The sequence below is a fragment of the Acinetobacter bouvetii genome (genome assembly GCF_902753875.1).
Lineage (GTDB): Bacteria > Pseudomonadota > Gammaproteobacteria > Pseudomonadales > Moraxellaceae > Acinetobacter > Acinetobacter bouvetii_A.
In genome coordinates this window covers 115,344-167,904 of record NZ_CADDTS010000007.1, presented here as the reverse complement: position 1 = coordinate 167,904, position 52,561 = coordinate 115,344, and the positions used below count along the sequence as shown (strand labels likewise).

At 42.2% G+C, this 52,561-nt stretch carries 48 protein-coding genes and 2 pseudogenes; 23 read left to right on the top strand and 27 right to left on the bottom strand.

The features are described 5' to 3' along the window. The first annotated feature begins 623 nt into the window (after window positions 1-623). Window positions 624-2,150 (top strand): fumarate hydratase, encoded by a 1,527-nt coding sequence (locus FB6_RS02630; protein ID WP_174558509.1) that lies wholly within the window; start codon window positions 624-626, stop codon window positions 2,148-2,150. A gap of 66 nt (window positions 2,151-2,216) precedes the next feature. Here FB6_RS02630 and FB6_RS02625 read toward each other — a convergent pair whose 3' ends face one another. From FB6_RS02625 to tig, 4 genes are all read right to left on the bottom strand, one after another. Further along, the gene (locus FB6_RS02625) at window positions 2,217-2,930 is read right to left on the bottom strand and encodes a DUF2846 domain-containing protein (protein WP_174558508.1); all 714 of its coding nucleotides are present in this window, start codon (window positions 2,928-2,930) and stop codon (window positions 2,217-2,219) included. A 217-nt stretch (window positions 2,931-3,147) separates the two neighbouring features. Next, entirely contained in the window at window positions 3,148-4,458 is a 1,311-nt protein-coding gene (gene clpX / locus FB6_RS02620) for an ATP-dependent protease ATP-binding subunit ClpX (RefSeq protein ID WP_174558507.1), read from the bottom strand. A 27-nt stretch (window positions 4,459-4,485) separates the two neighbouring features. Then, on the bottom strand, window positions 4,486-5,091 hold the full coding sequence (clpP, locus tag FB6_RS02615; protein ID WP_086198326.1) for an ATP-dependent Clp endopeptidase proteolytic subunit ClpP: 606 nt from the start codon (window positions 5,089-5,091) through the stop codon (window positions 4,486-4,488). A 192-nt stretch (window positions 5,092-5,283) separates the two neighbouring features. Continuing rightward, window positions 5,284-6,615: a trigger factor gene (gene tig / locus FB6_RS02610; RefSeq protein ID WP_174558506.1), complete on the bottom strand. Its 1,332-nt coding sequence runs from the start codon at window positions 6,613-6,615 to the stop codon at window positions 5,284-5,286. A 668-nt stretch (window positions 6,616-7,283) separates the two neighbouring features. Here tig and FB6_RS02605 point away from each other — a divergent pair. The 10 genes and pseudogenes from FB6_RS02605 to rdgB all read left to right on the top strand — a co-directional run bounded on the left by FB6_RS02605 (window position 7,284) and on the right by rdgB (window position 20,046). Continuing rightward, window positions 7,284-9,629, top strand: a complete 2,346-nt coding sequence (locus FB6_RS02605; protein WP_174558505.1) for a TonB-dependent receptor — start codon at window positions 7,284-7,286, stop codon at window positions 9,627-9,629. A 109-nt stretch (window positions 9,630-9,738) separates the two neighbouring features. Beyond that, entirely contained in the window at window positions 9,739-10,422 is a 684-nt protein-coding gene (locus tag FB6_RS02600) for a Fe2+-dependent dioxygenase (protein WP_174558504.1), read from the top strand. Between the two features lie 377 nt (window positions 10,423-10,799). Continuing rightward, window positions 10,800-13,028 (top strand): annotated as a pseudogene (locus tag FB6_RS02595) (catecholate siderophore receptor Fiu). A gap of 107 nt (window positions 13,029-13,135) precedes the next feature. After that, window positions 13,136-13,819, top strand: coding sequence for a Fe2+-dependent dioxygenase (locus tag FB6_RS02590; protein WP_174558503.1), 684 nt, complete (start codon window positions 13,136-13,138; stop codon window positions 13,817-13,819). Then, window positions 13,816-14,919 carry an alpha-hydroxy acid oxidase gene (locus tag FB6_RS02585; RefSeq protein WP_174558502.1) on the top strand — a complete coding sequence of 368 codons (1,104 nt, stop codon included), beginning with the start codon at window positions 13,816-13,818 and terminating at the stop codon, window positions 14,917-14,919. Before FB6_RS02590 ends, FB6_RS02585 begins: the two co-directional genes overlap by 4 nt. Before the next feature lie 269 nt (window positions 14,920-15,188). Then, window positions 15,189-16,886, top strand: a complete 1,698-nt coding sequence (gene leuA, locus FB6_RS02580) for a 2-isopropylmalate synthase (RefSeq protein ID WP_174558501.1) — start codon at window positions 15,189-15,191, stop codon at window positions 16,884-16,886. A gap of 88 nt (window positions 16,887-16,974) precedes the next feature. After that, a complete protein-coding gene (gene metX, locus FB6_RS02575; RefSeq protein WP_174558500.1) occupies window positions 16,975-18,135 on the top strand; it encodes a homoserine O-succinyltransferase MetX in 1,161 nt (386 codons plus the stop codon). Next, complete coding sequence (gene metW / locus FB6_RS02570; protein WP_174558499.1) at window positions 18,135-18,728, top strand: methionine biosynthesis protein MetW; 594 nt, start codon at window positions 18,135-18,137, stop codon at window positions 18,726-18,728. Before metX ends, metW begins: the two co-directional genes overlap by 1 nt. Continuing rightward, entirely contained in the window at window positions 18,725-19,312 is a 588-nt protein-coding gene (locus tag FB6_RS02565) for a tetratricopeptide repeat protein (protein ID WP_217427319.1), read from the top strand. The genes metW and FB6_RS02565 overlap by 4 nt, the downstream gene beginning before the upstream one ends. A 107-nt stretch (window positions 19,313-19,419) precedes the next feature. After that, window positions 19,420-20,046, top strand: coding sequence for an RdgB/HAM1 family non-canonical purine NTP pyrophosphatase (gene rdgB, locus FB6_RS02560; protein ID WP_174558498.1), 627 nt, complete (start codon window positions 19,420-19,422; stop codon window positions 20,044-20,046). A 195-nt stretch (window positions 20,047-20,241) separates the two neighbouring features. Here the strand turns inward: rdgB and FB6_RS02555 are convergent, their stop codons facing one another. Beyond that, window positions 20,242-21,123, bottom strand: coding sequence for a permease (locus tag FB6_RS02555; protein ID WP_174558497.1), 882 nt, complete (start codon window positions 21,121-21,123; stop codon window positions 20,242-20,244). A 191-nt stretch (window positions 21,124-21,314) separates the two neighbouring features. On the opposite strand from FB6_RS02555, the gene tatA reads away from it, so the two are divergent. From tatA to FB6_RS02535, 4 genes are all read left to right on the top strand, one after another. After that, complete coding sequence (gene tatA, locus FB6_RS02550) at window positions 21,315-21,533, top strand: Sec-independent protein translocase subunit TatA (protein WP_174558496.1); 219 nt, start codon at window positions 21,315-21,317, stop codon at window positions 21,531-21,533. A 12-nt stretch (window positions 21,534-21,545) separates the two neighbouring features. Further along, the gene (tatB, locus tag FB6_RS02545; RefSeq protein WP_174558495.1) at window positions 21,546-21,968 is read left to right on the top strand and encodes a Sec-independent protein translocase protein TatB; all 423 of its coding nucleotides are present in this window, start codon (window positions 21,546-21,548) and stop codon (window positions 21,966-21,968) included. Then, entirely contained in the window at window positions 21,965-22,741 is a 777-nt protein-coding gene (tatC, locus tag FB6_RS02540) for a twin-arginine translocase subunit TatC (protein WP_174558494.1), read from the top strand. Before tatB ends, tatC begins: the two co-directional genes overlap by 4 nt. Window positions 22,742-22,948: 207 nt before the next feature. Next, window positions 22,949-24,973: a PhoX family protein gene (locus FB6_RS02535; RefSeq protein ID WP_174558493.1), complete on the top strand. Its 2,025-nt coding sequence runs from the start codon at window positions 22,949-22,951 to the stop codon at window positions 24,971-24,973. A 40-nt stretch (window positions 24,974-25,013) separates the two neighbouring features. Here the strand turns inward: FB6_RS02535 and FB6_RS02530 are convergent, their stop codons facing one another. After that, window positions 25,014-25,796: an NRDE family protein gene (locus FB6_RS02530; protein ID WP_174558492.1), complete on the bottom strand. Its 783-nt coding sequence runs from the start codon at window positions 25,794-25,796 to the stop codon at window positions 25,014-25,016. Window positions 25,797-25,889: 93 nt separating this feature from the next. On the opposite strand from FB6_RS02530, the gene lgt reads away from it, so the two are divergent. The 3 genes from lgt (at window position 25,890) to FB6_RS02515 (ending at window position 27,536) form a co-directional block, all read left to right on the top strand. Continuing rightward, entirely contained in the window at window positions 25,890-26,702 is an 813-nt protein-coding gene (gene lgt, locus FB6_RS02525; RefSeq protein ID WP_174558491.1) for a prolipoprotein diacylglyceryl transferase, read from the top strand. Between the two features lie 82 nt (window positions 26,703-26,784). Beyond that, a complete protein-coding gene (locus FB6_RS02520; RefSeq protein WP_174558490.1) occupies window positions 26,785-27,171 on the top strand; it encodes a hypothetical protein in 387 nt (128 codons plus the stop codon). Further along, window positions 27,171-27,536: a hypothetical protein gene (locus FB6_RS02515; RefSeq protein WP_174558489.1), complete on the top strand. Its 366-nt coding sequence runs from the start codon at window positions 27,171-27,173 to the stop codon at window positions 27,534-27,536. The genes FB6_RS02520 and FB6_RS02515 overlap by 1 nt, the downstream gene beginning before the upstream one ends. Before the next feature lie 89 nt (window positions 27,537-27,625). On the opposite strand, the gene rplT is transcribed toward FB6_RS02515, so the two are convergent. Next, complete coding sequence (gene rplT / locus FB6_RS02510; protein ID WP_004647525.1) at window positions 27,626-27,985, bottom strand: 50S ribosomal protein L20; 360 nt, start codon at window positions 27,983-27,985, stop codon at window positions 27,626-27,628. An 11-nt stretch (window positions 27,986-27,996) separates the two neighbouring features. After that, window positions 27,997-28,191 carry a 50S ribosomal protein L35 gene (gene rpmI / locus FB6_RS02505; protein ID WP_002054552.1) on the bottom strand — a complete coding sequence of 65 codons (195 nt, stop codon included), beginning with the start codon at window positions 28,189-28,191 and terminating at the stop codon, window positions 27,997-27,999. Between the two features lie 237 nt (window positions 28,192-28,428). On the opposite strand from rpmI, the gene FB6_RS02500 reads away from it, so the two are divergent. Then, window positions 28,429-29,688, top strand: a complete 1,260-nt coding sequence (locus tag FB6_RS02500) for an MFS transporter (protein ID WP_174558488.1) — start codon at window positions 28,429-28,431, stop codon at window positions 29,686-29,688. Window positions 29,689-29,790: 102 nt separating this feature from the next. Beyond that, window positions 29,791-30,534: a TonB family protein gene (locus FB6_RS02495; protein ID WP_174558487.1), complete on the top strand. Its 744-nt coding sequence runs from the start codon at window positions 29,791-29,793 to the stop codon at window positions 30,532-30,534. 381 nt (window positions 30,535-30,915) lie between these two features. Here FB6_RS02495 and FB6_RS02490 read toward each other — a convergent pair whose 3' ends face one another. The 3 genes from FB6_RS02490 to FB6_RS02480 all read right to left on the bottom strand — a co-directional run bounded on the left by FB6_RS02490 (window position 30,916) and on the right by FB6_RS02480 (window position 32,358). Next, window positions 30,916-31,341 (bottom strand): YqaA family protein, encoded by a 426-nt coding sequence (locus FB6_RS02490; RefSeq protein ID WP_174558516.1) that lies wholly within the window; start codon window positions 31,339-31,341, stop codon window positions 30,916-30,918. Between the two features lie 27 nt (window positions 31,342-31,368). After that, window positions 31,369-31,653 (bottom strand): hypothetical protein, encoded by a 285-nt coding sequence (locus FB6_RS02485; RefSeq protein ID WP_174558486.1) that lies wholly within the window; start codon window positions 31,651-31,653, stop codon window positions 31,369-31,371. Window positions 31,654-31,740: 87 nt separating this feature from the next. After that, on the bottom strand, window positions 31,741-32,358 hold the full coding sequence (locus tag FB6_RS02480; protein ID WP_174558485.1) for a glutathione S-transferase N-terminal domain-containing protein: 618 nt from the start codon (window positions 32,356-32,358) through the stop codon (window positions 31,741-31,743). A gap of 327 nt (window positions 32,359-32,685) precedes the next feature. On the opposite strand from FB6_RS02480, the gene FB6_RS02475 reads away from it, so the two are divergent. Further along, window positions 32,686-33,159: an Hsp20 family protein gene (locus tag FB6_RS02475; protein ID WP_174558484.1), complete on the top strand. Its 474-nt coding sequence runs from the start codon at window positions 32,686-32,688 to the stop codon at window positions 33,157-33,159. A 129-nt stretch (window positions 33,160-33,288) separates the two neighbouring features. Here the strand turns inward: FB6_RS02475 and infC are convergent, their stop codons facing one another. The 4 genes and pseudogenes from infC to FB6_RS02455 form a co-directional block, all read right to left on the bottom strand. After that, window positions 33,289-33,837 (bottom strand): translation initiation factor IF-3, encoded by a 549-nt coding sequence (gene infC / locus FB6_RS02470; RefSeq protein ID WP_174558515.1) that lies wholly within the window; start codon window positions 33,835-33,837, stop codon window positions 33,289-33,291. Between the two features lie 5 nt (window positions 33,838-33,842). Further along, window positions 33,843-35,765, bottom strand: a complete 1,923-nt coding sequence (gene thrS, locus FB6_RS02465; RefSeq protein WP_174558483.1) for a threonine--tRNA ligase — start codon at window positions 35,763-35,765, stop codon at window positions 33,843-33,845. A gap of 237 nt (window positions 35,766-36,002) precedes the next feature. Next, window positions 36,003-37,167 (bottom strand): annotated as a pseudogene (locus FB6_RS02460) (alanine racemase). A gap of 10 nt (window positions 37,168-37,177) precedes the next feature. Next, window positions 37,178-38,464, bottom strand: a complete 1,287-nt coding sequence (locus FB6_RS02455; protein WP_174558482.1) for a D-arabinono-1,4-lactone oxidase — start codon at window positions 38,462-38,464, stop codon at window positions 37,178-37,180. 233 nt (window positions 38,465-38,697) lie between these two features. Between FB6_RS02455 and FB6_RS02450 the strand changes: the two genes are divergently transcribed. Beyond that, on the top strand, window positions 38,698-40,338 hold the full coding sequence (locus tag FB6_RS02450; protein ID WP_174558481.1) for an acyl-CoA synthetase: 1,641 nt from the start codon (window positions 38,698-38,700) through the stop codon (window positions 40,336-40,338). A gap of 150 nt (window positions 40,339-40,488) precedes the next feature. Here the strand turns inward: FB6_RS02450 and yjgA are convergent, their stop codons facing one another. The 9 genes from yjgA to mazG form a co-directional block, all read right to left on the bottom strand. After that, window positions 40,489-41,025, bottom strand: coding sequence for a ribosome biogenesis factor YjgA (yjgA, locus tag FB6_RS02445; protein ID WP_174558480.1), 537 nt, complete (start codon window positions 41,023-41,025; stop codon window positions 40,489-40,491). A gap of 2 nt (window positions 41,026-41,027) precedes the next feature. Continuing rightward, a complete protein-coding gene (locus FB6_RS02440) occupies window positions 41,028-41,297 on the bottom strand; it encodes an HPr family phosphocarrier protein (RefSeq protein ID WP_174558479.1) in 270 nt (89 codons plus the stop codon). Continuing rightward, window positions 41,294-42,145 carry an RNase adapter RapZ gene (rapZ, locus tag FB6_RS02435; protein WP_174558478.1) on the bottom strand — a complete coding sequence of 284 codons (852 nt, stop codon included), beginning with the start codon at window positions 42,143-42,145 and terminating at the stop codon, window positions 41,294-41,296. The genes FB6_RS02440 and rapZ overlap by 4 nt, the downstream gene beginning before the upstream one ends. A gap of 26 nt (window positions 42,146-42,171) precedes the next feature. Next, a complete protein-coding gene (panC, locus tag FB6_RS02430; protein ID WP_174558477.1) occupies window positions 42,172-43,017 on the bottom strand; it encodes a pantoate--beta-alanine ligase in 846 nt (281 codons plus the stop codon). 2 nt (window positions 43,018-43,019) lie between these two features. Further along, window positions 43,020-43,829, bottom strand: coding sequence for a 3-methyl-2-oxobutanoate hydroxymethyltransferase (panB, locus tag FB6_RS02425; protein ID WP_174558476.1), 810 nt, complete (start codon window positions 43,827-43,829; stop codon window positions 43,020-43,022). A gap of 39 nt (window positions 43,830-43,868) precedes the next feature. After that, window positions 43,869-44,357, bottom strand: coding sequence for a 2-amino-4-hydroxy-6-hydroxymethyldihydropteridine diphosphokinase (folK, locus tag FB6_RS02420; RefSeq protein WP_174558475.1), 489 nt, complete (start codon window positions 44,355-44,357; stop codon window positions 43,869-43,871). Then, window positions 44,354-45,817, bottom strand: coding sequence for a polynucleotide adenylyltransferase PcnB (gene pcnB / locus FB6_RS02415; protein WP_174558474.1), 1,464 nt, complete (start codon window positions 45,815-45,817; stop codon window positions 44,354-44,356). Before pcnB ends, folK begins: the two co-directional genes overlap by 4 nt. Window positions 45,818-45,952: 135 nt before the next feature. Then, complete coding sequence (locus FB6_RS02410) at window positions 45,953-46,357, bottom strand: ComEA family DNA-binding protein (RefSeq protein WP_174558473.1); 405 nt, start codon at window positions 46,355-46,357, stop codon at window positions 45,953-45,955. A gap of 11 nt (window positions 46,358-46,368) precedes the next feature. After that, window positions 46,369-47,130: a nucleoside triphosphate pyrophosphohydrolase gene (mazG, locus tag FB6_RS02405; protein ID WP_174558472.1), complete on the bottom strand. Its 762-nt coding sequence runs from the start codon at window positions 47,128-47,130 to the stop codon at window positions 46,369-46,371. A 112-nt stretch (window positions 47,131-47,242) separates the two neighbouring features. Here mazG and FB6_RS02400 point away from each other — a divergent pair, with 112 nt between their 5' ends. Continuing rightward, window positions 47,243-48,019 carry an SDR family oxidoreductase gene (locus tag FB6_RS02400; RefSeq protein ID WP_174558471.1) on the top strand — a complete coding sequence of 259 codons (777 nt, stop codon included), beginning with the start codon at window positions 47,243-47,245 and terminating at the stop codon, window positions 48,017-48,019. A 111-nt stretch (window positions 48,020-48,130) separates the two neighbouring features. On the opposite strand, the gene FB6_RS02395 is transcribed toward FB6_RS02400, so the two are convergent. Genes FB6_RS02395 through FB6_RS02385 form a run of 3 tightly spaced genes read right to left on the bottom strand, consistent with a single transcriptional unit; the run spans window position 48,131 to window position 52,392 of the window. Then, window positions 48,131-48,823 (bottom strand): hypothetical protein, encoded by a 693-nt coding sequence (locus tag FB6_RS02395; RefSeq protein WP_174558470.1) that lies wholly within the window; start codon window positions 48,821-48,823, stop codon window positions 48,131-48,133. Window positions 48,824-48,835: 12 nt separating this feature from the next. Then, window positions 48,836-50,896, bottom strand: a complete 2,061-nt coding sequence (locus tag FB6_RS02390; protein ID WP_254592183.1) for a hypothetical protein — start codon at window positions 50,894-50,896, stop codon at window positions 48,836-48,838. Further along, the gene (locus FB6_RS02385) at window positions 50,887-52,392 is read right to left on the bottom strand and encodes a hypothetical protein (RefSeq protein WP_174558469.1); all 1,506 of its coding nucleotides are present in this window, start codon (window positions 52,390-52,392) and stop codon (window positions 50,887-50,889) included. Before FB6_RS02385 ends, FB6_RS02390 begins: the two co-directional genes overlap by 10 nt. Between the last annotated feature and the right edge of the window lie 169 nt (window positions 52,393-52,561).

Below are 52,561 nucleotides of genomic sequence, written 5' to 3'. Positions count from 1 at the left end.
TTGAAGATTTGAAGATTTGAAGATTTGAAGATTTGAAGATTTGAAGATTTGAAGATTTGAAGATTTGAAGATTTGAAGATTTGAAGATTTGAAGATTTGAAGATTTGAAGATTTGAAGATTTGAAGATTTGAAGATTTGAAGATTTGAAGATTTGAAGAAGATATTATTTTTATACTATTTAAAGCAAAAAAAAGAAGATAAAGCCTTATGCCTGATCTTCTTTTTGACCGTAAAACCATGTCGCTGCGATATATAAAGAAAAACCAACAACTGAAGCAACTGTAGTAATCATATACTTATTACACTCTAAATTTGATGTACTTATTATGTGAAATTTTTATGACAGTTATATGACAAATATGAAAGATCAGAAATATTTAATATACTAATTAAAATCAATAATTTAATAAAATTAAATTTTGCAAACCCATCTTCTTTGTGACAAATCTTTCATGAAATATGACAGTAAAATAGTCATTTTTCGAGCAAATGTGACAGTGAAACAGTTAGATAAATTGAGTTATTAAACTTTCGGCCAAAGATTAAGCAAAACACCCACAAAACGTGCTTTTTATCTTATAATTTAGCCCGCTAGCTAACAGCCCGCTCAAGAGATATTTGTATGACAACTATTATCAAGCAAGATGACTTGATCACATCGATAAAAGATGCGCTTCAGTTCATTTCTTACTATCACCCTCAGGACTTCATCCAGGCGATGAGTCGTGCTTATGATCGTGAAGAGAACAAAGCCGCGAAAGACGCGATTGCACAAATTTTAATTAACTCTCGTATGTGCGCAGAAGGCCACCGTCCTATCTGTCAAGATACGGGTATTGTGAACGTATTTCTTGAAGTGGGCTTGGACGTTAAATTTGATTTAACTATGAGCCTGGACGATGCAGTCAATGAAGGTGTACGTCAAGGTTACCTTGAAAACTCTAACATTCTTCGTGCATCCGTTTTAGCTGATCCTGCTTTTGGTCGTAAAAACACCAAAGACAATACGCCTGCAGTGATTCACTACAAACTCGTACCGGGTAACAAAGTCGACATTACTGTTGCTGCCAAGGGTGGCGGTTCAGAGAACAAATCTAAACTTGCCATGTTGAACCCTTCTGACTCAATCGTGGATTGGGTACTGAAAACTGTTCCTACCATGGGTGCAGGCTGGTGTCCTCCTGGTATGTTGGGTATTGGTATTGGTGGTACTGCTGAAAAAGCCATGATGCTTGCGAAAGAAGCACTCATGGAAGAAATCAACATGGACGAATTGCTTCGTCGCGGCCCACAAAGCCAACTTGAAGAACTTCGTATCGAAATCTTCGAAAAAGTAAACGCTTTAGGGATTGGTGCTCAAGGCCTTGGCGGTTTAACCACAGTTCTTGATATCAAAATCAAAGATTACCCATGTCACGCTGCGGGTAAACCCGTTGGTATGATTCCGAACTGTGCAGCAACTCGTCACGCACACTTCCAGTTAGATGGTTCAGGTGTTGCTCACATTCAAGCACCAAGCCTTGAAGACTACCCTGCTGTAACTTGGGATTCATCGACTTCTAAACGTGTTGACCTAGACAACATCACACAAGAAGAAATGAACGCTTGGCAACCAGGTGATACGCTTCTGCTTAACGGTACAATCTATACAGGTCGTGACGCTGCGCACAAACGTATGGTTGACATGTTAAACAAAGGTGAAGAACTTCCTGTAGATCTTAAAGGTAAGTTCATTTACTACGTGGGTCCAGTCGATCCTGTAGGTGATGAAGTGGTTGGCCCTGCTGGCCCAACAACTGCAACACGTATGGACAAATTCACACGTCAAGTGCTTGAAGCAACGGGTCTTTACGGCATGATCGGTAAAGCGGACCGTGGTCCTGCTGCTGTTGAAGCAATTAAAGACAATAAAGCAACTTACTTAATGGCTGTTGGCGGTGCTGCTTACTTAGTATCTAAAGCAATCCGTGAAGCTGAAGTTGTTGCTTTTGCTGACTTAGGTATGGAAGCAATCTACAAGTTTGTCGTGAAAGATATGCCTGTATCAGTTGCTGTAGACGTAAATGGTACATCTGTACATGCGACTGCACCAAAAATCTGGCAAGCCAAAATTGGTAAAATTCCAGTAGTTGATGCTGCTGCAAACTAATTTGCCAAAATAGAAAAGCACCCTCTATGGGTGCTTTTTTATGGCGGTTAAGTGAGTTTAATTCAATTACCAAGTCAGCGGATTCCACAGTTTGAAAGGCTTGGTTAGCTGTACATCTTCTGCAGGATCATATTTTGCAGGTTTCAGTTTCTGAGCTTTTTTGCGCACTTTACCAGTGTTTTGATCTTGAGCAACAAAGTTATAAGCTTCAGATTTTAGCTGGGTATAAGCAATTTCATTTAAACCTGTTTTCTCTGGCACCAAAATTAAAGGCCCTGAAACCTCACGACGGGTACTCAAATTTTCTTCATCATATTTAATAAAATAGGACTGACCTGCTTGCACACTAAAATCTAGATATTTTGGCTTTTGAAAATGCTGAACTCCTAAAGGACGGCTGCTAGATATGCGATAGGTTCCAGCAGGCAATTCCACCCAGTAGTAGTGATTATTCAATAAACTTGGAATACGCTCACTATTAATAAACAGACTAGATGCCACTATTTCCTGACGGTTCCATTTGCTGTCCGGACGGTATAAATACACAATCGCTGCCTGATCATTTTGTGCGTGTACAGGCTGAAAATGTTGTCCTAATTTTTGATTAACCCAACCACCAATAGTGAACATACCAAAGCGGTATTGTTCCAGCATACCCGGTTCATGTTCGGTATCGACAGGTTTTAAGGTTGATGTGACTTGAGCATGCTCCATTGCAGTTTTGCCATGGCATCCCAATAAAATTACGCTTGCACAAATGGCAATACAGACTCCACGCATGATTTTCCCTCACCGCGTATTTTTTATTTTTGTACTCAAATAAATACTTAATTTTTCGTTCTATTCATCGCGACTTTGAATCACGACTTTAATCTGAGTTGGTTGATCTTATTTCGGCGTCCACGCCTAGTGATTGAGATTAACATTGCGATTTATTTTTGGAAATAAAAAACGTGCGAAAACACGAGTTTTCCGCACGTTTCTGACGAATAGCGAATTAAGCTGATTTAGAATTTACAACTTTTAAATCTACTTTAGCCGCTGTTTCAGTCTCTGATTTAGGCTGACGTTCTGCTTTTAATTCAGGTTTCGCACCATCATTAATCACAGCCTCATTCACCACTACAGTACCTACTTCCTTCTGACTTGGAAGATCATACATGGTTTCAAGCAATGCATTTTCCAGAATTGAGCGCAAACCACGTGCTCCGGTATTACGCTCCAAGGCTTTTTTAGCCACAGCACGAAGCGCTGAATTTTCAAATACCAAATCCACATTTTCCATATCAAATAGATATTGATATTGACGGGTTAAAGCGTTTTTCGGCTCAGTCAGAATCTGCATCAATGCTTCTTCATCCAGTTCATCCAGAGTCGCAATCACTGGCAAACGACCAATGAACTCTGGAATCAGACCAAATTTCACCAGGTCAGTTGCTTCAACCTGACGGAACAAATCAGACAATTTTTTACTTTCGTCTTTTTTCTTCACATCTGCCGTGAAACCAATGCCACCTTTTTCCTGACGCTGCTGTACGATTTTCTCTAGACCAGAGAAGGCACCACCACAGATAAACAAGATATTTGAGGTATCAATCTGAATGAACTCTTGCTGCGGATGCTTACGACCACCTTGCGGAGGAATGGAAGCCACAGTACCTTCGATCATTTTTAAAAGTGCTTGCTGAACACCTTCTCCAGACACATCACGGGTGATGGATGGATTTTCAGACTTACGGGTAATCTTGTCGATTTCATCGATATAGATAATGCCCTTTTGCGCTTTTTCTACATCATAATCGGCTTTTTGCAGCAGCTTCTGTACGATGTTTTCAACATCTTCACCCACATAACCTGCTTCGGTTAAAGTGGTCGCATCTGCCATCGCAAATGGAACATCAAGTAAACGTGCAAGCGTTTGCGCAAGTAACGTTTTACCTGAACCTGTTGGCCCAACCAATAAAATATTACTTTTTGCCAGTTCAATCGCATCATCATGCTTATGACCGTTATGCGTCACTTTTAGGCGCTTGTAATGGTTATATACAGCAACTGAAAGTGTTTTTTTCGCTACATCCTGACCAATGACATATTGATCAAGTGCAGCACGAATTTCGTGTGGTTTTGGCAAAGGTTTACTTGCCCAATCACCAGATTCAACTTGTTGACTGGTTTGGACTAAATCTAAGCATACGTCCACACACTCATTACAGATGTAAGCGTCCTCACCTGCAATCAGTTTCCCGACTTCAGACTGCGTTTTACCGCAAAATGAACAATGCTTTTGTCCTTGAGGATGATCGGACATATTCACTCCAATATAAAAATCTGAAAATTATGGACGTTTGCTTAACACTTCATCCACGAGACCGTATTCTTTGGCAGCCTGCGCTGTCATAAAGTTGTCACGGTCAGTATCTCTTGCAACAGTTTCATAGTCTTGACCACTATGTTCTGCCATTAAACGGTTTAAACGTTCTTTAATGAATAGAATTTCACGCGCGTGAATTTCAATATCCGATGCTTGACCACGGAAACCACCGAGTGGCTGGTGAATCATCACACGTGCATTTTCCAAGCAATAACGTTTACCCTTGGCACCAGCATTGAGCAGGAATGCACCCATAGAGGCTGCCTGTCCCATACAATAAGTCACTACATCTGGTTTAATGAATTGCATGGTATCGTAAATGGCCATACCTGCAGTCACCGACCCCCCTGGGGAGTTAATATAGAGGTGTATATCTTTATCTGGGTTCTCTGCTTCTAAAAACAACATCTGAGCAACAATTAAATTGGCCATGTTGTCTTCAACTTCACCGGTTAAGAAGATGACGCGTTCACGTAAAAGACGTGAGAAAATATCAAAAGAACGCTCACCACGAGAAGACTGTTCTACCACCACGGGTACTAAAGCGTTATCAATTGTTGGAACATACATACGTTATTTATTCCTAAATTTTTTGTTACTCAACTCATAGTCACAATATGAGGGATAATTGCCGAAAATGCAAAATATTCCCAATTAAATAACAGATATTTTTTATATAAGCATTGTGAATTCAGGACATGTACACGATAAGCCTGTACATAAAAAAAGGCGCATGATGCGCCTTTTTTTGGTCAGCTAAGCTTAGCCTTGTTGACGAGCTTGTTGCTCTTTCAATAAGTCTTCATAGCTTACTTTTGTGTCAGTCACTTTAGCAGCTGCCAAGATGTGATCAACCACTTGATCTTCTAACACAACAGCTTCAATTTGAGCACGTTGCTGTTTGTCATTTTTGAAGTATTCAATCACTTCAGTTGGATCTTCGTAAGAAGAAGCCATGTCTTCGATGTAAGCATCAACGCGAGCAGCATCAACTTCAATTTTAGCGTCAGCTAAAACTTTGCTTACCAACACGCCAAGTTTTACAGATTTTTCAGCTTGTTCTTTGAACAGGTCATCTGGAAGCATGCTGCTGTCAAATGCTTTCGCACCTTGAGCACCAAACTGTTGAGTGAACTGTTGAATCATTTGTTGACGTTGACGGTCAATTTCTTGAGATAACATAGAAGCAGGAACTTCAACTTCGTTTGCAGCTACAAGCGCATCAAAAGTTGCGCCTTTCACTTGGTTACGAAGACCGTTTTTCACTTCACGTTCCATGTTTTTACGAACGTCAGCTTTTAATTTTTCAACGCCTTCTTCTTCAGTTAAACCGAAGATTTTCAAGAATTCAGCATCAACTTCTGGAAGTTTTTGTTTTTCAACAAGCTTCACAGTGATTTTGAATTGAGCAGCTTTACCAGCAAGGTTTTCAGCTTGGTAATCTTCAGGGAAAGTAACATCGATTACTTTCTCTTCGCCTTTCTTCATACCAACGATACCGTCTTCGAAGCCAGGGATCATACGACCAGAACCTAGAACCAGTTTAAAGTCTTCAGCAGAACCGCCTTCGAATTTTTCACCATCAACTGAACCTTCGAAATCGAAAGTCACTTGCATGTCTTTTTTAGCCATGCCTTTCGTTTCAGCCCAAGAAGCACGTTGCTTTTGAAGGTTCTCGATCATTTGATCAACGTCTTTATCGTTCACTTCAGTTGCTTTACGTTCAACTTCCAGACCGTCAAATTTAACTTCAACTTCTGGATAAACTTCTACAGTTGCTTCATAAACAAGAGCGTCTTCTTTGTTTTCAACTTTATCAATGTTTGGCATGCCAACAGCATTGATTTTCTCTTGTTGAATCGCTTCAAATACTGTGTCACGAATTACATCGTTCACAACTTCTTGATAAATGCTTGCGCCATATTCACGACGTACTACATTTAAAGGCACTTTACCTGGACGGAAGCCGTTGATCTTCACAGTTTTAGCAGTGCGTTTTAAACGGGCTTCAAATTGCTCGTTCACACGGCTCGTCGGTACAGATACATTTAAACGACGGGCAACGCCCGAAACCGCTTCAGAAGTTACTTGCATGGCTTCCTCGATATAGAAATAGTAATTGCAATTTTGAAAGTGCCACATTATATGACAACATTGAAAGATATACAAAACAGGATGATTTAACCATTAAATTTTAAGCATTCTGATAAGCAATGTCTGTTTTTATTACAACTTTGCACAATGCAGCAGCATATAACCTGAAATTTTATATATCTTATTAGCCTCTTAGCTTTCTACCATTTATTCTTTTCATTTCAAAATCTTAGTTATTTTTATGTTTTGTCTGAATACATAACTCATCATAACAACTTTAAATTTGCTAACAGTTTGTTTTGTTGCTCTTCTCTTATACCGCTTTAGATTAATAACGCTTATCTAGAAATCTGCAACATCCTAAAATAATGACACCATTTAACCGAGCATAACCATGACCTACAAAGATGAAATATTTGTTACTTATTTGCCGCATAACTGTTAATAAAATTAAACATCAGTATTCTCGATTAAAAAGACAACAAATGTAAAAATATTAAATATATATTATTTTCAATATTTTAAATAATAATTGTTATATTATTTCATTCAAATAATCGATTAAAAAATAAATAAACGCTACTAATTACAATTAGTATAGATGGTGATATAAAATAAGAATCATTATTATTCTCATACATTTTCACAGTACACATTTTGAGTTCGAAATGGCCTTCATTAAAACACGCAAAAAAATCGTATCTTCTGCGATTGTCTCTTCACTTTCAGTGATGGCAGGTAATGCAATTGCACAAGATCAAGTTGCTCAACTTGAAACTATTCATTCTCAAGCAGAAGCAGAACAAAGTCTAAAAGTAGATAAATCAGCCAACTCCAAGTTTGTTGCTCCTTTATTGAATACACCTAAATCTGTATCTGTCATTTCTAAGCAATTGATTGAAGATACTCAAGTGACAACTTTAAGCGATGCTTTGCGTACTGTACCTGGTATTACTTTAGGTGCGGGTGAAGGTGGTAACCCGAATGGCGACCGTCCATTTATTCGTGGTTACAACTCTGAAAGCTCTATGTATGTAGACGGCGTGCGTAATGCAACTTCACAAAACCGTGAAATGTTTGCAGTCGAACAAGTTGAAGTCACCAAAGGTTCTGCATCTGCTATGGGTGGTGCGGGTACCACTGGTGGTAGTATCAACATGATTTCTAAAGTTGCTAAAAAAGGTGACTCTTTAGAAGGTTCTATTGGTGCAGGTACAGACAGTTACCAACGTATTACTTTAGATGGCAACAAAGATTTTGGTAATGGTATTGCCGCGCGTGTTGCGGTGATGGGTCACCACAATGAAAAAGCCGGTCAAGCTAACGGTACTGAATACAAACGTGCCGGTATTGCCCCAAGTATTACTTTTGGTCTGGATACCCCGACTCGCGCAACTTTAAGTTATTACTACTTAAAGACAGATGACATTCCAGATTCTGGTATTCCTTATAACAATCCTTTCTCAGCAACCAATCAGCCTGCTCGAATTCCAGAAAATGGAAATGGTAAACCAATCGATGTCAAACAAGGTATTTACTACGGCTGGAAAGACCGCGATTTCCAAAAACAGGAAAATCAGGTCGGTACCATTAAGTTAGAACATGACTTGACTGACAATCTAACAATTTCTAATACTACTGTTTATAATAAATCTAAGAATGATTACCTGTGGACCAACCCAGATGATTCAAAAGGTAATTTTTATCAAACAGGTGGCGCATTAACAGGTAATGTGTGGGCCCGCGCAAATTCACGCGTCGCTGATACCGATACCTTTACTGATCAGCTTGCTTTAACTGGTAAGTTTAATACAGGTGCATTAAAACATAGTTTTAACCTAGGTGCTGAATACTCAGACCAAGAAACAGACCGAACTCAATATATTATTAATGGTAAGGATGCAACCGGTACTGCATATGCTTGTTCGGCAACTTCTACAGGTCCTGGCTGTGTGAATGTGAATAATCCTAGTAAGTATCCATTTACTGGCTCTCTTAGCACTCAAGGTGCAGACAAATATAATATTGAATCTAAATCTACTTCGGTTTATTTCTTAGATAGTATTGAATTTAATCCTCAATGGATTCTCGATTTAGGAGTCCGTTGGGATAAATTCGAAACTGGTTCAACCATGACCTATGGCTCTACCAACTCTAATACAAAACCAACTACTCAAACTCAAAATGGTGTAACTACATCCATTCCAGCTTTGCGTCAGGTTGGTGAAAAAGTCAAATATGAAAGTGATACGGACTTCTTCAACTACCAAGCTGGTTTAACTTTCAAGCCTGTCGAAAATGGTTCGATTTATGCAAGTTATGCTACTTCAGCAAACCCAATTGGTGTGGATGCAGGTGATGGTTCAGAAGGCGTAAGTACCTTTGGTCGAAATACGACCGAAGAACAGGCTAACGCAACAAATAATTTAAAACCTGAAGAAGTTCGTACAATGGAAGTTGGCACCAAGTGGGACTTATTCAATGATAAATTGAATCTTACCGCTGCAATTTTCCGTACTGAAAAAACCAATACGAGAGCTGCTGATACTGATGGTTTTACCCGCAATATTGGTGAAACACGTGTTGATGGTATTGAATTAGGTGCTAACGGTAATATTACTGATAAATGGGCTGTTTCTGCAGGCTATACATATTTAGACAGTGAAATTTTGGATGATGGTCCAAAAGACGCTAATGAAGGCAATCAAGTTCAAAACGTTGCGAAAAACTCTGCAACTCTTTGGACAACTTACCAAGTATTGCCACAGTTAACCTTGGGTGCTGGTGCAACTGCAATGGACAAAGTCTATGGTAACGCAGCTAATACCAAATACGTTCCAGGTTATGTACGTTATGACGCAATGGCACGTTATAACGTCAACGAAAATGTTGACCTTCAATTGAACGTCAATAACCTGTCTGACGAACGTTACTTCACTAAAGCTTATGCATCTCACTATGCCACTGAAGCAGAAGGTCGTAGCGCGGTATTGTCACTAAACTTCAAATACTAAAATCCATGTCAAAATCCCATAATTTATTTATGGGATTTGAGTTTAAATAGCCTCATAATGAGGCTATTTTTTTAGCTCAAAGAATTCATTCTTGTAAAGGTATCTTGCCGTGATCCATCATATTCCCAATGTCTTGACTAAAGAACAAATTCAATATTTCCGTGATGAAATGGCAAAAATTGAATGGGTCAATGGTAAGGTCACTGCCGGCACCCTTTCAGCTACAGTCAAACAGAATCAGCAACTGCCTGAAGATCATCCCCTGACCCATCACTTAAGTACCATTATTTTAGAATCATTAGGACAACATCCTTTATTTTTGTCGGCAGCAATTCCTTTAGACATCATTCCCCCGCTGTTTAACCGCTATGAAAACAATGAAGCTTTTGGTTTTCATGTCGACAATTCCATCCGACGTATTCGCGGCAGCAATGAACGCCTGCGCACGGACTTATCCTGCACGGTATTTTTAAGTGATCCCGAAGAATATGAAGGTGGTGAACTGGTGGTTGAGGACACCTATGGCTACCATGAAGTAAAATTGCCTGCGGGTGACATGATTCTGTATCCATCAACCAGTGTACATGAAGTTACTCCCGTGACCGCGGGCTGCCGGATTGCCTCGTTCTTTTGGGTACAAAGCATGATCCGTGATGATGCAGAACGCCATATGCTGTTTAATCTGGATCAATCCATTCAGAACTTGCGCATGCAACTGGGAGATCAACATGGCGAGGTGATTAAACTCACCAACCTGTATCATAATTTAATGCGTAAATGGGCTGAGCTTTAATGTTTTAATGCAAAAAAATTTCAAAGGGCTGCGAAGTTCTCACATCTACCAGCCCATTCAATACCTTATAACTATTTGAATTTTTAATTATTTTATCTTTTAGTCAAATTTAATGGTCTTATATCGTTTTTCCCATTTGCCATGATTGTTTTATTAAATTAATACGCCTGAATTAAACAATATTTCCATCCATTTTCATGCAGATTCCATGCTTATTACTATTGTTATTGATAATAATTATCATTAAAATTCGCATCAATTGTTACAGGCCATAACAATACCTCCACTTTTTCTCCACTTTTACTGCCAGATGACAATCTTAAAAGCTGAAATGCAATCGTGGATTACTGTCCAATTTAAACTAGGGATAACCGACCATGGCACAGATTAAAAGCCGTAAACACAACAGAAATGCTCAGCTGGTGGCTTTAGCTGCTTCCTTCCCCCTCATGGCTCAAGCTGCTGCACCCAAAGAAACCACACAACTTCCCACCATTTCAGTAGAAGCAAAATCAGACAATAAATATAAAGCCGATACCGTCAGTTCACCGAAATATACTCAACCATTAGTCGATACACCGCAAACCATTTCAGTGATTAAAAAAGAATTACTAAAAGAACAAGGTGCTACTTCTTTAGTTGAAGCCTTAAGAAATACCCCGGGCATTACCCTGCAACTGGGTGAAAATGGCAATACCAGCGCCGGTGATGCTTTCTAGATGCGCGGTTTTTCCACTCAAACCTCAACCTATGTCGATGGCATTCGTGACTTGGGAGCGATTACCCGGGATGTTTTCAACCTGGAACAGATTGAAGTTGTAAAAGGACCTTCTGGCTCAGAAGCAGGCCGTGGTGCAGCATCCGGCTATATCAATCTGGCAACCAAACTGCCTCAAGCTGAAAATAGCCGTGAAGTATCTGCCACCTATAATACGGCAGAGCATGCGCGACTGGCTGCTGACATTAATCAAGTCATTAATGATGGCATTGCAGTCCGTTTGAATGCTATGGGACAAGATGGTGGCGTTGAAGGTCGTGACTATATTGAAAATAATAGTTGGGCCATTGCTCCAGCCATTGCCTTTGGTCTAGATACAGATACACGCCTGTATCTCTATTCACAACATATCCGTCAACGCAATATTCCGGACGGTGGTATTCCAACCATTGGTATGAAAGGCTTTTACAATACAGATTCAGCATTGGCTCAAGCACCTAAAGTAAATAGTGAAAACTATTATGGCCATGTTGATGACCATGAAGATGTCGATGCGGACATGTTCACAGCCAAGATTGAAAGTGATCTGGCTGAAAACCTTAAACTGACCAATATTACCCGTTGGGGTAAAACTGAAATGGATCGGGTTTTAACAGGAATAAATAGCTTAAACAGAAATAATTCCACAAATCCATCACAATGGACCGTATCTCGGTCAAGACAAGGCGTGGATCAGGAAAATAAAATCCTTGCAAACCAGTCCACTATAAACTGGAATGTCAAAACAGGAACAATTGAGCATGATGTAGTCGCAGGACTGGAATTCTTAAAAGAAGAACAAAATACGCAAACCTTATCTGCACAGATTCCGGGACAAGCAGCACCATCAACTGTAGCAAATCTCTACCGTCCAAACCGTTATGATGCAGTTCCTGCGGTCGTGCCAAATGGTGGCTATACCCATGGAGAAACAGATACAGCGGCTGCGTATCTGTTTGACACGCTGAAATTTGGTGAACGCTTCCAGCTGAATGGCGGTGTGCGTATCGATTATTACGATACCAATTACGATGCACTATCGGTTAATACCAATTCAACCACCCTTGCTGTGACTCGCACACAAACAGATTTAGGAGCACACGATACATTATTTAGCTGGAAACTCGGTGGTCTATATAAACCGACTACCTACAGCAGCGTGTATGCCTCTTATGCCAAATCACTGACTCCTCCGGGAAGTGCCAACTTTACCCTGTCAGAAACAGGTGCGAACAGTTCAGCTGCCGATCCACAAGAAACCCATCATTATGAAATCGGAACCAAATGGGATCTGTTACAAGGTAAATTGGCATTGAATGCTGCGGCATACCGTACTGAAAACGAAAACCAGTTTACGATTGATCCGATTACCCAGCTGTCCGTACAAGAAGGGAAAAAACGTGTTGATGGTGTAGAACTGAGTGCTGTGGGGCAAATCACCGATGTCTGGAATATTTCGGCAGGTGTGGCGCATATGAAAGTCAAACAACTGAACCAACAGACAGCAACAGCGATTACTGTAGCAGAACGCTGGTCACCTGAATGGACGGCAAGTTTATGGTCTACCTATGATGTAGCCGGCTTTAAATTGGGCTTAGGGGCACGTTATGTCGATGATCAAAAACGTGTGATAACAACAGACACTGCAGCGGCAAATATGCCAAGTATTCCGGGTTATGTGGTATTTGATGCAATGGCCGGTTACAGCTTTAATAAAAATGCCTCTCTTAACCTGAATGTCTATAACCTGGCAGACAAGGAATACATCAGCACCTTAAACAACGGCGGCGGTCGTGTGGTATTAGGACAGCCGCGTTCGGCAGCACTGACTTTTAATTATAAATTTTAAGCAATTCGCTAAGTTTCATCAGATTTAGTATAAATGTAGTGTGTTAGAACTAGCGCACTACATTATTTTTTTGAGTCCAAGCCATTTAAGGGATGCAGATAAAGCGGATGATGTTACATATTCCTGAAATTTTAACCAAACAGCAGGTCGCCGAATTACGTCAGCAACTGGATACAAGTCAAGCCTGGATCCAGGGTCAGCAAAGCGCAGGCTTTCAGGCGCAAAAAATAAAGAATAATTTACAAATAGATCCCAACAGCATTGCCTATCAATCCTTGGCACCTCGCATAATTCAGGCATTAAACAACAATATCCTGCTTAAATCTGCCGCATTGCCCCGACATATTCTTTCGCCACTGTTTAACTGCTATCAGGATGCAGGCCATTATGGCAATCATGTCGACAACGCAGTGCAATATTCCAATAGCATCGGACAGATCATTCGTACTGATGTCTCGATCACCGTATTTTTATCTGAACCCGATGAATATGAAGGTGGTGAACTGATTGTTGAAGATAATTACGGCTGTCATGAAGTGAAGCTGGATGCGGGCGATGCGATTGTCTATCCGGCCACCAGTTTGCATCGGGTTGAACCGGTAACACGCGGTCAACGCATCGCGGCATGTACCTGGATTCAAAGCATGGTCAAAGATGACTGGCAACGCAGCATGCTGTTTAATCTGGACATGAATCTGATCAAATTGCGGCAGCACATCGGCGATACCGAAGAAGTTGTGGCTTTAACCAGCCACTATCATAATTTATTGCGCCAATGGGCTGAGCTATGAATCCATCCACTCCCCTTCCTCCGCTGACCCAGATTCCGGCCTATTTGCAGACGGTGGCCGATTATGAAATTGAGGCGCAGAAACACTTATCAGATATGGTCTGGCAATATCTGCAAGGCGGATCAATGGATGAAATCAGTGTTCGGGATAATCTGGACCAGTTCAAACAGATTCATTTGTTGCCGCGTATGCTCAAAGACCTAACTCAGGGTAATACCACTTGCGAGCTGTTTGGACAACATTATCCGCACCCAATTTTTCTGGCGCCAATTGGTCATCAGCAACAGTTCCATCCTGATGCTGAAGCAGCTTCTGCACTGGCCGCGGAAGTACTGGGCAGCAATATCATATTAAGTACATTTACCAATACCGACCTGCGCAGCTTAAAACAGGACAATCCCTACAAATGGTTTCAGCTGTATTGGCAAGGTGATCGGGAAAAGTCGCTGGCTCTGGTCAAACTAGCGGAACAGCACAATTTTAAAGCCCTCGTGATTACAGTCGATTCACCACATACTGGCATCCGGGATCGTGAACGTCGGGTGTTTTTTCATTTACCGGAAGGCATGCAACATCCACATACTCCGGCACATATTCCCTTGCCTGAACTGCAGGCGGGTGAGCATCCAGTCTTTCATGGTCTGATGAAAATCGCGCCAACCTGGGACGATATCGCCTGGATTGTTCAACAGACCTCATTACCAGTCATTTTAAAAGGCATTATCAATCCGCATGATGCCTTGCTGGCCATTCAGCAAGGGGTTCAAGGCCTGATTGTGTCCAATCATGGTGGCCGGGTGCTGGACACCTGCATTCCGCCACTGACCGCGTTACAACTGATTAAAAAAGTTGTACCTGAGGATTTTCCCCTGCTCTACGACGGCGGCATTCGTCGTGGCTCCGATATCTTCAAAGCCATGGCACTGGGTGCTTCTGCAGTTTTAGTTGGTCGCCCCTATATTTATGGACTGGCCAGCGCGGGTGCGCTAGGTGTGGCCCATGTGCTGAAAATTCTGAAGGAAGAATTTGAGATTACCATGGCATTAATGGGAACTGCGACGCTAAATGACATCTCAGAAGAATATATTTTTCACAAATAGGCAAAATAAAGGAAATAATTTTCCATAACTATTGCTGCAGCGCAAAAATAGGAAATTATTTCCGGAATAAGTGCACTAATATTTAGTTATAGATTTGCAAGATCTGCGATAAAGCTAAATCCTAAGAATGCATTGGTTTTATTACAACTTTCGACTAATGTCTTCCAGTGTCAGACTTGTAAATTGCTAGAATAGACACAATCTATATAAGTAGCAGGTTGCCGTTATCCACGACCTGAAGCAACCCATGCTACACAAGGAGTTACCTCATGATGTTGGCTGATCCAAGTAAAAAATACCGTCGCATGTACCAACGTGTAGACTTGCCAGACCGTCAATGGCCGAACAATGAAATCACAAAAGCGCCAATTTGGATGAGTACCGACCTACGTGACGGTAACCAAGCGATTTTCGAACCGATGGACATTGATCAAAAATTTAAAATGTTCCAGATGCTGGTGAAAATCGGCTTCAAACATATTGAAATCGGATTCCCTTCTGCATCGCAAATTGACTTTGACTTCACCCGTAAATTGATTGAAGAAGGTCATATTCCAGATGACGTGTATATCGAAGTTTTAGTTCAGGCGCGTGATCATTTGATTCAACGTACCTTTGAATCTTTAATTGGTGCTAAACGTGCCATCGTGCATATCTACAACTCCAACTCACCGACTTTCCGTCAAAAAGTCTTGAATGTTGATGTGGCCGGTGCCAAACAGTTGGCCATGAATGCGGCTGAAAAAGTCAAAGAATATGCAGCGCAATATCCTGAAACTGAATGGGTATTCCAGTACAGCCCTGAATGTTTCTCTGCAACAGAATTGGAAGTGGCGAAAGATGTCTGTGATGCCGTGACCGAAATCTGGGAAGCATCACCTGAAAACAAAGTCATCTTGAACTTGCCTGCAACCGTTGAAGTGTCAGGTCCAAACGTCTATGCCGACCAGATTGAATGGATGCACCGCAACATTCAGCGTCGTGATGGGGTGATTATTTCCGTGCACTGTCATAACGACCGTGGCTGTGGTATTGCTGCATCTGAATTGGCGATTATGGCCGGTGCTGACCGTGTGGAAGGCTGTGTGTTTGGGAATGGTGAACGTACCGGTAACGTCGACGTTGCAGCGATTGCCTTGAACATGTACACCCAAGGTGTTGCACCAAACTTGGATTTCTCCAACATCAATGAAATTATTGCCACTGTTGAAGAATGTACCGGTTTGCCTGTACATCCACGTCATCCATATGCGGGTGATTTGGTATTCACTGCCTTCTCTGGTTCGCATCAGGATGCCATCAAGAAAGGTTTTGAGCATCAGAAAAACGAAGAAATCTGGGATATGCCTTACTTGCCAATCGACCCTAAAGATTTGGGCCGTGACTATGACGCCGTGATTCGTGTCAACTCACAATCAGGTAAAGGCGGTATTTCTTACTTGTTAGAATCTAATTACAACGTAGTGTTACCGCGTCGCTTGCAAATTGAATTCTCTCAAGTGGTACAACAAGTGACTGATGAACAGGCCAAAGAAATTTCAGCACAAGATATCTGGTCATTATTTAAAGACACTTATGTTGCTGCTAAAGATGCGCATTATTCTGCCAAAAACTACAGATTGTCAGATGAAAATGGCAACCAGGTGATTGAACTTGATGTGGTGGTAGATGGTGAAACCCAGCACTTGCGTGGTGAAGGCAACGGTCCGATCTCGGCGATCTTGAATGCCTTGCAATTACCAATTGATGTGTTGAACTATGAAGAACGCAGTATCAGTTCTGGTGCACATGCCAAAGCCTTGGCTTTAATCGAGCTTCAAGTCAAAGGTACTGGTAAATCTGCCTTTGGTGCCGGTGTACACGACAACATCGTGACCTCATCCATTGAAGCGATTATTGCCTGTACAAACCGCTTGATTGAGCAAGGTGTATTGAGCACAGATCAAGTGATTGCTGCTGCCGTATAAGCTTTATCAAATAAAAAACTTTAGAAAGGATACCCTCAAGTGGTATCCTTTTGTTATTCATCCTAAAGATTTAAGGCGAATTATTCCTGTGTCTTTTCCAGCTGACTCAGTGGGTCTAGTGACCCCAGAAAAATTCCTGTTCGAAGAGCCGTTAGAGCTTGAATGTGGTCGTATTCTGCCACGTTTCGAAATCATGATTGAAACCTATGGTACGCTCAATGCAGATAAATCCAATGCGATTCTGATTTGCCATGCGTTGTCTGGGCATCATCATGCAGCCGGCTATCATCATGAAGATGACAAAAAGCCAGGTTGGTGGGATTCCTGTATTGGTCCGGGCAAAGCCATTGATACGTCTAAATTCTTTGTCGTTGCCTTAAACAACATTGGTGGTTGCAGTGGTTCAACCGGCCCCATCTCTCCAAATCCTGAAAATGACAACCGTCCTTATGGTCCGGACTTTCCTTTGGTGACCGTGCGTGACTGGGTGAAAACCCAAGCCATGCTGTCCGACCGTCTAGGTATTGATGTCTGGTATTCTGTCATTGGTGGTTCACTTGGCGGGATGCAGGCTTTGCAATGGTCGGTGGATTATCCGGACCGTTTAAAAAACTGTGTCATTATTGCCAGCGCCCCAAAACTTTCGGCACAAAATATTGCCTTTAACGAAGTGGCGCGTCAGTCCATTCTGTCTGACCCGGACTTCCATCATGGGCGTTATCTGGAAAATGACAGCTATCCAAAACGTGGCCTGATTTTGGCGCGTATGGTCGGTCATATTACCTATTTGTCTGAAGAAGCCATGAAACAGAAATTTGGTCGTGACTTAAAGTCTGGCAAATTTATGTACGGTTTTGATGTCGAATTCCAGGTGGAAAGTTATTTGCGTTATCAAGGTGAACAATTCAGCCGTAACTTTGATGCCAATACCTATCTGATCATGACCAAGGCTTTGGATTATTTCGATCCGGCACGTGAATATGAATTGTCCTTAACTAAGGCCATGGCCAATACCCAATGCCGTTTCCTGGTGGTTTCATTTACCACCGACTGGCGTTTTACCCCACAGCGTTCGCAAGAAATTGTCGATGCCCTCATTAGTAACCACAAACCTGTCAGCTATGTTGATATTGATGCAGAACAAGGCCATGATTCATTCCTGTTCCCTATTCCGCTTTACGTTAAATCATTACGTGCATTTTTAGGTGGTGCAGAACACCTTGAAGCCACACCTAAGGAGACCGTGTAATGCGTATCGATCATCAACTGGCAGAAACATGGATTAAACCTGATTCTAGCGTGCTGGATTTGGGCTGTGGTGATGGTGAACTACTGGCACATATGAGCAAAAAGCACAACATTCGTGCATACGGGTTGGAAATTGATCAAGAAAAGATTGCAATTGCGGTCAGTCGAGGGTTAAATATTATCCAACAAGACTTAAACCTCGGTTTAAGCCGCTTTGCAGACCAGTCATTTGACTATGTGGTTATGGCACAGGCCTTGCAAGCTGTAGATGCACCAGACGTGTTATTGCGTGACATGGTGCGTGTGGGGAAACAGGCCATTATCACCTTTCCGAACTTTGCGCATTGGAAGACCCGTTCTTTCTTGGCACTCAAAGGAATGATGCCCGTTTCGGAAGCTTTACCGTATATGTGGTATAACACGCCTAATATTCATTTATGTACTTTCCGTGATTTTGAAGCACTTTGTGCTGAAAATGATATCCGGATTATTAATCGACTCGCCGTAAATGGGGATCAGCAAGGAAGTTTACTGAGTAAACATATCCCGAATCTGTTTGGTGAAGTCGCTATTTATCGAGTGAGCGCACTATGAAAAAAATATTATTAAGCACACTATTGGTTGGTCTTTTTAGCATTCAAGCTCATGCAGATTATGTTGCACCAGCACCTTCTGTTTCTAGCCAAGCAGCACAATATTCTGTTATGGATATCAATAGCCTGACCAAATCTGCAAAATCTGGTCAAGCGGGTGCACAGTTCTATCTGGCCACCAAATACCAGCAAGGTAAAGATGTTCAAAAAGATGAACATCAAGCTTTTAGCTGGTACAAAGCTGCTGCTGACCAAGGTCTGACCGCTGCCCAGTTGAATGTGGGCCGTATGCTGGCTGATGGTATTGGCACCAAAAAAGATGAAACTTTGGCACGTAAATATTTTGAAAAAGCGGCAAGCCATGGTGATAACCGCGCCAGCTTTAATCTTGCCATGATGGAAGAACAGAAGAAAAATTACGTCGGTGCTTACCAGTGGTATGAACTGTCTACCCGTGATGGCATGCTCGACAATAAAGTCATTTCTCTGTCTGAAGGTAAAAAAACCGCTTTGGCAGCGAACTTGACCCAAGAACAGATTCGTATGGCGCGTGACCGTGCGGACAAATGGATTCAGGCACAGTAATTTAGCCTGATTCTAAAAAGCACCTTCGGGTGCTTTTTTATTGGCTGCTTCTTACTCACCATTTCAGGTAAAATTAAACTCATTTTCAAAATCAGAGCTTTTATAAAATGTCTGCACAAGATTGGTTATCTCAAGGAACACTCGTACTTGCGAGCAATAACAAAGGAAAAATTGCCGAATTTGAAAAAATGTTTGCCGAGTTAAATCTCCCTGTAGAAGTGATTCCACAAGGCAAACTGAATATTGAAGATGCCATTGAAGATGGGATGAGCTTTATTGAAAATGCAATCATCAAAGCGCGTCATGCCTCTAAAATCTCAGGTAAACCCGCCATTGCCGATGACTCTGGTATTTGTGTTCCAGTCCTTGGTGGTGCTCCCGGGATTTATTCTGCACGCTTTGCGGGGGAACATGGCAATGATGCCGCCAATAATGAAAAACTCTTAACCCGACTTAAACCGCTTCGTAAAGAAGGTGAAACGATTGAAGGTATGTTTGTCTGTGTGCTTGCACTGGTTCAGCATGCTGATGATCCGCTACCTCAAATTTTCCAGGGCATCTGGAAAGGTGAAGTACTGGAAGCACCTCGTGGTGAAAATGGTTTTGGTTATGACCCGTTGTTCTGGTTGCCTGAACTGGGTATTTCCAGTGCCGAAATGAGCAAAGAAGATAAAAATAAAATTAGCCATCGCGGTCAGGCTATGCAGTTATTTAAGGCGAGTTTGGAGAAGTAATTTCCTTATTAATCCCCTCTCCTTTAGGAGATGAGCAGCGCTGCTGCGCAAGGGAGAGGTAAATAAATTCGCCTGTAATCGTAACGATCAACTTATTGGACAAAGTTTTAAGTTTCTATTCAGCTTCATAAGGGAATATTTTCCTCTACCCTCTCTCTAACTCTCTCCCTCTGGGAGAGAGAACTTTTCTTATATTTATAATGCCGGCACTAAACCATGCAACACCACACCATAAATCGAAATAATCATCGCACTGGCCACCGTACCCGATGCAATATATTTTGCTGAATATCCGGTACCTTGATAATGCGTTTCCAGCGCCACAATATTGGCAGCAGGCGGTAAACAAAAGAACATCAACATCACCGCAAATGTCAGCGCTTGATGCGGAATTGGTAAAAACAGATAAGCCGCAGCACACAACAAAACCGCCAATAGCATCCGGCTACTGATGATCAGTAAACTCCGCTTCAAATCCCCCCAGCCAATCCTGACTTTACTCAGCCACATACCCAAAACGCACATGCCTGAAAACGTCACCAACACCTTATTCAGCTGATATGCCGATTGCACGGCAGGATGATGTTCAAAGGCGCTAAAATCCCAGAATGACAAAACAGCAGCCGTGGTCAAGGCAATGACCGGTGGCGACAGCAGTACATTTTTAATGATGAAACTGATATCCTGTTTAGCTTCACTCACGGCCATCACGGCACAGACATTGCCAAACAGTGAACCACCAATATACAACGCAACAATGGTGCTGCTGGCCTTAGGTCCAAAGACCGCCAAAGCAAAAGGTAGCCCCAACCATGCGCCATTTAAGTAACTAAAGCACAGAGCGCGTAATTTATCTTTTTGAAAATAATAAAAAATACTGAAGAAAATAATGGAACTGACCAAGCTGAAACCAATCAGCCACAGACTGCCTTCTTTATAGAACACCATGTTGTAAATGATCAGCAGTGGAATAAGAATCCGGGCCAGTAAAGCGGCCAATAATGGCCGTATCGGCTTTAAAACATGCACACCCCAATATCCGATCAGAAAAGAAATTAAAGGAAGAATCAGGGCCATGAAAGTACAGCTTAGGGTTTTGATTTAAAAACCCATCCTAGCACAGCTGGGCTTCAAATCTGATTTTGATGACATGGTTTTCGCTGTTCATTTTGCAATGCAACGCGTTGTCTTAAAACCGAAACAGAAACGTCATGGCCTTGTCATAAAATCCTGTTGAGATGAGAACAACAAAAATAGAGGAAAATAACATGGCAGGACTTTCTATTTGGCACGTGCTGATTTTTGCAATTGTGGTCATTTTATTGTTTGGTACATCGAAACTCAAAAATCTGGGGAAAGATGTCGGTGGTGCAGTCAAAGATTTTAAAAAATCGATCAAAGAAGATGAGGCCGAACACACTCAGCTTAAAGAGCCCCGTACCATTGATGCTCATGTTAAAAATACTGAAAGCTCTGTAAAAAGCTAAGCGAGCGCAGCCATGCTAAATATTGGTATGACTGAACTATTGTGCTTTGCCATCATCGCACTTTTAGTTTTAGGTCCTGAAAAACTGCCTGAAGCTGCTCGTTTCGCGGCAAAATGGTATGGCAAAGCAAAACGTTTTATTCATAGTGTTCAAACTGAAGTCGATCGTGAGCTGAAGCTTTCTGAATTTCGCGAACAAATCCAAAAAGAAATTGACCGCATGACGGAAATTGAACAACGCTTGCAAAAGCAGCTTGATCATTTGACCCAGTCAACACAGCCGTCTAAGTCTGATGAGCCATCTCCACAGCTTTACATCTGGCTAAGTACGTGTCGTTTGACCCCATTTTCAGCGAATTTTATCAAATTACATGGCTCAGAGGTCATCATGGCTTCGCGTTCTTATCTCCCATCTAAATTGAAGATTGCCGTATGAGTCCAAGTCAATTACCTGCGACTGCAGTCAAATCACAAACTGAAAATTTGCAACAAATGCCTGTAATGCAGCATTTAATCGTACTGCGCCAGTATTTATTTAAAATCGTCGGTATTACGCTGCTACTATTTTTTTGCTTATTGCCCTTTCGCAATTACACCTATCAGCTTTTGTCCGAACCACTCAGACAGCAATTACCTGTCAATTCAACCATGATTGCCACGGATGTCACTGCAACCTTTATGGCACCCTTCAAGTTGAATTTATTTGTGGCCTTAATGCTGGCCATGCCATTGATCATCTACTTTTTATGGTCATTTGTACGGCCTGCATTGTATGAAAAAGAAAGACATTTAGCCGTTCCACTTTTATTTGGCAGCATTATTCTGTTTTATCTGGGCGTTGCATTTGCATATTTTATAACCCTGCCTGCTATCCTACATTTTTTTATTAGTGTTTCACCAGAAAGTGTTGCACCAATGACGGATATTAACAGTTATCTGGGTTTCTGCTTAAAACTGTTTTTAGTATTTGGATTGACCTTTGAAATTCCAATTATTACTTTGGTTCTTATTTTGATTGGAGCGGTAAGCACACAAAGTCTGATTGAAAAACGCCGCTTCATTGTGGTGGGCTGTTTCTTTGTCGCCATGTTTGTGACGCCACCGGATGCACTTTCCATGGTGATGCTTGCCATTCCCATGTGGTTATTATTTGAAATAGGATTATTTCTTGGAAAGATGTTAGAAAAGCGCCATGCATTCAAACCATAATCACACTGCTTTTACTCGGCTCCAAACCTGAAACGCAAGTTTGGAGTTTTTATTTATATATATTAAGGTATTGATTTTATTATTTTTAAATAAAATAAATTGTCTTTAAATTGACCAAAAAGTGTAAAAAAACTGTCATCACCCGTTTATACAATCGCTCATGATAATCAACTAAACAATAACTTAATTACACTTTACGGATTTAATATGACAACCACTTCTCATCAGCCAACTCGTCGCGATCTTTTAAAATGGTTTTCTGGAATTCCTTTTTTACCGCTTGGGGCAATGGCCACAACAGCAGCATTAACGGGGTGTAATAATAGTGATTCAGACATCATTACCACTCCACCGACAAAACCTGTCAATTTTAAAAGTGCTAAATTTACCCCAATGGTTGCGCCGAACACGGTTGCTGACATGGCGACGACATCGGTTAAATCAAAACTACAAATTACTTGGGATGATGCAACAAATACAGAATATCAGCTTGCATATAAACCCTTCTTTGTTACAGGTCAGACCGTTCCCAAACATGGTGGTGGAAACATTGTTGCTGGTGGCTATTTTGATGTTGATGGCAACCCGATTATGGATAACTCCGTAGCCGGGCAAGAACGTCAGTTCTTCTCTGATGCTCCAGATGGTTCATCGTTAATTCATTTAGCCGGTGCAAAAGTAGACGGCGTTACCACCCCGGTATTCCATGTGGTTCAGTTTGAATATAATTCAAAAGACCAATCAGGTGCAGACACCTATGGTAAATTGCCTTCTCCAATCGCTATTTTGACTCTCGATCAGGATCAAAAAACGGGTCATTTAGAACTTAAGAAATACTTCAACGTAAATACAGCACCTGTGCACGGTTTATGGATTACCTGTGGTGCGAGTCTTTCTCCGTGGAATACGCATCTTTCAAGCGAAGAATATGAACCGGATGCTTTCAACCAAGGCATTGGCGGTCCAGCTCCAACTGGATTTGGAAAATACTTCTTTAATAATGATATGAGCAAAGTAAAACCATATAACTATGGTCATTTACCAGAAGTTATCGTCAACTTAGATGGTACAGGTAGCATCAAGAAACATTATTGTTTAGGTCGTATTTCACATGAACTGGTTCAAGTCATGCCTGACAATAAAACCGTCATCATGGGTGATGACTATACCAATGGTGGTTTCTTTATGTTTGTAGCAGATAAAGAAAAAGACCTATCAGCGGGAACACTCTACGCAGCTAAATACAAAGATGAATTAAATGAAACCTCTACAGCACGTATTGAGTGGATTAAACTTGGTTCTGCAAACAGTAAAGAAATTGAAGATTTGGTGAATGTTCAAAATATTCAACCAACTGACATCATGGAAAGCTTAGACACAAATCCAAATGATGCCAGCTATACTGAAATCACCTTGGCGAAGAAAAAGCTTTGGGTCAAACTCAAACCAGGTATGGAAAAAGCAGCCGCTTTCTTAGAAACTCATCGTTATGCAGCGCTCATGGGTGCAAGCATGGCATTCACTAAAATGGAAGGCACAACTGTTAATATCAAGGATAAAGTGGCGTACTCTGCACTTGCCAATATCCAGGACTCAATGGTTGTAAATGCTAGCGGTTACGTTGCTGTGCATAACATTAAATTCGCAAAAACATTGAAAGCTGGTGGTGTACTTGCACATGATCTTAAAGGCAATCAATTTGACAGCAACACTACACTAATTAAAAGTGAATGGGTGCCTGCGCAAAGTCATATGTTACTGATGGGGCAAGATATTAGCTTTGATACCTTTGGTAACACTGCGAATCCAGAAAAAATTGCCAGTCCAGATAACCTGAAGTTCTCGGAAAAACTACGCACTTTGTTTATTGGTGAAGACTCAGGCAACCATTTGAATAACTATCTGTGGGCATACAATGTGGATACAGGAACGCTAGATCGTATCTTATCTACGCCAGCAGGCGCAGAATCAACTGGTTTGCATGCCGTAGATGAAGTCAATGGCTGGACCTACATCATGAGTAACTTCCAGCACCCAGGTGATGAATGGAACCGTTTCTATAAAATAGATGCTGCTACTGGTGCACGTAGTGGCTTAAGCGCAGATTTACTTGCGCAACTTGACACTGCTATTGATGCAAATTACAACAAAAAGTTTGCCGCTGCGGTGGGTTATATTACAGCTGACCCAATCGCGCCCTCAATGGTAAAGAAAGCGACACCAAGTAAATAAGCTGCATGCTAAAAAATGCCGACCTCATGTCGGCATTTTTTTATTCATTTAAAGGCAAATGCAGCTGGATAATATTGCCTTGAGTTTCCCCTTGCTGGGATTTTTCCTGCCACAGCCAGGCACTCTGGCTCATCCTTAGAAAATTGGAACAGCGTGTGCCATACACCAGGCTTTGAATAAAGGTCGATGAAAGCAATTCTTCCATTTCTGTACTAATACCGGTTTGTGGCAACAATTCAGGAATAATTTTCCGTTCATCTTCCAGAATATCCCATACAGCAAATTCCAGATCGGCCTCAGAGGTTTCAGTATGCTGTAACATCGGCAAAAATTCCTGGGTAAAGCGTTTGCGCAAATGTCTGGTTTTTTCCCAATGCTCGGTCATTAAACCATTGGACACCACATACACCCCTTTGGCCAATACCTGTGGGGCTTCTCCGCGGTTGCTCATATACACGGCCTGGGTTTGATCACCTAAAAATAAATTAAATCCAGCATAATCACATTGCCGTTTTTCCAGCGCTTGAGCAAAGCGGATCGGGGTTAAATCAGATTCCAGAAAAGCCTGTATCAGATGACCGCGCGAAGTCGGATACTGCTTTTTATCGCTCGCATCTCTAAAATTGGTCACCACAGCCCATCGACCTGATGCGGTAATCCCCATCCATGTCCCGCCTGACTGCAGGTCTTGTCCGGCCAGAATCGGGCTATTTTCCCAAGCGTGTAGGGCCGAAGTCGGACGCTGATAAAACTCGTCCCGATTGGAAATCAGACATAAGGGCGTATCTTCCAGCACCTGCCAAGCCAAAGCTACAATACACATAATCCATGCTCTTTATCTTTACACATTGAATGTACAACATTTTTCATCACATTCAGCTAAAATCTGTGCAAAACATAATGACAAGGAACAGGAATGCTGACCTATCCCAATATTGACCCGGTTGCCGTATCGCTGGGACCCTTACAAGTCCACTGGTATGGACTGATGTACTTGCTGGCATTTTTATTTGCCTGGGGACTTGCAACACATAGAACCAAACAGCGTGATGGCTGGACGCCGGACATGGTTTCTGATCTGATTTTCTATGGTGCTTTAGGGGTCGTGGTCGGTGGCCGTGTAGGCTACGTGTTATTTTATGGTTTTGAACAGTTTCTGGCCAATCCGCTCTGGCTATTTCAGGTCTGGACCGGCGGTATGAGTTTCCATGGCGGCTTTCTGGGTGTGATGCTGGCCATGCTGTTCTGGTGTAAGAAATACAAGATGACCTGGTTTCAAACCCTGGACTTTATTGCACCGTGTGTCCCGACGGGCTTGATGTTCGGCCGTATTGGCAACTTCATTGGCGGTGAACTGTATGGTCGCCCGGTTTCGGATCCAAACTTTGCTCTAGGCATGGTTTTTCCAACCGACCCCTTACAATTGGTTCGTCACCCCTCTCAGCTGTATCAGGCTTTGGGTGAAGGTTTAATTCTGTTTATCGTGTTGTGGTGGTTCAGTTCAAAACCACGTCCACGAATGGCGGTGTCAGCCCTGTTCCTGATTGGTTATGGTATTGCCCGCTTTGTGGTGGAATTCTTCCGCGAACCGGACAATGGTCAGCTGTTCATTGGCTGGATGAGTAAAGGCCAGTTCCTGACCGTTCCGATGATTCTGATTGGCCTCTGGATGATGTGGTATGCCTACCATAAAAAAATCTATGATTGGGGTCCACAGAAAAATACTTAATTTTTAGCGAGGCAAAAGCCTCGCTTTTTTTGCCTTATTTTTGCTAAAGTGCTCTCAGTTCTTAATTATCCAGCAGAAAAACATGCTTGAATTTTGGTTTGATCCTAAAGTTTCCATCTTCCGTAAACTCATGATCTTTATTGTGATTACAATTGTAACAGCGCTACTGTACTGGATGGAACCGTTAAAACCGGATGTAATTCTGATGTATCTGGGCACAGGTATCATCTTCCTGATTTGCCGTTACTGCAAAATTCATTTTGCAGTAAAAAATCCTACCGGTTTGTTATATCGACTCTTAGTCTGGATTCCGATTGCCCTGCTGTTGGCACTGATTTTTATGCATATGCAGGAGGGTGATATTTTAATTGCCGGCGCACAAGGGATTGGCTTTATGGCCTTAGCCATCTGTCTGTTCTCGCCTTTATCTTTACTGAATCAAAACGATCTTTCCAACGGACCACAATAATGCTGGAATTTTGGTATTCAGATAAATGTACCCGTCAAATAAAGCTGATTATTTGTATTGCGACGTGTGTGATCATTTATCTCTGCTCCGCAGTACAACAACTTTCCGTACTATTAACTGGCATCAGTCTTGCCATGGGGATGGGCCTGCATGTCTTAAGAGCATTAAGCTTAAAAATATCAGAAGATAATCCCTATAAAGAAGGCTTTGCCATTCTAACTTTTGTTATGCCGCTGATGGCATTCATCACTTTAATTTCAGCTTTACCAACAGAGCATAAAATCATTCTCGCCATGCAAGCGATTGGCTTTGTTGCAATTGGCTTGTTTATCTTGTCAACATTTCCAAAACGCAGATGGGATTAAAAGGATTGATATTTTAAGAAATTTAAAAAAATAGTACTCAAAATAAAAAAGACCGCTAAAAAGCGGTCTTTTTCAATCATCGAAGATGATTAAGCAGCTAATGCATCTTTAGCTTTAGAAGCTAAAGCAGCAAATGCAACTGCATCATGCATAGCGATGTCAGCAAGTACGCGACGGTCGATAATCACTTGAGCTTTTTTCAAGCCAGCGATCATACGGCTGTACGACAAACCATTTTGACGCGCACCAGCGTTGATACGTGCAATCCACAAAGCGCGGAATTGACGTTTCTTTTGACGACGGTCACGGTAAGCGTATTGACCTGCTTTGATTACTGCTTGGAACGCAACGCGGTAAACGCGTGAGCGAGCGCCATAGTAACCTTTAGCACGAGCAAGAATTTTTTTATGACGGCGATGAGCCTGTACACCACGTTTTACACGAGCCATTTATAATCTCCTTAGATGTATGGGCACATACGACGAACTGAATTCATGTCACTTACGTGAACCATGACACAACCGCGCAATTGACGAATACGTTTAGCAGATTTTTTGGTCAAAATGTGGCGTTTGAACGCTTGTTTACGCTTGAAACCGTTTGCAGTCGCTTTGAAACGTTTAGCTGCACCACGGCGAGTTTTTAACTTAGCCATAACAACCTCTTTAAACACCTGTTCGGCACGTTCTGCACCATTGCAAAAACGACCTGCAGGTAAGGGAGCGAATATTCTAAAGCATCTTTGCTCAAAACAAAAGCAGATATGCTGAAAATAACGTAGCAATTATCGGCTTGGCTTAGTCTTATTTTCCATATCAAAAGCCAGATGTTTTTATTAATAAATCAACTATTCAACAGTATAATTATCACACCATAAGAATACTGGACCACCATGAACCCTGCACAGGATGCTTTTGCAGCGCTGCGTTATCGTGACTTTTCTATTGTGACGATTAACCAGTTCTGCCTGACTCTCGCCATTTTAATTCAAGAAATTATTGTCGCGTATTCGCTGTATCAGATTACCAAAGATCCTTTAACCCTGGGTTTGATTGGTCTGGCCGAAGCAATTCCGTTTATTGCCTTGTCTTTATGGGGCGGTTATTTTGCGGACCGTTTCAACAAGCAGACCATCATGAAAATCTGCCTGTTCTTTGCCGTGCCCTTGCCTATCGTGCTATGGTGGCTGTTTCATGCCTATGGGCAGGCGCATATTGGCGTGACCACATTGTCATGGGGCATCTATGCCGTGATTTTTGGCTTAGGCACCATTCGTGGCTTTTATAATCCATCCGCCACTTCACTAAAACCTTTTTTAATTCCACGTGAACTGTATGCCAATGGCGCGACTTGGACCACCATTGGCTGGCAAAGTGGTGTGATTATCGGTCCCATGCTGGGTGGTTTCATGCTGGCATTTTTAGGGCGTGAAAATAGTCTTTGGGCCGTGACCGTATTATTGTCCATCTGCTTTATCCTGATTAACCTGCTGCAACAGCGCAGTTTTCCCAAGATTGAAACCGATAACTTGCTGGAAAGTTTGGGAGATGGTTTCCGCTTTATCTGGAAAACCAAAATCGTGCTTTGGGCGATTTCACTGGATCTGGTTTCCGTACTGTTTGGCGGCGTGATTGCTTTACTGCCGATCTTTGCCGAGGATATTTTAAAAATTGGTCCCGAAGGTTTGGGCTATTTGCGTGCAGCACCCTCTATTGGCGCACTGATTACCATGATTGCCCTAACCAGATTTCCACCGACCCAGAATGCGTGGCGTAATATGTTGCTCGCCGTGGCCGGATTTGGTGTATTTACCTTGCTGTTTGCCTTCTCGAACAATATGTGGCTGTCGCTATTTGCTTTGGCGATGACGGGTGCCTGTGACAGTATTTCCGTGGTGATTCGCCAGACCATTTTGCAAATTTACCCGCCAGAAAATATGCGTGGCCGGGTCGCTGCAGTAAATGGCATGTTTGTTTCAAGCAGCAATGAACTGGGCGCCTTTGAATCGGGTCTGGCTGCGAAATATATGGGGACGATTATGGCCACCGTATTTGGGGGTTGTATGACCATGGTTGTGGTGGCAATGAGCTGGGCAAAAACGCAGGATTTATTTGGTGTCGATATTACCAAAGTGCATGATCATGAAGATTAATTGAGTTTTTAGACTTGCCAGTATTTCCAATTCAGGAAATACTTCGCACTAACTTTATCCGATACCGCCGTAACATCAGGTTTGACTAAGAAATAAATATCTATGAAACAAATACTGTGTTTTTCTTTACTCATGGGTCTCTCCTTAAATGCAGCTTATAGTGCTGAACCCAAGGCAACCAAACAGCTTACCGTGCAGAAAAGTGCAGCCCTGCCGGCTCACCTCACGACACGCATTCAGTGGACTCAATTTCCGCGCCCGCATTATAAAAATGAAGATTTGAAAGAGCAGAATCGCAGTGCCATTATTCGAGTCTATGCCGATGAAAAAGGTAATGTTACCAAAGCCAGCGTACAGGAAAGCACCGGTTTAAACCATCTGGACAATCTGCTGGTTCAAGCGGTGCGTGAAGCCCGTGTCAAACCGCATTTTGAAAATGATACCGCAACACCAGTGATTGGCTATCAGACCTTTAGTCTGAACCTCGGTCAAGATGCAGATGCCGAAGTGTGTAGCTATGATTTTGAGTCGAAAAACTGGCTGGCTCAGCAACATGGTAAAAAGACGTCATTTTCATACCGTGCTCAGCCACAGCTAGAACTGGACTCTGAATCGCTAGGTGGACATAACCGTACAGTGAAATTTACGTTTAAAGTCAACAAGCATGGCGATGTGAAAAAAGTGAAGGTTAAGCAAGGCTCAGGCATTTATGATTTAGATCAAAAAGTGGTTCAAGCCGTATCGCATAGCCAAATTGATGTGAAACGTACTGCCAGCACGTTATGGATGTATAAAAAAGCCAGCTTTAAAGATGAGATTAAGTTCAACCTGAATCATTGTGAATAAGCTAGGTAAAAAGAGATGCGAAAGCACCACTATTGCCACATAGTTTAATTTAAGCAAGCTTTGGATACACGAGTGTGGCAGGGATGCCACACGTTACCCATCCCTTGCGCTGCATTTTAAAGCAGTGCTTAAAACTAGCTCAGGACGTTGTGTATGGGTAACAAAGGCTTTTCTTGCGAACTCAAAATATATTTCGAGGTTCTCATTTTGGCCTCTCAAAAGTAAGACTTCGCCTACACAGATGCCTTTCGATTTTATTGAAAAATTGCGGCAGTGAAAGCCTATAACGTAAATGAGATGATTTTTTGAAATTAACTATTTTCACAAAAATCAAAATCTTTAATAAAACTATTAGGCAATATTGGCGAAAACATCTCTTTTTTATTGCCACATGGAAAAAGCCAAATAAAGAAACAGATAACGCCCAGTCTTAGCTACACTAACCAATAAGAAAAACCGCCAGAAGTTTTCTTTCATCAAACCGGCAATCAAGGTAATCGGATCACCAATAATCGGCAGCCAGCTCAACAATAACGAGCCATAACCATACTTATGATAGATCCCTTGTGCTTTCAGCATTTGCCGCTCTGAAACAGGAAACCATTTTTTATTCTTGTAATGTTCGATCTTAAAACCGAGCCACCAGTTAATGCAGGAACCGAGTACATTGCCCAGACTGGCTACCAACAGCAATCCAGACACCGAATGACTTTGCTGAGCCAATAGCGCCAGTAAAACCGCTTCAGACTGTAATGGCAATAAAGTCGCAGCACCAAAGGCGGAAATAAATAATGCAGCATAGGACAGCATGAGATGACTGACTATTTAAACTTTTTAAAGCCCCAGTTTTTTCTTGGTCGAGCTATATTCATAACTTGACCACAACACAGCTAAAACAAGAACCAGATAACGGCTATAGCTATAACGTTGAGCCAAGGGCTGAATGGCAGCACTGAGGATATTTTCATCCTGAGTATTTAAAGTCGCCATAAAATTCTGGATATGCACGGCTTCTGCAATATAAAGAATCAAACACGCTGCAATACCAAAAATAATGCTCCAATAGACTTTTGCATTATTTTCCACAATACGCGTTGAATTTAAAAAGAAATTTTTCATGCCAACCATCCAACAAAAAACCACCGCAAGGGTGGTTCTTATTCATTATTCACTGCATCTTAGCATAACTGCATGACGGTGCAATTATTACACCTTAATCGACAATGCTTTTTGTATGGCCGGACGTGCAGTCAAACGCTCCACATACTCTTTCACATAAGGATAATCTTCCAGCTGAATTTGCTGCCATTCATAACGTAAAATCCACGGCAAAATCGCCATATCAGCAATCGAATATTCACCCGCCACATACTTTTGACCAATCAGCTGCTTATTCAGCACGCCATACAAACGTTTGGTCTCATTAACATAACGCTCTATGGCATAGGGAATTTTTTCCGGGGCAAAGCGGCCAAAATGATGATTCTGTCCCAACATTGGTCCCAGTCCGCCCATTTGCCACATTAACCATTGCTCAACTTCGACGCGCTGCTGCTCATCGGTTGGATAATAAAGTCCTGTTTTACGTCCCAAATACTGCAAAATGGCGCCAGATTCAAACACTGAAATCGCCTCACCACGCGGTCCGTCCTGATCCACAATGGCGGGTATTTTATTGTTGGGAGAAATACGTAAAAAATCAGGTTGAAACTGGTCATTTTCCAGAATATTGATGGGGAAAATTTGATACTCCAGCCCCATTTCTTCTAAAGCTATTGTAATTTTATGACCATTGGGCGTCCCCCAATAATAGAGATCAATCATGTTTTCTACCTTTTGCCTTTCTCGTTTTACATGACATTCTTGAACGGTATGCTTACTTATATCATGTTTTTTATTGATAAATCATTAATCTTGATTGCAGCTTAAAAATCAAAAAAATATATAAATATCTATTTTTATTTAAAATTATTCGATCCAGAATTTTTTTCAGTTTTCATATTTTCCATGATTGAAAATATCCAAAACAATCCTATATAAAAAATAGAGCGATGATCTTTTCAAAGATGGCTTTAAATACTGTAGATATTCTATCTCCCTGTATTTCCTTCGTTTATCAAACTTCATTCACTGTACTGAGGAGGTTCTACCATGAGCAATTTCAGTCTTAGTCCCCTATTCCGTCGCAGTATTGGTTTTGATCGTTTAAATGATCTTTTCGATTATGCCATGCAAAGCGATACTCCCAATTACCCGCACTACAATATTGAAAAAACAGGTGACAATAATTACCGCATTGTTGTTGCCACCGCCGGATTTAATCAGGATCAACTTGAGATTAATCTGGAAAACCAGTTACTGACCATTAGCGGTAAAGCGATTGAAGAAAATTCAGATACCACGGTTGAATTTCTGCATAAAGGCATTTCCAGCCGCTCATTTAAACTGTCGCTACGTCTGGATGAACATATTGAAGTCCAACAGGCAGATTATGAAAATGGCCTGTTGAAAATTGACTTGCAGCGCAGTGTTCCGGAAGAAGCTATGCCACGGCAAATTCCAATTGGCAGCAAAACCACGGAGCAGATTACCGCCGCCGAAACGAAAACTGAAACGGTGAAATAGCTATTTCAAAGACCCGTCAATGACCGGTCTTTTTTATCATTAAGTCTGTCGATTAAACAGATGATTCAAAAAAATCATCGCCATAAAAAAAGCACTGCCAGTGCAGTGCTTTTTTCAATCATTGAGTGCTTACTTTTTACGTTTCGGTCCAAGTAGCATACCCATTTGACGGCCTTCCATTTTTGGTGCTTGTTCCACTACACCAACTTCAGCCACATCCGCTTCAACTTTTTGCAATTGAGCCAGACCGAGTTGTTGGTGAGCCATTTCACGACCACGGAAGCGTAAAGTGATTTTTACCTTGTTGCCTTCTTCAAGGAACTTGATAATGGCACGTAATTTTACGTTGTAATCACCAACATCTGTCGCCGGGCGGAGCTTGATTTCTTTCACCTGGACTTGATGCTGTTTTTTCTTCGCTTCTTTCTGCTTTTGCTTGAGATCAAACAAATGCTTGTTGAAGTCCATGATTTTGCATACTGGTGGCTCTGCATTTGCAACAATCTCAACCAGGTCAAGATCTGCATTTTCAGCTGCACGTAAGGCATCAGCCAAGCTTACGATACCTTTTTGCTCTCCATTTTCGTCTACAAGACGGACTTCTTTTGCACGAATTTCATCATTCAAGGCAGGACGGTTTGATTTTCCGCCCTGTTGATTACGGTCAGGCTGTTTAATCGCTTTTACTCCACAATGTACCGGCCACGTTCGGCTACGGCTGCTTTCACTAGGTCAACGAAGGCATCGATTGACATAGTACCCAAATTTTTTCCTGAGCGGGTACGGACATTCACTGTACCTTCCTCAACTTCACGGTCTCCAAGAACCAGTAAGTAAGGAATACGCTCTAAAGTACGTTCACGAATCTTAAAGCCGATTTTCTCATTTCTCAAGTCAGAAATGGCACGGATTCCGTTTTCTTTCAGTTTCGCGACGACTGACTCACAGGCTTCAGCTTGTGAATCGGTAATGTTCATCACACACGCTTGAGTTGGTGCTAACCAAGGTGGCATAAAGCCTGCGTAGTGTTCAATCAGTATACCAATAAAACGCTCGAAACTGCCAAGAATTGCACGGTGCAACATTACAGGCTGGTCACGATCGTTATCTTCTGTTACATAAGAAGCATCTAAACGTTCTGGCAAGTTAAAGTCACACTGAATAGTACCGCACTGCCAGATACGGCCTAGGCAGTCTTTCAATGAGAATTCAATTTTCGGACCATAGAATGCACCTTCACCTGGCTGTAAATCCCAAGCCAAGCCAGCAGCATCTAAAGCATCTGCCAAAGATTTTTCCGCCATGTCCCAAAGTGCATCATCACCTACGCGTTTTTCTGGACGTGTAGACAATTTCATTTGCACTTCTTCAAAGCCGAAGTCTTTATAAACGTCTAAAGTCAATTTGATGAAATCAGCAACTTCTTTACCAATCTGTTCTTTGGTACAGAAAATGTGTGCATCATCTTGAGTAAAGCCGCGAACACGCATAATGCCATGTAAAGAACCTGATGGCTCGTTACGGTGACAAGAACCAAACTCTGCCAAACGGATTGGAAGATCACGGTAAGATTTCAAACCTTGGTTGAACACTTGCACGTGACATGGGCAGTTCATCGGTTTCACCGCATAGTTACGGCTTTCTGAATGCGTAGTAAACATGTTTTCGGCATAGTTTGCCGCATGACCTGATTTTTCCCAAAGCGTGAAGTCCACAATTTGCGGAGTTTTCACTTCAAGATAACCATTGTCTTGCTGCACTTTACGCATGTACTGTTCAAGTACCTGGTAAATAGTCCAGCCATTTGGATGCCAGAACACCATACCCGGTGCTTCTTCCTGCATATGGAACAAGTCGAGTGCTTTACCAATTTTACGGTGGTCGCGTTTTTCAGCTTCTTCAATACGTTTTACATAAGCTGCAAGCTGTTTCTTGTCTGCCCACGCTGTACCGTAAATACGTTGCAGCTGTTCATTCTTCGCATCACCGCGCCAGTAAGCACCAGAGATTTTAGTCAGCTTGAATGATTTTAAGAATTTGGTGTTCGGTACGTGCGGACCACGGCACATATCCAAGTAGTCTTGATGGTAGTACAAGCCCATTTGTGTTTCTTCAGGCATGTCTGCAATCAAGCGTAATTTGTATTCTTCGCCACGTGCAGTGAATTCTGCAATCACGTCGTCACGCGGGGTCATTTTTTTCACGACATCATAATCTTGATCGATGAGCTTTTTCATACGCTCTTCAATCGCTGCCATGTCGTCTAAAGTAAATGGACGTGGCATCCAGATGTCATAGTAGAAACCTTCTTCAATGACTGGACCAATGACCATCTTTGCTTCAGGGAACAGTTGTTTAACCGCATGACCCACCAAATGTGCACAAGAGTGACGAATAATTTCGACCCCTTCTTCATCTTTAGGCGTGATGATTTGCAGGCTTGCATCTTCAGTAATTAAGTCGCTGGCATCAACCAAACGATCGTTCACACGACCAGCAACAGTATTTTTCGCAAGACCAGGACCGATGCTTTGAGCAACTTCCATCACAGATACGGCATGATCAAACTGTTTTTGATCGCCATTTGGCAAAGTGATAATTGGCATATAAGAAATCCTTAAGGAGTGATGCCCCGTACCATGGAGCATGTCACCGCGAGATTATGATCGAGGGAGACCCTCAAAAGATAAAAACGGTGGATAAATAAAAATCGCCTAGAATTTTACACGTCTTATCCACAGGATTAAACCTTTTCGCCTAGAAAATTCGCGATTTGACTGATTTTGAATTTATTTGCCAATCTACCGTGCTCCTGAAAATTAAGGAATAGCGCTTGATATTTTTTATTCTCGAAAATTATCCCACGCAACAAAACTGCCATTTGCATAAGCATAAAGCTGGGCAAATTGCGGAATCACCGCTTCACTTTGCGTCGGCCTTAAAAAGACATAATCGTCCGCAGCCAGTTCACAATGTTTCGGTACCAGCAGCATTTCCTGATTGCTGCTGCGGCCATACCAACGATTCAGCTTGCTCTTTTCAGGATAAATATAGTCGGCCTGCCAGTAACCACCATAAATAAACAGCGCTTTATAGGAATGCGGCAGATGATTGAGGACTTCCAGACCGGGTAACTTACTATATTGCAAGGCTTTTAATACTGGCGTGGCAATCCATAAGGCACATTTCAGCGCAGATAAATTTTCCAGATCAAAATCACTCGGCTTGAGCAGCATCGAGCCAAAAGCCAGATCATTGCATACACTCTGCCGACAATGCTGCATAAAAGTAGGACTGCCGCCACCATTGAAGCACAAGTTTTCATGCCATAAATCCGGGAAGTGCTGCTGAATCATCATTTTGTACTGTTGATAACTTTGCTGCGATTGTTGATAACTTTTTTCAGCTGATTTTAAAATTTTCGGCAGTTTGGCCACATGTGCATCATAGCCCATCAATCCGCTCAATTTGAGATGGGCTGAATGTTGCTGAATGTTGCTGAATCAGCTTGAGCAAGGCCAGAAATTGCTGCAGATTTTGCACACCCCCGCGATGCAGGCCCACATCAATTTCAATATTCACCTGCAAACAAATGTTAAACCATTGTGCCAGCTGCAAATATTGCTGTAAGCGGCCCATATCATCAATCAGCCACTGAATCTGCATGTTGTGATACAGCGGATTTTGATACAGCCGTTCCACTGCATGTATCGGCATCGGTTTACCTAGCAAAATATCCGCTTGCTCAAACTCGTTTATCACTTCCGTCAGATGTGGCAGGTGAAAGACCATGAAGCGCTGGGTATTCAGCGTTTCACTCACCAGTTTAAGCAGTTGCAGATTGGCCAATGATTTCACCACTAAACGTGGCTTGAGCTGTTCCGGCAAATGCGACTGTACATAATCCAAATTGTGCTGATAGTGCACCAGATCCAGAATCAGCTGTGGTGTACCGGTGCCCTGCTGTTGTAACTGCTGCGTCAGTTGCTGAAAATAATTGGATTGCATTACCCTCACCTCATTTTCCAGACAGAAATAGCTGCTTCAAATAGGGATTCAGCCATTTTTTCTGCGGGTCCAACTGCTGACGCAGCGTCATAAATTCGTCCCATTTTGGGTATAAATCACGTAGCGAGGTAGCCGTCATGGAATGCAACTTGCCCCAATGCGGTCGTCCCTGACATTTCTGTAAAATCGGCTCAACCAGATGAAAAACCGCGTGATAATCCTGCTTATAAAACTGGTGGATGGAAATGGAAACCGAGTCACGCTGATAGAAAGGACTTAAGTCAATATCATCCGCTTTGACATAACGAAACTCAATGGGAAAAAACATCGGGACGTGATGCTTTCTTAAAGTCGCTAAAACTTCTTCCAGACATTGCAAACCCAACGCCAGCGGAATCTGATATTCCATTTCATTAAATCTGGTCTTGCGTGGCGTAGGAAAAATGCGATGCGACCAATCGACATAGCAGCTCGGTTTGACAAAGACACCCAGCAGTTTTTGCAGATAAGCATTCGTCACCGGGAACCTTCGGGTCAATTCAGAACACAAGGTCAGCAAGGCATCCTCAGAAGGCCATGTCTCTTTTCTCGGCTGAACAATTTCATCCGTTTCATCCAGAGTTTTTAACATCACCAGATCTGAATGGATAAAGGCCCAAAATTCAATATGCCGGTGTTGCTCCTTCCATTGATCAATCTGGCTAAAAACCTCTTGAATGGGGCACAATCGGATCTGTTCTTTTAATTTGTATGCGGGACGATTTTGCAAAGTTATTTTGGTCATCACACCAAAACTTCCCAAGGCCACCCGTCCAACCTGAAAGATGTCCGTGTTTTGCTGCCGGTTACATGGCAACAGTTCGCCATCTGCGGTGAGTAATTCGAATCCTTCGACAAAGGCAGATAAGCAAGGTAAATCCATACCGGTGCCGTGTGTGCCCGTGGCAATAGCACCCGCCAGACTTTGCTGATCTATATCCCCCTGATTAATGAGAGCCTGATGGATGGGCGCTAGCGCTTCGCCCAGCTCAGATAAACGGGTTCCAGCTTGAACCGTAGATTGTATTTGCGCCTCATCATAGGCCAGCAAACCGTTGAAATGATCCAGACTCAGCAACACGTCATCGGTCTTGGCCAATGCGCTAAAGGAATGTCCTGCTCCAACGACCCGAATATGCTCATGTGATTTCACTATTTTTTGTAATTCATTCAGCTGCCGAGGTTGAAAAATTTCCGGATGCGCCTGCTGACTCCCAGACCAGTTCTGCCATCCTTTATCCACCTGTTGTATTTTCATTATTATTCCCTGGCTGATACTATTTTAATTGCCCAGTTAGAGTAAAATACCTAAAAAAGCAAATATGGGAACCCATAAGTTCAAAAAAATAAGTGCTATAAAATAATTTATATATATTTCAATGTTTTAAAAATTATCAAATAGCACTCGACTAAAGCATAGATGCAAGATTTTCAAGAAGTGCATATCTTTTTCTACAGGATATGAAAACAAATATAGAATGGAGTTTAATCATGGTTAGCGCATACGATGAATTACCGCGTACCCCCGCAAATTTTGTAGCGTTGTCCCCTTTACGCTATCTGGATCGCGCGGCTTATATTTACCCCAATCAAAATGCGATTATTCATGGTCAGCGCCGTATTACCTGGCGTGAAAAATATAATCGTTGCCGTCAGTTTGCACACCAGCTCCAGCAATTAGGCATTGGTAAAAATGATACCGTTTCAGTACTGTTGCCTAACGTGCCTGCCATGATAGAAGCACATTTTGCCGTGCCCATGGCCGGTGCAGTACTCAACACCTTAAATACCCGTCTGGATGCCAAAACACTGGCCTTCATGCTTGAACATGCTGAAACCAAAGTGTTGCTGGTTGACCCTGAATTTAGCAAGGTGGCCACTGAAGCATTGGCGCTCATCCCGCAAGAAGTCTATGTCATTGATGTTGCTGATGAAGAATATGAAGGTGCAGATAGCCGTATTGGTCACATCGAATATGAGGACTGGATTGCACAGGGCGATGCCAATTTTGACTGGCATTTACCCACAGATGAATGGGATGCCATCAGCTTAAGTTACACCTCTGGAACCACGGGCAACCCGAAAGGCGTGGTGTATCATCATCGTGGTGCCTACATTAATGCAGCCAGTAACATCATTGCTTGCGGCATGATGCCGCGTGCTACCTATTTATGGACACTTCCCTTATTCCACTGTAATGGCTGGTGTTTTGCCTGGACCATGGCGGCCAATGGCGGCACTAACGTCTGCTTGCGTAAAGTCGATGCCGAACTGATCTTTAAATTAATTGCCGAACACAAAGTCGATTACTTCTGTGGCGCGCCGATTGTCTTGTCGATGCTGATCAATACCCCTGAAGAGAAAAAGACCAAGATCGATCACCGTGTCGAAGTCATGGTGGCAGGTGCAGCGCCTCCTGCAGCAATCATTGAAGGTATGCGTAACATCGGCATTAACGTGACTCATGTTTATGGCTTGACTGAAACCTACGGTCCTTCTGCACTGTGTGCTTCACAAGCGGGTTGGAGCGACCTGTCGATTCAGGAACAGGCACAACTGCATTCACGTCAAGGCGTGCCTTATCCACTGCAAGATGGCATGAAAGTGCTTGATCCAGACACCATGCAAGAAGTGCCACATGATGGCAAAACCATGGGCGAGATTATGTTCCGTGGCAACATCGTGATGAAAGGCTATTTAAAGAATCCGGAAGCCACGGCTGAGGCCTTTGCCGGTGGATGGTTCCACACCGGAGATCTGGCCGTGTGCCAACCGGATGGCTATGCCAAAATTACCGATCGCTCTAAAGATGTGATTATTTCCGGCGGTGAAAATATTTCCTCACTTGAAGTAGAAGAAGTGCTGTATCAGCATCCTGCTGTTCTGACTGCTGCGGTGGTGGCAAAACCGGATCCGCGCTGGCAGGAAGTCCCATGTGCCTTTGTGGAACTGAAACAAGGCAAAACTGCAACCCCTGAAGAACTGATTGAATTCTGTAAGCAGCATTTGGCCCGTTTCAAAGTACCTAAAGATTTGGTAATTACCGAAATTCCAAAAACCTCAACCGGTAAACTGCAAAAATTCATCTTGCGTGACTGGGCCAAAGAACGTTCTGCGGGTGAGTTTCAGTAATCCTTCATCAGATAGGTAAAGTCCCCCTTTTTAAAGGGGGATTTAGGGGGATTAGCCCTTGTAAAATATCATTTCTCACCTTTTAAAAGAGAGAAGAAAAAAAGCGACTCCATCGAGTCGCTTTTTTAGTTTACGTATGAAAACTGGCAATCAATTATCTGAAATCAACGCCACTTGCTGAATATAGTTAAACAGTTTTAACTTGGATGCAGCCAGCTCTTCTTCAGTCACCTGATTTTTAATATCACGATGGATACGCAAAATATGCTGACGAATTGCGTGATGCTCAGCAGCATTATGCGCTTTCATGAATTCCTTGATCACCGGATCACCTTGCGCAATCATGCGGTCGACCCAACGTTGCAACTGTGCAGTTTTTTTCGCACCTTGCTGTGGGGTCAAATAAGACAAAATCATGGTTTCATCTTCATTACGCAATAATTTACCAATACGTAAAAACTGACGGCGACGAGCCTCTCCCGAAGTAATACTACGTACATCGAGTAAAGCATCAATTAAGCGTTCTTCTACCGGAAGTTTCTGAATCTGTTTGATACTCAATTCAGCCAGTTGTTCGCCCAAAGCAGCCATACGTTGCACTGCTTTCTTTTGTTCGGTTTTACTCGCACGTCCTTCTAAACTATCAAAGTCATCTTCTGTAAAACGCTGTTGCGGTCGACGTGCCACGATTAATCTGCCTCGTAAAATTTTGCTGCAAATAGCGCCAGAATTTCAGACAAAGCTTGTTCTTCATCTGCACCTTCCAGCACTAAACGTAAAGTTGTGCCCTTGCCTGCACCGAGCATCAGCAAGGACATAATATTTTTTGCATCGACTAATTTGTCACCTTTACCAATTTGAATCGATGAACGAAATTTGGTGGTCACTTCAATTAGTTTTCCAGACGCACGCGCATGTAAACCTAGTTTATTAATTACGTCAACAGTTGTGTCAATCATGACCAGTGCTTCATTTCTCTGTGGAGGACTTGGATAGACCATTTTTCCTCAAGGGCTTTTTTGAGTCTATCTACGATATATACCGAACGGTGCTGCCCTCCCGTGCATCCAATCGACACCGTCATATAGTGACGATGACCTTCAGCAAAGGCAGGCAACCACTTATCTAAAAAATGATAAATGTCTTGGAACATTTCATTGGTTTGTTCACTTTGCAGCAAAAACTGCTGTACAGGCAGATCCAGACCTGAATATTTACGGAGTTCCAGATCCCAATGCGGATTAGGCAAATGACGTACATCAAAGACATAATCTGCATCCAGCGGAATACCGTGTTTATAACCAAATGATTGTAAAATTAAAATCAGGTTATCTGATTGTCCAAGTTTAGACAATAAGGTGTGTTTCAGATCATGTACGCTTTTATCCGTCGTATCTATATGCACCGTTGAACGCAACTGGATTGGAAGTAGTAAGGTTTTTTCTTCCTGTATACATTCATTCAGGCTTTTAAAACGACTGGCTAAAGGGTGCGGACGACGTGATGCACTAAAACGTGAAATTAGTCCTTGATCTTGGGTGGTCAAATAAATAATGTCGACCGAACCATGTCTCTGTAATTGCTCAAAAACATGATCAAACTCCTGCAAATCTGCACGGGTACTACGCACATCCACGCCCAGCGCCAGTTGTTCCAGATTATTTTCATGATCAAGTTTTTCAACAATTTCAGGCAGCAATGCCAATGGCAAATTATCAATACAGTAATAGCCCAAATCTTCAAGCACCTGCAAGGCAGATGATTTTCCTGATCCAGATTGTCCTGTAACGATTAAAATACGCTTCATGGCAAGGCTGTCCTTAATAGTGAAGTCTATGCAGTATATGCAATCTGCAAGTTATCAATCAGTCGGGTATTACCTAATTTGGCTGCGATAAACAGCACCACATCCTGATCAAATGCTTCAATTTTTTGTAATTCCGGAGTACGCGCTTCCACATAATCCACAATAAAACCGGCTTGTGTCAACTTCTGCTTAATATTTTCCAACACTTCGGCCAGAGCTACACCCTGATGCAATTCCTGTTCAGCGGCTTTTAAGGTTTGGAAAATAGTCGGTGCGATTTTGCGGTTTTCTTCACTTAAATAACCATTGCGTGAGCTAAGCGCCAGACCATCTTCAGCACGAGTAATCGGCACACCAATCACCTCAAGTGGAATATTCAGATCACGTACAAACTGACGAATCACCGCCAGTTGCTGATAATCCTTTTGCCCGAAGAATGCAAAATTAGGTTGCACAATATTAAACAGTTTGGTCACTACAACGGCCACACCATCAAAATGACCTGGACGCTGCAAGCCACACAGATCATTGGTAATTTCAGACACACTGATGTTGGTTAAACGTGGCTTGTTGCCATACATTTGCTCTACAGTCGGAGCAAAAATAATGTCACAGCCAACATCAGCCAACAAATGGCTATCCTGTTCCAAAGTACGTGGATAGTTGTCGAAGTCTTCATTTGGCCCAAATTGGATTGGATTGACAAAAATACTGACCACAACCACGTCACATAACTTGCGTGCTTCACGCACCAGGTTTAAATGACCTTCATGCAAATTACCCATGGTCGGGACAAAACCAATAATCTTTCGTGCCGATCGAGCTGGACTCAGTGAAGCAGTTAATCCTTGAATGGTCGTTTCAGTTTTCATGTTTACAGCTCGACTTGAAATGTTTGTTCTTTAGCAGGGAATGAACCATCTTGGACTGCTGCATGGTATGCTTTAAAAGCATCCAGAATGGCCGTTTCCCCAGCTTGCTCTTTCATAAAATTACGGACAAATTTAGCCACACGACCGAAGGTTAATCCAAGCATATCCTGAACTACCAAGACCTGACCGTCCGTATCTGCACCAGCACCAATACCAATCACTGGAATATGCGGAAACAACTCACTAATTTCTTTACCCAGTTGTGCAGGTACACATTCTAAAAGTAATAGTGCAGCCCCCGCTTCGACCACAGCTTTACAATCTGCAATCAACTGATCTGCGGCCGCACGGGTACGTGCCTGCAACTTATAACCACCAAACACGTGTACAGACTGCGGTGTTAAACCTAAATGCACACAAACAGGAATTCCGTTACGGGTCAACACAGTCACGGTTTCGCTTAACCAGGCACCACCTTCCATTTTGACCATTTGTGCCCCCGCCTGCATCACTACTTTTGAGCTTTGCAAGGCATCATTGAGGGTGGCATAACTCATGAACGGCAAATCCGTCATAATAAAGGCATGCTGATTACCACGGCGTACTGCTGCAGTATGATACGCCATGTCTTCTACAGTCACAGGCAGGGTTGAATCTCGCCCCTGAATCGACATCCCTAAAGAATCGCCAATTAAAATACTGTCAATTTCTGCAATTTCCATCGCCTTGGCCATACTTGCGTCATAGCAAGTCAGGCAGGAAAATTTGCGCCCATCCGTTTTAAATTGTCTTAAGTCGCTGAGACTAATCATCACGATGTTCCTCTAACACGTTGCTTGAACATGCCTAAATTAAATATTTGACCAAGATTCATCATCCAAAACAGATAAAGTCGGATGTTGAACCAGAGGTAAATCTTTTAATTGTTGTGCTTTAATTTCTATATTGGCATCTAAATCTAACAATGGGATGACCACGAAATCACGCTCCAACAACCCCACATGAGGGACCGTCAAGCGTTCATTCTGAATCTGTTGCTGACCATAGACCAATAAGTCCAGATCCAAAGTCCGTTCGCCCCAACGACGTAAACGCACCCGGCCGGATTCCTGTTCAAAACGTTGCAATTGATCCAATAAGGCCAAAGGTGCTAAATCCGTCACCAGTTCTGCAACCGCATTTAAATAATTCGGTTGGTCTTGTGGTCCCATAGGTGGACTTTGATACAACTTGGAGGTTTTAACCGCCCCCAGGGTGGCAAGCTTCTGCACAGCTTCAATCAAAATTTGCCGTGAATCCCCCAGGTTACTGCCTAAACCAATATAAGTGACTGTGCTCATTGTGTTGGCCCAAAAATCACTTGGCTTAAATCACGTTTCACCCGCTTACGTTTTAAAATTGGATGATCATATCCAATTTCCGAACCAGCAGAAGCCGCATTTTGTTGAACCGGTTTTTCAGCGCGTGTTCTGCTTTTACGCTCACGACGACTACGTGGTTCAGGCTCGTTCACCAAAGGTTCAATTTCAGCAACGGCAGCGACCGATTTAGTCTCTACTACCTCTTCCGTACTGGCTTTACGGCGATTTTTCGCACGCTGACGGTTGTACTGACTGATGGCACGTTCTTTTTCATCCGCACTCATCTGCTGATACGCATCCCACCATGTGCCCATGCCCTGCGTACTGTCATCGCCCGACTTTTCACGCAGCAACAGGAAGTCAAATCCGGCACGGAAACGCGCGTGGGTGGATAAAGCCTGAATTTGCTGCGGTTTAGGATTCAGCAAACGGGTTTGCATTTCCCAGACTTCACGAATAAAGGTTTCGGCAAAACGTGGAATAATGGTTCGAGTGGCCTGACGTTTTAACACATCTAAACCCGCTTGAGCACGGGCTTCAGCAGGTACCACACCTTTATTCAAATAAAATTCACAGCGTTCTAAAAACGGTTTCCATAACAATACGGCATAGAAAAATGCCGGGTTGATGGTTTTCCCGATTTGGATACGTTGGTCGGTATTGATGGCCGCACGTTCAATAAAGGTTGAAATTTCTGGACGAATATCAGCAAACAGCTGATGCCAGATATCAAAATCGATCAACATGGGTAGAACACGATTTAAATGTCCCATGGTGAACAATTTCTGCGATTCATCATACAAACGATGCGGAGAGATATCACGCAACAATTGGGTCATCGCCGGGGTAAAAATCTCTAAAATTTCCGGTGCAATACTAAAATTTAATTTTGCTGCAAAACGCAAAGTACGCAGCATCCGTACCGGATCTTCTTCAAAACGCAAAGTGGGGTCACCCAACAAGCGTAAGGTTTTATTTTTTATATCATCAATGGCATGGCAAAAATCCAGCACAATGCCCTTACGCGGCTGGTAATACATCGCGTTAATCGAAAAATCACGGCGGGCAAAATCTTGCTCAATCGTGCCCCAGTTGTTGTCACGTAAAATCATCCCTGAAGCAGAAGTCACTGCTTTTTTAGGCGGGGCACGGAACGTGGCGACTTCAATCAGTTCACGACCGGAATAGACATGCGCCAACTCAAAACGTCGGCCGATAATACGGCAACGTCGTCCGAAGACTTCTTTCACTTGAGCCGGGGTTGCATTGGTAACCGCGTCAAAATCTTTAGGATTCAGACCTAACATTAAGTCACGGACACCACCACCGACGATATAAGCTTCATAGCCTGCCTTGGTTAAGGCATCAATAACATCTAATATGGAAGAAGGTAATTGAGCGGTTGATAAACCACATTTTGACGCGCGCAAAGTTTGCAAAAGACGCTGTCTCCTACGTCTGAACGTAAAATATCTAAGATGACGCTAATCATATCTCTAACACAATCAAAGGGCAATTTGATTATCTCGATGCTCAATATTTTGTTCAACATTCTGAGTAATCATCATCCGCTATTACACAGCCAATCGGTCTTTATTTTTGGCAAACAGTGCAGGTCCTATGCCCTTGACCTGCTGCAACTCTTCAATATTTTTAAATTTTCCATTTTTTTGCCGATAGGCAATAATCGCTTCAGCTTTCTTTAAGCCCACGCCGGACAAGGTTTGCAGCTGTTCGAGATTAGCTTGATTCAAATTAATCTTGTTCGCTGTTGCTGAAGTTAAAGCAGGTTTGGCCAGATAATAGTTTTTGGTGGAGACTCGCGGAATCTTTAAACGAGCATCCTGAGCCTCCTGTTCAGCCTTCCATTTCAAATATTGCTGGTCAAACTGTTGAGCATAACTGCTGGATACATTCAATAAGGACAACATCGCAAAAATATAAAAGATCCTATTGAAGATAGGTATTATTTTTTTCATTGGGAAACCTATTATTTTAATTGTTGTTTCGCTTGCTCCCACAGTTGATCCATTTCTTCTAATGATAGGGCTTCAATATTTTTATGTTGTTTCTGAGCCTGATCTTCAATGAAAGCAAAACGTGTTCTAAATTTATGAATGGTACTTAACAGTGCCATTTCACTAGAAAGCCCTAGTTTACGTCCAACATTGATCAGTGAAAACAAACAATCGCCAAACTCGTCGAATATTTCGTCGGAATTTTGCCCCTGCATCGCCTGTTGTAACTCGGCCAGCTCTTCGTTCAGTTTGCCATAAGCTCCGGTGACATCGGGAAAATCAAAACCAATTTGTGCGGCATTTTTTTGAATGTCATGCGCCTGCTGAATGGCCGGGCCATGTTTGATGTCATCTAGGCGTGATTGTGGCTTGCCCTGTTTTTCCTGCTGTTTAATCTGCTTCCAAAGTAGCGAAACATCTTCTGCACTGAGCTGTGAAAATTGTTCAGCCTGAAATACATGCGGATGACGACGGATCAATTTTTCAGTAATGGCATTCACTACATCATTAAAATCAAATGCCCCTTGCTCGCTATACATTTGTGACTGAAACACTACCTGTAACAGCAAGTCACCCAGTTCATCCCTCACTTCATTAGCATTGCCTGCTCTGACCGCTGCTTCAACTTCATACGCCTCTTCTATGGCATAACGGGTTAAGCTTTGTGGGGTCTGCTGCTGATCCCATGGACATTTTTCACGTAGTTCGCGCATCACTGCCAATAATTTATCCATGTTTTCATCACTCCCACATTTCAGACAGACTACATTTTCAAGTTCATTTTTTGTTATGCTCAATTTATGCATAAATGACACATCATAAAAAAATTGAAAAAAGGAAAAGCAGATGCACAGTATCTTTATTAGTGGTGCAGCACAAGGAATTGGTGCAGCAATTGCAACGCTGTTTTATCAACGTGGCTACAAAGTCGGCATTTATGATATCAATCTGCCGGCAGCGCAAACGCTGGCCCAGAATTTAGGAGCATGGGCCAAAGCCGGATTACTAGATGTCAGTGATTATGGTCAATGGCAACAGGCTTTAAGCGAATTTCATGCTTGGGCAGGAGAAATCAATGTGCTGGTCAATAATGCCGGCATTCTCTACTCAGGTACATTTGAACAGACCGATATTGCCGCACATCATCGAACCATCGATATTAATGTCAAAGGTATGCTCAATGGTTGCCATGCAGCTCTTCCCTATTTACAACAAGCTTCCTTTGCTCGGGTAATCAACCTGTCCTCAGCTTCCGCCATTTATGGTCAACCAGATCTGGTTTCTTATTCTGCCAGTAAATTTGCCGTCCGCGGTTTGACCGAAGCGCTGGATATTGAATGGCAAAAATATGGCATCCGGGTCTTAGATGTTATGCCGTTATTTGTGCAAACTGCCATGGTGAAAGACATGGATGCCGGCAGCATTCAAAATATGGGCGTGCACTTAAGTGCAGATGATGTCGCGCTACAGGTTTATCAGCAAGTTCAGGTAAAAGACACTATATTTACCCCAACTCACCATCCTGTAGGCATTAAATCTAAAATCCTGTTCAGCCTGTCTAAAGTGAGTCCGCAGTTTGTAAATCGGATGAGTAATATATTTTTGGCGAAAAGGAATAAGTAAAATCAAAAGCAAAAGAGCCTAATAAACAGGCTCTTTTTTATTTCTGACATTAATTCAATCATCCCAAATAAATTCAATTATTTATTGGGAATATTTAACTTCAATCAACTTTTAAATATCGTTGAGAACTTTTGGTTTTTCAGCTGAGCTAGTTGGCATTTTAAATTCAATACCGGCTTTTTTAAACAGTTTCGGATATTCCACTAAAGCCATACTTGAATTTTTAGCAATGCCAGTTATATCACCGACAACATTTTTTGCATCAACTAAAGATAAACCCGTGTTAGTCAAACCGGCTGGATTTGTCATCAAACTGGTACTTACCTGTTTAGCTCCTACCGCCAATTCACGGGCAGTTAAACTTGCAATGACAAAGTTTGTTGCAGAATCCAATAAGTATTTCTTTTGCTCCATATTCAATGCTGAAAGTTTAGCGACTGTTGCTGCTTCGTCATTTTGAGACGCTTCTAAAACAGCATTAGACATTGCTACAATTTCTTTTTGAATAGCTTCTTTTTCTTTCAAATCAGAAGTTGTTTTCAGGCTTTTCTGTTTTGCTTTTAATTCATCTGAGTCCTTTTTACTTGCAAGTAATGACGCTAAAGCACTACGGCTTTGAATGAACATCGCATTGGTTGCTTTGGCTTGAGTAAAGAAACCATTAAGATCCATATTTGATGAAGATACACCAGTCGCAGATTCAGTCAGTGTCGAAGCAAGGCTACTGAGTGAACCAAAACCTGCATAAACACTTGATGCTCCCATTGATGCCGTTATTGCTAAAGCAATCGCAATTTTTTTCATACCTTGTTACCCCTATTGTGAAGAATCGGCTTTTTGCACGATTTGATTTAAAATTTTTGGTAAGGCCTCAAACATCTGAATGTTATACATTTCATGACGATGTTGATGCACAATACCTTTCAACTGAATTTCCTGCTGTAAACCATAAGCACCAATTTTTTCAGCCTTCTGGTTGAATCTGCGCGCACCGCTGGCCATAACCAACGTAGCATCACAGTTACTTTTATCTGCATTACATTTAACGCTGTCCTTATTCACGTCAATCTTGAATACAGGTTGTAAGCATTCATCTTTGGGAATATAGAAATTTAAATCCATATTCTTTTTAAATCCTGAATTTTCAGTCATATGCAGCACCGAATCTTGCAGAGATGTCTGCCCTTTAAAGCCAGAACCGGTGGCATAAAATGGTCGTTTCGATTGACTGGTAAAAGCGTGATAAAGCAGCGGACCAAATCCATAAAATGGAATTTCCCCCACCTGTTCAGTATGCAAACCTGGACAGAGCACTCGTGCCTGCTTGGAATCACCTACAGGAGCAGAACTATCAATTAGAATACGGTCTCCCGAACGCACAGGGAGCCGATCACTACTGCTGACAGGAAAATCCAGTTGTGCCGTAACCTTTCCGCCTTGGCGTTCTAGCACAGTTGCTTCCCAGGTCGGAATCAGGATGTCTCGTCCTGCAGCTTTATCTTGATGATAGACATGAACTTTCATGCCGGTACTTAAGCGTTCACCTGCATCATCAATCGTGATGCTTTTCGAACTTGAATTAGAAACTTTCAAATCTGATCGGGTAAATTGAATCCCTTTTTGAAATTGTTGCCCCAATTTCAACAGGGCATTTTTTAGCACGACTTCTTTACGCGCTTCTAAAGAAAAGCCCATACCCTCAGAAATCACGTCTTTAATATCATCGGTTGCATGCGCGGAATAAATTACACGACCGGAACGGTCGATCATTTCAGCAAAAACTTCACTATGAAAAATCTGCTGTTGGGTCATTTTTCCGATCTGCTGCTGATAGGCAATCACTGGAATCACATTAATCCGGATAAAGAATTCCGGCAGCTCACGCTGATTAATGTCCGTACTTTGTGCCAAAGCGGTCTGTTCACTGACACTTTGTGCCATAGCACTATAACGACGGTTGACCGGCGTCAAAGTAAAAGAGGCTTGCTCACCAACGGCATCCGAAAAAATCTGTTCGATTAAATCTTTGGACTCACCTTGATAGGTCAAAACATCCACCACCAAGGCTTTGGGTTTGTTCATGGCCTGACGCATATTGGTTGATACCTTGCTAAAGCGTTTGCTGTTGCCCTGCATCAGCACCGGTACAGCCACCGCATAATCACTGTCTGCATGTACCACCCGAATCAGGTCTCCTTCAGCAGAACTGAGTTCATCCTGTATCGCAATGCCCTGCTTAAAACCTTTATCCAGCACCAGATAGGATTTCCACTGATCAATCACCTGAGTATCAATTTCCGTCACTTGCAGCTTGGCTTTCAAGTCCTGTGTGAGTTGCTGCGTCAAAGTCAGTAAGCTACTTTGAAATTTCTGTTGAATCGCAGCTTTGGTTGCAGCCGATTCAACATCGGAACTTAAGACCTGAATCGGCTGAGACAAGGTTTTACTGTCACTGTAAATTACTTCACCAGACAACACATTGGTCAGTTTTAAGCTTAAGGTCACCGGTAAAAATATTTCTGCCGTAGAATCTTTTCTAACCACATACTCACTGGCACGCAGTACCTCAAGTGAAGCGACATAAGTCCGATGTTTGGTTTTTTGCGAAATACTATCGACAATCTGTTCGCCTAAACTCTGCTTTAAACCTTGTACAAACACTTGCTCGGCTTGCTTACGAATTACATCATTATCAATCGCCCGGCTAAAATCACAGACAATTGAAGCCCCATTGGCTTCATACTTGTTCGGGTCAGCACGGCAACCTTGTTCCAGACCAAAAATTCCTTTCGATGTATAAATCTGAATATCTGCATGCGCCACTGCCGAACATAGCATTGGCATAGCCAAACATAAGGCTTTGAATTTTATTTGCATTGCGTACCACCAATACACAATGTGATGGTATTACCGGCTTGTAAACGTTCAGCGCTCGATAAGGTTGGATTGACCTTACGCAGTGCTTTGGCCAATTCTGCGCTCATCGGCTTTTCACCTTTATAGGTCATGGTCATTTCAACCAATTTTCCATCTTGAGTACGAATATCGATATTTTCTGCACCCTCCATTTCGTCTAGGGCAATATACAAATCATCGCCTAAACGTGAAGACACATTGCCTGAAACACTTTTCACAAAAATGGTGATTTCTTTACCATACATCGAACGGTTTTTTGCATAACCTAAAATCTGTGGTCCAACTTGGCTAATCGCCAATTCACCCAGTTTTTTCGCTACATTGGTTCGACATGAATCTGTCGTCGCTCCTGTCGATGATTCTGTACGGGTTTCACCGCCCATTAGCGTCGAATCATCTACAGAATAGATTTTAAAACTCACGGCACCATCACAGACAAACTGTCCCGTAGCCTGTGAACGTCCACGATCATAAATATAAGAACTGCCCGCCATAAACCAGTCCGCTTTTTCTTTACGTGCTGCAGTGACCAGTTTATTCAGTTCAGCATCACTCATTAGCTGTTGAATGGTCATGCTACGCCCATTTAAATACTGACTTCTAAAACGGTCAGAATCCAGCAAACGTAAATCGTAACGCGATGCAGAACTCGCTATAGAATTTAAGGTTTGGTTATCGCGTTCAGCCTTGGTACTTGGAGTCTGATACTCCACATATTTCACAAAACTTTGAATATCATTTTGCCGTTCAGATTGGCTATATTTAGCCGATTCACTGGCGTTATAGCTGGTTGAAGATGATGATTTACCTGAATTATTGTGGCTTGCTGAGCGCGCAGAAATACCTGCACCAGCACCATAATAATTACCATAGGCATAGCCTGATGCAGCAGATGAACGGCCTTTAGATGAATACGAGTCTGAAGCACTGGCTTTAGCGCTTTCACTTGCCTTATAGCTGGCATCTTCATCATAGCTATAACTACGGTCAGAAAAATATGAGGTAAACTCTTTAACAGGTTTGGCATTATCTTTAGGAACACCAAAGTATTCATCCATCACAATCATGATAGGGCTGGTCCGGCTATTTTTCTTTGCAAGTCCAAGATCATTTAAAATGGAACGAAACTCCTGATCATCCATTTCCAGACTGACTTGAGTCACCAATTCATTATTGCCTTGTGTCGAGCTACCGCGATTAATAATATAGGTAGAATCTACTTGTTTAACAATTTCATCTAGATGCTGTTGTGCATCGACCATGGCCTGAGGACCATTTATTTTTTTGATCATTGCAATAACAGCATCCATTTTTGCATTATTAAATGCCTGATTGCGTGTGCCATTCGGATCTTTTTTTACAATTGTGGCAGTCCCCTCACCATTGACTTTAATTATTTCTGCATATGTGAATTGTCCCGCGAATGCACACATCAATGCCAAGATGGTTTTTTTCATCATTTCTACCTTTTTCCATTAAAGTTTTGGAACCAGCCAATTATTTAAAATTTGTATCTTTTTAACGTGATTTAAGAGAAATCAAAAATTAAACAAATAATATACAAATTTTAACATTAACTCCATCACATAATTTTAATTTTTATTTATTTTCATCAAGTTAAATAAT

What these genes read in the sequence shown, in the direction of transcription:
- rdgB (WP_174558498.1), top strand. Translation starts at nt 19,420, where the DNA reads ATGTCTGCACAAGATTGGTTATCTCAAGGAACACTCGTACTTGCGAGC.
- thrS (WP_174558483.1), bottom strand. Translation starts at nt 35,765, where the DNA reads ATGCCAATTATCACTTTGCCAAATGGCGATCAAAAACAGTTTGATCAT.
- mazG (WP_174558472.1), bottom strand. Translation starts at nt 47,130, where the DNA reads ATGGATAAATTATTGGCAGTGATGCGCGAACTACGTGAAAAATGTCCA.
- FB6_RS02565 (WP_217427319.1), top strand. Translation starts at nt 18,725, where the DNA reads ATGAAAAAAATATTATTAAGCACACTATTGGTTGGTCTTTTTAGCATT.
- FB6_RS02475 (WP_174558484.1), top strand. Translation starts at nt 32,686, where the DNA reads ATGAGCAATTTCAGTCTTAGTCCCCTATTCCGTCGCAGTATTGGTTTT.
- FB6_RS02410 (WP_174558473.1), bottom strand. Translation starts at nt 46,357, where the DNA reads ATGAAAAAAATAATACCTATCTTCAATAGGATCTTTTATATTTTTGCG.
- FB6_RS02520 (WP_174558490.1), top strand. Translation starts at nt 26,785, where the DNA reads ATGCTTGAATTTTGGTTTGATCCTAAAGTTTCCATCTTCCGTAAACTC.
- leuA (WP_174558501.1), top strand. Translation starts at nt 15,189, where the DNA reads ATGATGTTGGCTGATCCAAGTAAAAAATACCGTCGCATGTACCAACGT.
- FB6_RS02450 (WP_174558481.1), top strand. Translation starts at nt 38,698, where the DNA reads ATGGTTAGCGCATACGATGAATTACCGCGTACCCCCGCAAATTTTGTA.
- FB6_RS02440 (WP_174558479.1), bottom strand. Translation starts at nt 41,297, where the DNA reads ATGATTGACACAACTGTTGACGTAATTAATAAACTAGGTTTACATGCG.
- FB6_RS02385 (WP_174558469.1), bottom strand. Translation starts at nt 52,392, where the DNA reads ATGAAAAAAACCATCTTGGCATTGATGTGTGCATTCGCGGGACAATTC.
- FB6_RS02485 (WP_174558486.1), bottom strand. Translation starts at nt 31,653, where the DNA reads ATGAAAAATTTCTTTTTAAATTCAACGCGTATTGTGGAAAATAATGCA.
- panC (WP_174558477.1), bottom strand. Translation starts at nt 43,017, where the DNA reads ATGAAAACTGAAACGACCATTCAAGGATTAACTGCTTCACTGAGTCCA.
- FB6_RS02455 (WP_174558482.1), bottom strand. Translation starts at nt 38,464, where the DNA reads ATGAAAATACAACAGGTGGATAAAGGATGGCAGAACTGGTCTGGGAGT.
- folK (WP_174558475.1), bottom strand. Translation starts at nt 44,357, where the DNA reads ATGAGCACAGTCACTTATATTGGTTTAGGCAGTAACCTGGGGGATTCA.
- tatB (WP_174558495.1), top strand. Translation starts at nt 21,546, where the DNA reads ATGCTAAATATTGGTATGACTGAACTATTGTGCTTTGCCATCATCGCA.
- rapZ (WP_174558478.1), bottom strand. Translation starts at nt 42,145, where the DNA reads ATGAAGCGTATTTTAATCGTTACAGGACAATCTGGATCAGGAAAATCA.
- clpX (WP_174558507.1), bottom strand. Translation starts at nt 4,458, where the DNA reads ATGTCCGATCATCCTCAAGGACAAAAGCATTGTTCATTTTGCGGTAAA.
- metW (WP_174558499.1), top strand. Translation starts at nt 18,135, where the DNA reads ATGCGTATCGATCATCAACTGGCAGAAACATGGATTAAACCTGATTCT.
- rpmI (WP_002054552.1), bottom strand. Translation starts at nt 28,191, where the DNA reads ATGGCTAAGTTAAAAACTCGCCGTGGTGCAGCTAAACGTTTCAAAGCG.
- tatA (WP_174558496.1), top strand. Translation starts at nt 21,315, where the DNA reads ATGGCAGGACTTTCTATTTGGCACGTGCTGATTTTTGCAATTGTGGTC.
- FB6_RS02555 (WP_174558497.1), bottom strand. Translation starts at nt 21,123, where the DNA reads ATGGCCCTGATTCTTCCTTTAATTTCTTTTCTGATCGGATATTGGGGT.
- tatC (WP_174558494.1), top strand. Translation starts at nt 21,965, where the DNA reads ATGAGTCCAAGTCAATTACCTGCGACTGCAGTCAAATCACAAACTGAA.
- FB6_RS02630 (WP_174558509.1), top strand. Translation starts at nt 624, where the DNA reads ATGACAACTATTATCAAGCAAGATGACTTGATCACATCGATAAAAGAT.
- FB6_RS02515 (WP_174558489.1), top strand. Translation starts at nt 27,171, where the DNA reads ATGCTGGAATTTTGGTATTCAGATAAATGTACCCGTCAAATAAAGCTG.
- FB6_RS02400 (WP_174558471.1), top strand. Translation starts at nt 47,243, where the DNA reads ATGCACAGTATCTTTATTAGTGGTGCAGCACAAGGAATTGGTGCAGCA.
- lgt (WP_174558491.1), top strand. Translation starts at nt 25,890, where the DNA reads ATGCTGACCTATCCCAATATTGACCCGGTTGCCGTATCGCTGGGACCC.
- FB6_RS02495 (WP_174558487.1), top strand. Translation starts at nt 29,791, where the DNA reads ATGAAACAAATACTGTGTTTTTCTTTACTCATGGGTCTCTCCTTAAAT.
- FB6_RS02605 (WP_174558505.1), top strand. Translation starts at nt 7,284, where the DNA reads ATGGCCTTCATTAAAACACGCAAAAAAATCGTATCTTCTGCGATTGTC.
- FB6_RS02500 (WP_174558488.1), top strand. Translation starts at nt 28,429, where the DNA reads ATGAACCCTGCACAGGATGCTTTTGCAGCGCTGCGTTATCGTGACTTT.
- clpP (WP_086198326.1), bottom strand. Translation starts at nt 5,091, where the DNA reads ATGTATGTTCCAACAATTGATAACGCTTTAGTACCCGTGGTGGTAGAA.
- FB6_RS02480 (WP_174558485.1), bottom strand. Translation starts at nt 32,358, where the DNA reads ATGATTGATCTCTATTATTGGGGGACGCCCAATGGTCATAAAATTACA.
- FB6_RS02390 (WP_254592183.1), bottom strand. Translation starts at nt 50,896, where the DNA reads ATGCAAATAAAATTCAAAGCCTTATGTTTGGCTATGCCAATGCTATGT.
- FB6_RS02395 (WP_174558470.1), bottom strand. Translation starts at nt 48,823, where the DNA reads ATGAAAAAAATTGCGATTGCTTTAGCAATAACGGCATCAATGGGAGCA.
- panB (WP_174558476.1), bottom strand. Translation starts at nt 43,829, where the DNA reads ATGATTAGTCTCAGCGACTTAAGACAATTTAAAACGGATGGGCGCAAA.
- rplT (WP_004647525.1), bottom strand. Translation starts at nt 27,985, where the DNA reads ATGGCTCGTGTAAAACGTGGTGTACAGGCTCATCGCCGTCATAAAAAA.
- FB6_RS02530 (WP_174558492.1), bottom strand. Translation starts at nt 25,796, where the DNA reads ATGTGTATTGTAGCTTTGGCTTGGCAGGTGCTGGAAGATACGCCCTTA.
- FB6_RS02585 (WP_174558502.1), top strand. Translation starts at nt 13,816, where the DNA reads ATGAATCCATCCACTCCCCTTCCTCCGCTGACCCAGATTCCGGCCTAT.
- FB6_RS02625 (WP_174558508.1), bottom strand. Translation starts at nt 2,930, where the DNA reads ATGCGTGGAGTCTGTATTGCCATTTGTGCAAGCGTAATTTTATTGGGA.
- FB6_RS02535 (WP_174558493.1), top strand. Translation starts at nt 22,949, where the DNA reads ATGACAACCACTTCTCATCAGCCAACTCGTCGCGATCTTTTAAAATGG.
- tig (WP_174558506.1), bottom strand. Translation starts at nt 6,615, where the DNA reads ATGCAAGTAACTTCTGAAGCGGTTTCGGGCGTTGCCCGTCGTTTAAAT.
- FB6_RS02590 (WP_174558503.1), top strand. Translation starts at nt 13,136, where the DNA reads ATGATGTTACATATTCCTGAAATTTTAACCAAACAGCAGGTCGCCGAA.